53 protein-coding genes (1 of these 53 running past the window's edge) are annotated in these 57,671 nt (G+C 35.8%); 7 read left to right on the forward strand and 46 right to left on the reverse strand.

Annotated features, from left to right (window positions below; genetic code table 11):
* Positions 1-225 precede the first annotated feature (225 nt).
* From Q0K80_RS00910 to Q0K80_RS00930, 5 genes are all read right to left on the reverse strand, one after another.
* Entirely contained in the window at positions 226-1,071 is an 846-nt protein-coding gene (locus tag Q0K80_RS00910) for a MerR family transcriptional regulator (protein ID WP_294601875.1), read from the reverse strand.
* An 88-nt stretch (positions 1,072-1,159) separates the two neighbouring features.
* Positions 1,160-3,184, reverse strand: a complete 2,025-nt coding sequence (locus Q0K80_RS00915) for an FAD-dependent oxidoreductase (protein ID WP_294601876.1) — start codon at positions 3,182-3,184, stop codon at positions 1,160-1,162.
* Positions 3,185-3,851: 667 nt separating this feature from the next.
* Positions 3,852-4,727, reverse strand: coding sequence for a translation elongation factor Ts (gene tsf, locus Q0K80_RS00920; protein WP_294601878.1), 876 nt, complete (start codon positions 4,725-4,727; stop codon positions 3,852-3,854).
* Positions 4,728-4,767: 40 nt separating this feature from the next.
* Positions 4,768-5,571 carry a 30S ribosomal protein S2 gene (rpsB, locus tag Q0K80_RS00925; RefSeq protein WP_110446199.1) on the reverse strand — a complete coding sequence of 268 codons (804 nt, stop codon included), beginning with the start codon at positions 5,569-5,571 and terminating at the stop codon, positions 4,768-4,770.
* Positions 5,572-5,726: 155 nt separating this feature from the next.
* Positions 5,727-6,758: a GIY-YIG nuclease family protein gene (locus Q0K80_RS00930; RefSeq protein ID WP_294601882.1), complete on the reverse strand. Its 1,032-nt coding sequence runs from the start codon at positions 6,756-6,758 to the stop codon at positions 5,727-5,729.
* A gap of 58 nt (positions 6,759-6,816) precedes the next feature.
* Here Q0K80_RS00930 and Q0K80_RS00935 point away from each other — a divergent pair, with 58 nt between their 5' ends.
* Positions 6,817-7,431 (forward strand): 1-acyl-sn-glycerol-3-phosphate acyltransferase, encoded by a 615-nt coding sequence (locus Q0K80_RS00935; protein ID WP_294601884.1) that lies wholly within the window; start codon positions 6,817-6,819, stop codon positions 7,429-7,431.
* An 82-nt stretch (positions 7,432-7,513) separates the two neighbouring features.
* On the forward strand, positions 7,514-8,689 hold the full coding sequence (locus Q0K80_RS00940; protein ID WP_294601886.1) for a cyclopropane-fatty-acyl-phospholipid synthase family protein: 1,176 nt from the start codon (positions 7,514-7,516) through the stop codon (positions 8,687-8,689).
* 75 nt (positions 8,690-8,764) lie between these two features.
* On the opposite strand, the gene Q0K80_RS00945 is transcribed toward Q0K80_RS00940, so the two are convergent.
* The 5 genes from Q0K80_RS00945 to Q0K80_RS00965 form a co-directional block, all read right to left on the reverse strand.
* Positions 8,765-10,165 (reverse strand): FAD-binding oxidoreductase, encoded by a 1,401-nt coding sequence (locus Q0K80_RS00945; protein ID WP_294601888.1) that lies wholly within the window; start codon positions 10,163-10,165, stop codon positions 8,765-8,767.
* A gap of 267 nt (positions 10,166-10,432) precedes the next feature.
* Positions 10,433-12,223 (reverse strand): ABC transporter ATP-binding protein, encoded by a 1,791-nt coding sequence (locus Q0K80_RS00950; RefSeq protein WP_294601890.1) that lies wholly within the window; start codon positions 12,221-12,223, stop codon positions 10,433-10,435.
* Positions 12,216-13,979, reverse strand: a complete 1,764-nt coding sequence (locus Q0K80_RS00955; protein ID WP_294601892.1) for an ABC transporter transmembrane domain-containing protein — start codon at positions 13,977-13,979, stop codon at positions 12,216-12,218. Before Q0K80_RS00955 ends, Q0K80_RS00950 begins: the two co-directional genes overlap by 8 nt.
* A gap of 72 nt (positions 13,980-14,051) precedes the next feature.
* Positions 14,052-14,267 (reverse strand): YneF family protein, encoded by a 216-nt coding sequence (locus Q0K80_RS00960; RefSeq protein WP_294601894.1) that lies wholly within the window; start codon positions 14,265-14,267, stop codon positions 14,052-14,054.
* A gap of 69 nt (positions 14,268-14,336) precedes the next feature.
* The gene (locus tag Q0K80_RS00965) at positions 14,337-14,585 is read right to left on the reverse strand and encodes a DUF896 domain-containing protein (RefSeq protein WP_046325031.1); all 249 of its coding nucleotides are present in this window, start codon (positions 14,583-14,585) and stop codon (positions 14,337-14,339) included.
* Between the two features lie 143 nt (positions 14,586-14,728).
* On the opposite strand from Q0K80_RS00965, the gene lexA reads away from it, so the two are divergent.
* The gene (gene lexA, locus Q0K80_RS00970) at positions 14,729-15,352 is read left to right on the forward strand and encodes a transcriptional repressor LexA (protein ID WP_294601897.1); all 624 of its coding nucleotides are present in this window, start codon (positions 14,729-14,731) and stop codon (positions 15,350-15,352) included.
* A gap of 37 nt (positions 15,353-15,389) precedes the next feature.
* Here the strand turns inward: lexA and Q0K80_RS00975 are convergent, their stop codons facing one another.
* Positions 15,390-15,764 carry a MerR family transcriptional regulator gene (locus Q0K80_RS00975; protein ID WP_294601899.1) on the reverse strand — a complete coding sequence of 125 codons (375 nt, stop codon included), beginning with the start codon at positions 15,762-15,764 and terminating at the stop codon, positions 15,390-15,392.
* 61 nt (positions 15,765-15,825) lie between these two features.
* Between Q0K80_RS00975 and Q0K80_RS00980 the strand changes: the two genes are divergently transcribed.
* The gene (locus tag Q0K80_RS00980; protein ID WP_294601901.1) at positions 15,826-16,128 is read left to right on the forward strand and encodes a hypothetical protein; all 303 of its coding nucleotides are present in this window, start codon (positions 15,826-15,828) and stop codon (positions 16,126-16,128) included.
* Positions 16,129-16,348: 220 nt separating this feature from the next.
* Here Q0K80_RS00980 and Q0K80_RS00985 read toward each other — a convergent pair whose 3' ends face one another.
* The 7 genes from Q0K80_RS00985 to ylxM all read right to left on the reverse strand — a co-directional run bounded on the left by Q0K80_RS00985 (position 16,349) and on the right by ylxM (position 21,104).
* The gene (locus Q0K80_RS00985; RefSeq protein ID WP_294601988.1) at positions 16,349-17,116 is read right to left on the reverse strand and encodes a nucleoside phosphorylase; all 768 of its coding nucleotides are present in this window, start codon (positions 17,114-17,116) and stop codon (positions 16,349-16,351) included.
* A gap of 97 nt (positions 17,117-17,213) precedes the next feature.
* A complete protein-coding gene (gene rplS / locus Q0K80_RS00990; protein ID WP_294601903.1) occupies positions 17,214-17,561 on the reverse strand; it encodes a 50S ribosomal protein L19 in 348 nt (115 codons plus the stop codon).
* A 116-nt stretch (positions 17,562-17,677) separates the two neighbouring features.
* Positions 17,678-18,403 (reverse strand): tRNA (guanosine(37)-N1)-methyltransferase TrmD, encoded by a 726-nt coding sequence (gene trmD, locus Q0K80_RS00995; RefSeq protein WP_294601904.1) that lies wholly within the window; start codon positions 18,401-18,403, stop codon positions 17,678-17,680.
* Positions 18,393-18,908, reverse strand: coding sequence for a ribosome maturation factor RimM (rimM, locus tag Q0K80_RS01000; RefSeq protein WP_294601906.1), 516 nt, complete (start codon positions 18,906-18,908; stop codon positions 18,393-18,395). Before rimM ends, trmD begins: the two co-directional genes overlap by 11 nt.
* Before the next feature lie 64 nt (positions 18,909-18,972).
* Positions 18,973-19,245, reverse strand: a complete 273-nt coding sequence (gene rpsP, locus Q0K80_RS01005) for a 30S ribosomal protein S16 (protein WP_038523039.1) — start codon at positions 19,243-19,245, stop codon at positions 18,973-18,975.
* 85 nt (positions 19,246-19,330) lie between these two features.
* Positions 19,331-20,758 carry a signal recognition particle protein gene (gene ffh, locus Q0K80_RS01010; RefSeq protein ID WP_294601913.1) on the reverse strand — a complete coding sequence of 476 codons (1,428 nt, stop codon included), beginning with the start codon at positions 20,756-20,758 and terminating at the stop codon, positions 19,331-19,333.
* A 4-nt stretch (positions 20,759-20,762) separates the two neighbouring features.
* On the reverse strand, positions 20,763-21,104 hold the full coding sequence (gene ylxM, locus Q0K80_RS01015) for a YlxM family DNA-binding protein (RefSeq protein WP_294601915.1): 342 nt from the start codon (positions 21,102-21,104) through the stop codon (positions 20,763-20,765).
* 361 nt (positions 21,105-21,465) lie between these two features.
* On the opposite strand from ylxM, the gene Q0K80_RS01020 reads away from it, so the two are divergent.
* Complete coding sequence (locus tag Q0K80_RS01020) at positions 21,466-22,899, forward strand: amino acid permease (RefSeq protein ID WP_294601917.1); 1,434 nt, start codon at positions 21,466-21,468, stop codon at positions 22,897-22,899.
* Between the two features lie 73 nt (positions 22,900-22,972).
* Here the strand turns inward: Q0K80_RS01020 and Q0K80_RS01025 are convergent, their stop codons facing one another.
* The 15 genes from Q0K80_RS01025 to Q0K80_RS01095 all read right to left on the reverse strand — a co-directional run bounded on the left by Q0K80_RS01025 (position 22,973) and on the right by Q0K80_RS01095 (position 43,619).
* Entirely contained in the window at positions 22,973-24,397 is a 1,425-nt protein-coding gene (locus Q0K80_RS01025) for a C69 family dipeptidase (RefSeq protein WP_294601918.1), read from the reverse strand.
* Between the two features lie 31 nt (positions 24,398-24,428).
* The gene (gene ftsY / locus Q0K80_RS01030; protein WP_294601920.1) at positions 24,429-25,646 is read right to left on the reverse strand and encodes a signal recognition particle-docking protein FtsY; all 1,218 of its coding nucleotides are present in this window, start codon (positions 25,644-25,646) and stop codon (positions 24,429-24,431) included.
* Positions 25,647-25,648: 2 nt separating this feature from the next.
* On the reverse strand, positions 25,649-29,212 hold the full coding sequence (gene smc, locus Q0K80_RS01035) for a chromosome segregation protein SMC (RefSeq protein WP_294601922.1): 3,564 nt from the start codon (positions 29,210-29,212) through the stop codon (positions 25,649-25,651).
* Positions 29,213-29,223: 11 nt separating this feature from the next.
* Positions 29,224-29,910: a ribonuclease III gene (gene rnc, locus Q0K80_RS01040; RefSeq protein ID WP_294601924.1), complete on the reverse strand. Its 687-nt coding sequence runs from the start codon at positions 29,908-29,910 to the stop codon at positions 29,224-29,226.
* Positions 29,911-30,017: 107 nt separating this feature from the next.
* Positions 30,018-31,790 (reverse strand): oligopeptide ABC transporter substrate-binding protein, encoded by a 1,773-nt coding sequence (locus Q0K80_RS01045; RefSeq protein WP_294601990.1) that lies wholly within the window; start codon positions 31,788-31,790, stop codon positions 30,018-30,020.
* A 343-nt stretch (positions 31,791-32,133) separates the two neighbouring features.
* On the reverse strand, positions 32,134-33,906 hold the full coding sequence (locus Q0K80_RS01050) for an oligopeptide ABC transporter substrate-binding protein (protein ID WP_294601926.1): 1,773 nt from the start codon (positions 33,904-33,906) through the stop codon (positions 32,134-32,136).
* A 343-nt stretch (positions 33,907-34,249) separates the two neighbouring features.
* Positions 34,250-35,170 carry an ABC transporter permease gene (locus Q0K80_RS01055; RefSeq protein ID WP_294601928.1) on the reverse strand — a complete coding sequence of 307 codons (921 nt, stop codon included), beginning with the start codon at positions 35,168-35,170 and terminating at the stop codon, positions 34,250-34,252.
* 14 nt (positions 35,171-35,184) lie between these two features.
* Positions 35,185-36,144 (reverse strand): oligopeptide ABC transporter permease, encoded by a 960-nt coding sequence (gene opp4B, locus Q0K80_RS01060; protein WP_294601930.1) that lies wholly within the window; start codon positions 36,142-36,144, stop codon positions 35,185-35,187.
* A gap of 2 nt (positions 36,145-36,146) precedes the next feature.
* A complete protein-coding gene (locus Q0K80_RS01065) occupies positions 36,147-37,124 on the reverse strand; it encodes an ATP-binding cassette domain-containing protein (protein WP_294601932.1) in 978 nt (325 codons plus the stop codon).
* Between the two features lie 3 nt (positions 37,125-37,127).
* The gene (locus Q0K80_RS01070) at positions 37,128-38,138 is read right to left on the reverse strand and encodes an ABC transporter ATP-binding protein (protein WP_122026187.1); all 1,011 of its coding nucleotides are present in this window, start codon (positions 38,136-38,138) and stop codon (positions 37,128-37,130) included.
* A 120-nt stretch (positions 38,139-38,258) separates the two neighbouring features.
* Entirely contained in the window at positions 38,259-38,501 is a 243-nt protein-coding gene (gene acpP, locus Q0K80_RS01075; RefSeq protein ID WP_110446222.1) for an acyl carrier protein, read from the reverse strand.
* 17 nt (positions 38,502-38,518) lie between these two features.
* Entirely contained in the window at positions 38,519-39,520 is a 1,002-nt protein-coding gene (gene plsX / locus Q0K80_RS01080) for a phosphate acyltransferase PlsX (protein WP_294601938.1), read from the reverse strand.
* A 17-nt stretch (positions 39,521-39,537) separates the two neighbouring features.
* Positions 39,538-41,574, reverse strand: a complete 2,037-nt coding sequence (gene recG, locus Q0K80_RS01085; protein ID WP_294601940.1) for an ATP-dependent DNA helicase RecG — start codon at positions 41,572-41,574, stop codon at positions 39,538-39,540.
* A 2-nt stretch (positions 41,575-41,576) separates the two neighbouring features.
* Entirely contained in the window at positions 41,577-43,235 is a 1,659-nt protein-coding gene (locus Q0K80_RS01090; protein ID WP_294601942.1) for a DAK2 domain-containing protein, read from the reverse strand.
* A gap of 21 nt (positions 43,236-43,256) precedes the next feature.
* Positions 43,257-43,619, reverse strand: coding sequence for an Asp23/Gls24 family envelope stress response protein (locus tag Q0K80_RS01095; RefSeq protein WP_294601944.1), 363 nt, complete (start codon positions 43,617-43,619; stop codon positions 43,257-43,259).
* A gap of 164 nt (positions 43,620-43,783) precedes the next feature.
* Between Q0K80_RS01095 and rpmB the strand changes: the two genes are divergently transcribed.
* Positions 43,784-43,969 carry a 50S ribosomal protein L28 gene (gene rpmB, locus Q0K80_RS01100; RefSeq protein ID WP_046325054.1) on the forward strand — a complete coding sequence of 62 codons (186 nt, stop codon included), beginning with the start codon at positions 43,784-43,786 and terminating at the stop codon, positions 43,967-43,969.
* Between the two features lie 50 nt (positions 43,970-44,019).
* On the opposite strand, the gene Q0K80_RS01105 is transcribed toward rpmB, so the two are convergent.
* The 10 genes from Q0K80_RS01105 to gmk form a co-directional block, all read right to left on the reverse strand.
* Entirely contained in the window at positions 44,020-44,706 is a 687-nt protein-coding gene (locus tag Q0K80_RS01105; protein ID WP_294601948.1) for a thiamine diphosphokinase, read from the reverse strand.
* Positions 44,703-45,353 carry a ribulose-phosphate 3-epimerase gene (rpe, locus tag Q0K80_RS01110; protein WP_294601992.1) on the reverse strand — a complete coding sequence of 217 codons (651 nt, stop codon included), beginning with the start codon at positions 45,351-45,353 and terminating at the stop codon, positions 44,703-44,705. Before rpe ends, Q0K80_RS01105 begins: the two co-directional genes overlap by 4 nt.
* Positions 45,354-45,361: 8 nt before the next feature.
* The gene (rsgA, locus tag Q0K80_RS01115; protein WP_294601950.1) at positions 45,362-46,255 is read right to left on the reverse strand and encodes a ribosome small subunit-dependent GTPase A; all 894 of its coding nucleotides are present in this window, start codon (positions 46,253-46,255) and stop codon (positions 45,362-45,364) included.
* Complete coding sequence (gene pknB, locus Q0K80_RS01120) at positions 46,248-48,227, reverse strand: Stk1 family PASTA domain-containing Ser/Thr kinase (protein ID WP_294601953.1); 1,980 nt, start codon at positions 48,225-48,227, stop codon at positions 46,248-46,250. The genes rsgA and pknB overlap by 8 nt, the downstream gene beginning before the upstream one ends.
* Complete coding sequence (locus Q0K80_RS01125; protein WP_294601955.1) at positions 48,224-48,973, reverse strand: Stp1/IreP family PP2C-type Ser/Thr phosphatase; 750 nt, start codon at positions 48,971-48,973, stop codon at positions 48,224-48,226. Before Q0K80_RS01125 ends, pknB begins: the two co-directional genes overlap by 4 nt.
* Before the next feature lie 4 nt (positions 48,974-48,977).
* On the reverse strand, positions 48,978-50,303 hold the full coding sequence (rsmB, locus tag Q0K80_RS01130; protein WP_294601957.1) for a 16S rRNA (cytosine(967)-C(5))-methyltransferase RsmB: 1,326 nt from the start codon (positions 50,301-50,303) through the stop codon (positions 48,978-48,980).
* The gene (gene fmt, locus Q0K80_RS01135) at positions 50,290-51,234 is read right to left on the reverse strand and encodes a methionyl-tRNA formyltransferase (protein ID WP_294601959.1); all 945 of its coding nucleotides are present in this window, start codon (positions 51,232-51,234) and stop codon (positions 50,290-50,292) included. Before fmt ends, rsmB begins: the two co-directional genes overlap by 14 nt.
* 13 nt (positions 51,235-51,247) lie before the next feature.
* Positions 51,248-53,647: a primosomal protein N' gene (priA, locus tag Q0K80_RS01140; RefSeq protein ID WP_294601961.1), complete on the reverse strand. Its 2,400-nt coding sequence runs from the start codon at positions 53,645-53,647 to the stop codon at positions 51,248-51,250.
* A 61-nt stretch (positions 53,648-53,708) separates the two neighbouring features.
* Positions 53,709-53,927 (reverse strand): DNA-directed RNA polymerase subunit omega, encoded by a 219-nt coding sequence (rpoZ, locus tag Q0K80_RS01145; protein ID WP_110446232.1) that lies wholly within the window; start codon positions 53,925-53,927, stop codon positions 53,709-53,711.
* Position 53,928: 1 nt separating this feature from the next.
* On the reverse strand, positions 53,929-54,543 hold the full coding sequence (gene gmk / locus Q0K80_RS01150) for a guanylate kinase (protein WP_294601965.1): 615 nt from the start codon (positions 54,541-54,543) through the stop codon (positions 53,929-53,931).
* Positions 54,544-54,719: 176 nt separating this feature from the next.
* Here gmk and Q0K80_RS01155 point away from each other — a divergent pair, with 176 nt between their 5' ends.
* On the forward strand, positions 54,720-54,995 hold the full coding sequence (locus tag Q0K80_RS01155; RefSeq protein WP_122026205.1) for a hypothetical protein: 276 nt from the start codon (positions 54,720-54,722) through the stop codon (positions 54,993-54,995).
* A gap of 32 nt (positions 54,996-55,027) precedes the next feature.
* Here Q0K80_RS01155 and Q0K80_RS01160 read toward each other — a convergent pair whose 3' ends face one another.
* The 3 genes in view from Q0K80_RS01160 to Q0K80_RS01170 are tightly spaced (at most 19 nt apart) and all read right to left on the reverse strand, a layout consistent with a single transcriptional unit that may run on beyond the window.
* Positions 55,028-55,915 carry a GNAT family N-acetyltransferase gene (locus Q0K80_RS01160; RefSeq protein WP_294601967.1) on the reverse strand — a complete coding sequence of 296 codons (888 nt, stop codon included), beginning with the start codon at positions 55,913-55,915 and terminating at the stop codon, positions 55,028-55,030.
* Positions 55,916-55,934: 19 nt separating this feature from the next.
* On the reverse strand, positions 55,935-57,623 hold the full coding sequence (gene recN / locus Q0K80_RS01165) for a DNA repair protein RecN (protein WP_294601969.1): 1,689 nt from the start codon (positions 57,621-57,623) through the stop codon (positions 55,935-55,937).
* Positions 57,624-57,632: 9 nt separating this feature from the next.
* Positions 57,633-57,671: the end of a TlyA family RNA methyltransferase gene (locus Q0K80_RS01170; protein ID WP_294601971.1), read on the reverse strand. 774 nt of this gene lie beyond the right edge of the window; 39 of the gene's 813 nt are visible here — the last part of the coding sequence; the start codon falls outside the window, past its right edge — the gene reads right to left on this strand; the stop codon is at positions 57,633-57,635.

Consider the following 57,671-nt stretch of genomic DNA (forward strand, 5'->3'; position numbering starts at 1 on the left):
AATCGATTTCATGATAAATCAGTTGATTTTCATTACAAATTCGGCTCCGTTTGGAGTAGACAAGAAAATAGCTTCAGCTATTAATAAGAAACCGACCAAAAAAGCAATATATTTTGTTGTTTTAGAAAACCGACCAGCAAAACCAAGATAAATTAATATTGCTCCAAAGGCAAGACCTAAAACCATAATCCAAAACTCAATAAATTTCCTCCTATGTTACTATTTTCACCACTTACTTTTTATTGGTATCCAGGCCTCATCATATCTGATATGCTTTTGCGAATTATCTAAAACTAAAAGTAAGGAAGTTATGATATCACCATTTAAAAGATAATTATTTTCTTTTAAATAAGATCTTATAGAATTTAACCACCCCTTATTATCAATATTTTGAGCATTACCCACTACAACTGTATGCAAGCAAGTTTTGGAAGGGATAGTATTAACACGATTACTATTTTTTAAACCAAAAGCTGTGAAATATTTTTCGCTTATAATCATTTCAATTTCTGGTTCAATTTTTGATGTTTTATTCAAAATATCCTTTTTTCTATAACGGATTGAGCCATTGGTTATTGGCATTAACTTATTCCAAGTGCGATATTCATCTGTTTGTTCTTGATTACTTTTATGAGGGCCGTCCATTTCTCGTAAAAACAATGTTTTTAATGTTGGTGATTTTATTATTTCAAAAAAAATGTGATAGTTCAAAACTTTTTGTAAAAGCTTTATGTTGTGAGTCATTACTTCTATAGAAGCGTTGATACGTGTAAATTCTTTTTCAGAATCGTGCAAATTTTTTACTAAAAACTTTAAAGCAATTTGTTCATTTGAAGCGTTTAATACATCCAGTGTGTCATTAAGAGTTAAACCCGACTGACTAAGATACCTAGCCATGAAAATTCGATATGTATCATTTAAATTAAATTGTCTCTGATTATTATTGCCAACTCTTTTAGGGTTGATTAATTTTTTTCTCTCATAATATTCTATGCCCTTAATGGAAATCCCAAAATACTTACCCAGCTGTGAAGAAGTATAGACATAGGGATACGCTTTATGATCTATCATTTTTCTACTTCCTTTGCATGCTTATAGCTATATTAAAGCAGAAAAAAAGACTTTAACATATTTTGTCAAAGTCTTTTAATTTTTTTAACTAGTTTTCATTCAATTTAGAAACGGCATCTTTAGCTGCAGCGCGTCCAAATACTCCACAATTTAATAATGACATACCATCTCCAAAATAATCGATTCCCATTACTCCACTGTCAGCACATGAACCGGCTGCGTATAATCTTGGAACGGGCTTTTCAGTATTATCGAGCACCTGACCTTTTTCATTAATTTTTGCTCCAGTATAGCCATCAGTACAAATCTGTGGCATTCTTAAAATATAAAACGGTGCGGTAATTTTAATCATGTTCTCTCCATTTTTGTGGAATTCCTCATCTTTCCCTTTTTCACAGAAAGCATTGTACCTTGAGACAGTTCTTTTAAGATTATCAGGTTTAATTCCAACATCTTGAGCTAATTTTTCAATACTATCTTCTTTATAACCAAAGTTTTTACCCTGAATTGTCTTTTTAGTTAGGCCTAATTCAGTCATAACTGGGTATTTTTCTGCTGTCTTTTGCCCATAAACGGCATAGCCTTCATCGTAACCATTACGCCAACATCTTTTAGTAAACTCAAATGTAAAATCATCTTCAGAAACTAGTCTTTGACCGCCACCATCAACACATAGGACATCATAGTTTGGTAAAGTAGGAGATTCAGGAATTGCCTCAGGGAATTTATCCCCAAAAGAAACACCGTAAAAGTAATACATAAATTGCAAATAAGGGACATTTACTATTTTGGCATTAACCTGCTTGAAAAAGTTCAAAGCTGATCCATCACCATTGCCAACTATTACCTCTATATTAGTCATTTTAGGATTGAGTTCTTTAATTTTTGCCTTGTTTGCGGTATAAGATCCTGTTCCAATTATTACCGCTGACGCATAGATGGTCAGTTTATCACCATCTACATTAGTTGCTTTAACCCCTTTAACTTTTCCATCTTTTACGATTAGCTCATCTACTTTTATTCCCAATCGCAGATCTATACCTTTGGCTTTAGCTGAATCAACCAGAGTATGAATTAAAGTTGTTCCCATACCTTTGATAGTGTGAGCACGTTTAGTTAATCTTGGCTTTTTAGGAGCTATATTAACCACTTTATCCCATTTTATTCCCTGTTTTTCTAAAAACGAAATATAATCTGCAGACTCATTAGCTAGCTTGCGTAACAATTTGGGCTCAATATTTGGCTCATCACCATAGACAGTCATTAAATCATTATAAAAGTCATCGGCTGAGTCCTTAATCCCCCTTCTCTTTTGTTCATCCGTATCAGCACCCATGACAAATCCTTGAGCACGGGTAGTAGAACTGCTATAAGTTTGTCCCGCTTCAAGAAGGATTACTTTAGCCCCTTCATCTGCTGCTTCAATTGCTGCACTAAATCCTGATAGCCCTGCTCCAATAGCTATAATATCTGTATGTATTTCCTTATGTTTAGCAATGGGCTTTTGAATTTTACGATTTGCAAAAGATTGAGGATTGCCGCCCGCTTTTGAAATTGCCTTTTCAATACCAGAAAGGTATGCATTTGAAGATACTGTCGCACTAGTGATCACATCAACAGCAGTAGACTGATTTTCGATTATTTTATTTTTTAGCAAATCAAATGCCATACCACCAATTACTGGGGTATCAGTATATTCTGGTACAGCAATATTTGTTATTCTATTATCTTTAAATGTGACATTGATCAACGCCCTGCCAGTACCAGGCAGTCCCTGGTTTTCTTTAAAAGACTTTACTTCAACTGTATAATTACCATCTTTTACAGTAGTTTCTGTTCCGACTTCTACACCATTTAACTGATTCTCAATATCCTTTAGAGCTTCGTTAAAGCCCTTAGAAGTTCTTGATGCTCCAGAAATCACATCAACTTGAAATTTTTTACTTTTATTTGCAGCATCTACAAGTTTTGGTAGGGCTTTTTCACCGACATCTTTGGTTTCACCACTTGAAACTAACTCTATTTCACTTAATTTATTGTCAGCAAATTCTCCTTTTAAAACTATTTGACTCTTAAAACCCTGACCTTTACCTACAAATGATTTCTTAGTCATTTTTATTTCTCCTTATCAAATATTTTTACAAATTTATTTTAATTGATGAAGTTACTTCATCGTCAAGATGATAAGTGATAAAAGTCACAATTTTTTATAAACAAAAATATCTTGCTGCTATTGCATCAAGATACAAAACTAATCTTATAAAAGCTTTATTAGATTAAATACATTTCTATCTCCTATGTAATTTTCATGACAAATTCAGCTCCATCCGGTGTAGACAAGAAAACAGCTCCTGCTATTAGTAGGAATCCTGCTCAAAAAGCAATATACTTTATTGTTTTAGAAAACCGACTAGCAAAGCTGAAATATATTAAAATTGCTCCAAAAATTAGAGAAAGAACCATAACCCAAAAACCCATGAATATCTCCTCGTTTTAAATAAATCTAGTAAAAAGCAAAATTTTATCTTTTATTAAATACTGCACTTTATTGTTTGAATTCTAATAGAAATTTAGCAATAAATGTATACCCTCCTTAAAATAAAACAAAATTTAATTTTTTTGTTTAGATAGCTGCTTAATTCTATATATTATATTACTTTTCTTACCGTTTAGTCTTGATAAAGATTTTTGCTACCTTAAAATAAGCATTCAACAGTATACAAAAAAGCTCTCATCCATACAGATAAGAGCTTTTTATTAGATAAGATTATTGAAATTATCTATTTCATTTGTTCTTTTACTTCGGCAGCAAAGTCTTCTTGCTTCTTTTCAATACCTTCGCCAACTTCATAGCGCTTATATCCGTCAACTTCGCAGCCTTCTGATTTAGCATATTCTGCTACAGTCATGTCGCCATCTTTAACATAAGGTTGGTCTACTAAACAAATTTCACTAAGATACTTGTTTACTCTACCTTCAACAATTTTAGGAATAATCTTAGCAGGCTTGCCTTCATTTTCAGTTTCCTTAGTGAAAACTTCTTTTTGACGATCAAAGTCAGCCTTTGGTACAGAATCTTTATTCAAGTATTCTGGATTAATTGCAGCAACATGCATGGCAATATTCTTAGCTGCTTCTTCACTGTTTCCTTTTAAGGTAACAAGCGCAACAATTGCACCACCATTATGCTTGTAAGCACCAAAGACTTCATCATCATTTTTAGTAATTAAATCAAATCTTCTTAAAGTGATTTTTTCACCAATAACTGCTGTTAAATTAGTGATAGCATCACCAATTGTTGAATCACCTAGCGGAGCTTTCAATGCCTCGTCAACATTTGCTGGTTTCGCTGCCAAAATAGCTTTGGTAACATCGTCTACCAACTTAATGAACTTATCATTAGATGAAACAAAGTCAGTTTCTGAGTTGACTTCAACCACAACTGCATTGTTGCCATCAAAAGCATATTCAGCAAGACCTTCGGCTGCGATACGACCACTCTTCTTCGCAGCTTTAGCAACGCCATTTTCTCTTAAAATGTCAATTGCTTTTTCAATATCACCATCAGCTTTAACCAAAGCCTTCTTGGAATCCATCATGCCAGCACCGGTGCGGTCACGTAATTCTTTTACTTGTTTAGCAGTAATACTTGCCATTATTTTCCCTTCCAAATAAAAACTTATTGATAATTAAAAACTAGTCTTCATCTGCGTCAGAAGTTTCTTCAGCTTCTACTGCTTTTTCTGCATCATTTTCAGTATCAGCATGCTTTTCTTCTGCACCCTTAGCCATTTCAGCCTCGGCATCATCGTCATCTTGACCTTGTTTACCTTCAATAACAGCGTCAGCCATGGCACCAGTAATTAAACGAATTGCACGGATAGCGTCATCATTTGCAGGAATGACTACGTCAACTGGATCTGGATCAGTATTAGTGTCAACCATAGCAACAACAGGAATACCAAGAATGTTAGCTTCGTGAACAGCAATCTTTTCTTTCTTAGGATCAACTACGAATAAAACGTCAGGAATTCTAGGCATATCTTCAATACCACCTAAGAATCTTTCCAATTTATCCTTTTCTTTAGTCAAAAGAGAGGCTTCCTTCTTTGGCAACACATCAAATGTGCCATCTTCTGACATCTTCTTCAAATCTTTTAATCTTTGTACTCGGCTTTGGATAGTCTTCCAGTTAGTCAAGGTACCACCTAACCAACGTTGGTTAACGTAGTATTGACCAGCACGAGTAGCTTCCTCAGCAATTGAATCTTGTGCTTGCTTCTTAGTACCAACAAAAAGAATAACTCCGCCATTTTGGGCAACAGCTCTAACAAAGGCATAAGCATCATCCAACATTTTGATGGTTTTTTGCAAATCAATGATGTAAATACCATTTCTTTGGGTGAAGATATAAGGAGCCATCTTAGGATCCCATCTTCTGGTTTGGTGACCAAAATGGACACCAGCTTCAAGCAATTGTTTCATTGAAACTACTGACATATTAAATTCCTCCTACGGTTTTAATCCTCTCAAGCGGTCATTTCAGTATTTCACCATTGTGTGGCACCAAAATACCGATCGCTCTTGATGTTTTTTAATTATATGCTAAAACGCATACGTTAAAATAATACTAGATTATTGCTGAAGATGCAAGGCTAAAAGTTAACTTTATGCTCTTTTAAAAATTTTTCTTTCCATAACCTGTTATGGTGTTTAAACCAATATTCTCTCTTAAGTGCCAAATTTTTATCTTGAAATCCTTCATGATAAATTAATTTTACCGGTCTGCGTGATTTAGTATATTTAGCACCCTTACCGTTGTTATGAGCCTCTAATCTTTTTAATAGATCGTCCGTAAAGCCCCCATAAAAGCTGCCATCACTACACAACAAAACATAAAAAAAGTATTTTTTTAATTTTTTCCTTTTGACCTTATCTTGTTCAGTCTCACGAATGATACACTGAATAGCAGGAAGATAATTGCCTTGTTGATCGTGTACCTCAATTGCATCTTTTAACACTAATCCGTCGCTACCTGTATGCTTAACTGCTTCAATAATTATCAAATTGCAGTCTTCTCCACGGTGGGAAACGTAAGGTTGAATCACTTTAATACTCAAATCATGCTGAAGACAAAAATAAGCAATTTCGTTTAACCGCTCAGGTCTATGAACCATAAACATTTTTCCCTTCATCTTAAGCAGGCCGCTCGCCACTGCAATTATTTCTTCAAGATTAATTAAGATCTCGTGTCTAGCAATGGCTTTTGCTGGATCAGGATTGACTTTATGGTTTGGTGCCACTTTAAAATACGGTGGATTTACGACAATAACATCATAAGAATCTTTTCTTAAAAATTTCGGGGCATCCTTAACATTTTCTTGAAAAACTTGAATCCTGTTTTCCATATGGTTTAATGCAATAGATCGTCTTGCCTGTGATGCCACTTCTTTTTGAATTTCAATTGCATCATATTTAGCACGATTAAAAAAAGCCATGTACATTGTAGCTGCACAATTGCCGGCACATAAATCAGCTACTTTAGAACTGTCTTTGATAGCATTTTTTGCGGCTGCCGCTAATAACAGCGTATCTAAAGAAAAACTAAAAGAGGTTTTATTTTGAATAATTCGTAAATCATCACTATACATATAATCAATGCGTTCATTTTTCAATAATTTTGCCATAAAAATTTGTCCTCTTCCTCAGCTTTGTTATAATATTCTACATCAATTGGAGGAAATTATGTTCTATCATTTTATTCGTCCCGTAGCTCGCTTTATAGTTTGGCTATTAAACGGACATCTACACGTTAATCATAAAGAAAGAATTCCAGAAGGCAACTATATTTTAGCAGCACCGCACAGAACATGGTGGGAACCAATATTGTTTGCACTTGCCGCTAGTCCTAAAGAATTTATGTTTATGGCTAAGATAGAATTATTCAAAAATCCCATATTGCGCTTTATCTTAAAGCACGCTCATGCTTTTCCCGTCGATCGGAAACATCCTGGACCTTCAGCTTTAAAAACACCAATTAAGGGCTTGAAAAACGGAAACTTTTCTTTAATCATATTTCCATCAGGTACCAGACATTCAGCCGAAATGAAGGGTGGTACTATTGCCATTGCCAAGCTGTCAAAAAAGCCTATAGTCCCCGTTGTTTATCAAGGGCCCCTGACATTTACCGGATTGTTAAAACGGCAACCTTTGGAAATTTGTTTTGGTGAACCATTTATGGTTGATCGTAAAACTAAGCTTACTCACGAAAATGAAGCACAAATAGATAATAAATTGAAAAAAGCCTGGGATAAAATTGATTATGAACAGAACCCAAATTTTCATTACCATCCTCAATAAAAAGATATGGCTTTACATAAATATTATTTTATTCCGGTGTTAGAATATTAGTGTAAAAATTTCAGACGGAGGATTTTGAAAATTGTTGGAAAAAACTTTTTATAGAACAATGTTAAGTAAGTCTTTTCCGTTCCCTGTTAAAGTGACCTACTGGGACGGTAAAAGCGAAATATATGGAAACGGTACCCCGAGTATTGAGATTATTTTTAACGAGAAAATCCCAACGAGCGCTATTTCTAAAAATGCTTCTTTAGCTCTTGGAGAAGCATACATGGATAAAAAAATTGAGATTAAAGGAAGTTTGCAAAAATTAATATGCGGAGCTTATGAAAGTGCGGGAAGCTTTTTGCGTTCTAGTAAATTCCGTAAATTTTTGCCGAAAGAAAAGCATACTGAAGAACAAAGCGAAAAAGACGTTCAAAGTCATTATGATATAGGTAATGATTTTTACAAACTATGGCTCGACCCTACTTTAACTTATTCCTGTGCTTATTTTGAAAATGAAAATGATGACCTTGAAACTGCACAGTTGGCAAAAATACATCATATTTTAAATAAATTAAATCCGGAAAAAGGAAAAACTTTACTTGATATTGGTTGTGGTTGGGGGACACTCATGCTGTTAGCTGCAAAAGAATATGGGCTGAAAGTGACAGGTGTAACCCTGAGTGAAGAACAATATAAGTTAGTGCAAAAGAAAATATATGACCAAAACTTACAAGATGTTGCCGAGGTCAGGTTAGAGGACTATCGTGAATTAGGCAATCAACAGTGGGACTATGTAACTTCTGTCGGCATGTTTGAACACGTCGGTAAAGAAAACTTAGGGCAATACTTCGGAGATATTGCGAAATACTTAAAAAAGGACGGAGTCGCTTTAATTCACGGCATAACGCGCCAGCAAGGTGGTGCTAAAAATGCTTGGCTCAATAAGTACATTTTCCCAGGTGGTTATATTCCTGGTTTAGCCGAAAATATTGACCATATTATTGAAAATGATATGCAAATTGCAGACATCGAAATGCTAAGAAGGCATTATCAAAAAACTTTGGAAATTTGGGATCGTAACTTCAACAGCAAACGAGATCAAATTCAAAAGAATATGGGCAAACGTTTTACCCGAATGTGGGATCTGTACTTACAGGCTTGCGCTGCTTCTTTTGAATCTGGAAATATTGATGTTGTGCAATATCTCATTACCAAAGGACCATCTGGTAAAAATTTGCCTATGACTAGGAAATATATGTTAAACAAGTAAAAAATTATTACATACAAAAAAGCTGATAAAACAAAACTTATCAGCTTTTTTTATTGTTAAAAAACAGAAAAAATTTTAAGGCTCAAAAATTTTTCCTGGATTGATAACATAATTAGGGTCAAATAGCTTTTTAACTTTACGTAATAAATCAGTATATTCTTCGCCGTAAAAGTCTTCAAAGTAATTTGCTCTGGCATAACCAATTCCGTGTTCACCTGACATATTACCATCAAGAGATTTAGCAGTCTTATATAGTTCAGAAATAACCTTATCGCTAGTCTTGACATATTCTTTATCTGTCATATTGTCAGAGCAAAGATAGATATGCAGGTTACCATCACCAGCATGGCCAAAGTTTGGAATGCGAATATTTAGTTCCTGTTCAAGTTCTTCAATACGATCCAAAACTACAGGAATGTGATTTATTGGTACACAAACATCAATTTCGTCCATTTTTGGAGTGGACTTTTGAATAGCTAAAAGCAATTCTTCACGACATTTCCATATTTTCTTCGCTTCTTCAGAATCAGCACCCAGGACAACAGCTTTTTCAGCTTTAAACGGCTTTACTACTTCTAAAGTTTCCTTCAGTTCCGCCTTCCACTCATCTTCAGTAAAGGCATCAATACCAATCATGATGAAGCCATCGCCTTGTTTAAGTGGAAATTCATCTTTAGCATATGATTCCCATAATTTAATTACTTTGCGTCCCATAAATTCAACTGTTGTGGGCACAACACCTGATCTTAGAATGGCCGGAACGGATTTAATTGCATCATTTAGAGTTGGAAATGGAATAATTGCATTTATTGACTTGTGAGGTTTTGGATATAAACGAATTGTAACTTCTGTTATAACTCCAAGAGTACCTTCAGCACCGATAAATAAATCTTTCAGCGAATAACCTGACGATGATTTAACTGCTTTTGAGCCAAATTTATATAATTTGCCATTTGTCAAAACAGCTTTGATCTCACGAATATGCTCTCTCGTTACGCCATACTTAATTGCCTTAAGACCACCGGCATTTGTTGAAACATTGCCTCCTATTGTAGCCCAATGCATAGCAGGTGCTGGCATATATACAAATGGTTTATCAGCACAAAACTCATCCAAATCTTTCAGCCTAATTCCTGCTTGAACTGTCATTGTCAAGTTTTCAGGATCGTATTCTAAAATCTTATTCATCTTGACCATATCTAGTGAAATTCCGCCATCAACTGTCAAGTTAGCTCCCATCAAGCCGGTTGAATTACCTCTTGGAACTAAAGGTATTGAGTTGTCACTTGCATATTTAACAACGTTCATGACTTCTTCATTAGTCGTCGGTTGAATTACCAAATCTGGCATTGCCCTTACAGTACGAAATTGGTCATGATCCCAGTGCTTTGTGGGTTTAGTAATAAATCTTTCTGGATCTGAGATAAATTTTCTTAAATTTTCCAAATCAGTTTCATTGATTTTATGATATTCCATTATAATTCCCTTCTTACTAAAAAGCATAGTATCCTATGCTTATAAATTAATTTACTCTATACTGCAAACGCTGTCAATAGTGTATATATTTATAACGTATATAAATATTTTATAAGTTAAAGGGCATTAAAAGTTTCAATCAATCTCCTATAATCCTAGAAAATAAAAGCTTTAAATTTGGTTTCTTTTATTAAAAATAGACACAATAAAACCTCCAAATTTAACTAATTTGGAGGTTTTATCAAAGCTTTTTATCAACTACCGTTTTTACTTTTGATTGTTCTGTAAAGTATACAAGTTATAATAATAACCCTTTTGTGAAAGGAGCTCTTCGTGATTGCCTCTTTCAACGATTTTGCCATCATTTAATACAATAATTTGATCTGCATCCACAATAGTTGAAAGTCTGTGCGCAATAGCCAGAGTAGTACGACCCTTACGAAGCCGTTTTAATCCCTGTTGAATAAGCGTTTCGGTTTCAGTATCAACATTTGCTGTAGCTTCATCTAAAACTAAAATTTTGGGGTCAGTAACTAATGTACGAGCAAATGAAATAAGTTGTCTTTGTCCTTGGCTAAATTCACTTCCTCCTTCACCCACTTTTGCATGGTATTTACCAGGAAGATTTTCAATAAAGCCGTCCGCTTGGACAGTTTCAGCAGCCTTTTTTATTTGTTCATCCGTAATATCTTTATTATAAAGACGGATATTAGAGTTTATATCCCCATAAAACATGAATGGTTCTTGCAACACTAGCCCCAGCTTTTTACGTAATTCTGCTTTAGGGTACTTTTTGATATCTACACCGTCAATTAGGACTTCACCCTGATAGAATTCATAAAATCGCATCATCACATTTATAATTGAACTTTTACCGGAGCCAGTATGACCTACAATGCCGAGAGTTTCTCCTGGATTAACTGTAAAAGAAATATCATGCAAAATTTTGTTTTTGCCATCATAAGAAAAGCTGACATGCTTAAACTCAATTTTTCCTTGATTTATTGTCAATCCATCTTCAGCATTTTGTTTAGGTTCATAGTCAGTATTATCTAAAATACGGAAAATTCTTTTTCCCGCAACAATACCATCCTGGAAGAAAGTCATTTGATCCATCATATTAGCGATTGGATTGAAAAACTGTGAGATGTATTGTGAAAATGCATAAACCACACCAGCTGGTACAAAAGTTTCCCTTAATGGAAACCCAAAATACATTAAAGTTAAAGCTAGAGCAAGAGAATACAATAAACTAGTCAAAGGCGAAAGTAAAAGAGAATTAAGATTAATCATATTGAATCTGGTTTTCATTAAAGCTGTATTTTCATCTTCAAAATGATTAGTCATACGTTTTTCTTGCTTAAACTGCTGGATTAACGAAACCCCCTCGATTGATTCATTCAAATTGGTATTAATACGACTCAGTCGCTCACGATAACTGCGATAAAGTTTGGAACTTCTTTTAGAATATTGCCATATAATTACCAAAAGTAAAGGCAGAAAAGCCAATACTATTAGCCCCGCTGTCACATTTGTAGAAAACATTGCCACCATGGCCGAAATAATTGAGAAAAATGACATTACCACACTGGATAAAACGGTAAGAAAGTTACTCAATGTCATAGTATCATTAGTTACTCTTGAAACTATCGATCCAGCCGGTGTTTGATCAAAGTAGCGCATACCCAGAGTATGTAATTTTTGATATAATTCCGCACGCAAGCCTTCAAGGGATTTCTCAGAACCTAATGCAAAGAAATACTCATAAGTGAATTGCAAAATTCCTTTGACAACTGAACCAAAAGCATAGAGAAAACCAGCAAATAATATTATTTGAGTAGTTACATCAGCTTTTACCAAAAAGTTATCTAAAAAATACTGTAAACCATAAGGCAAGAGAACATTAATAATACTTACTAAAAGCGCTCCAACTCCAGCAATAATCATTTCGTTCTTAAAATGCATTACGAAACGCAAAAGGCGTTTAAAAATACTGAGCTGTTCTTTTACCGGTATTTCTTGAGACCAAACTGATTGAAATGAGTTTTCATCATCCATCTTTTTCACCCACCTTGTCTTCTAATTCCTGTCTTTGCCACATATCAGCGTACCAGCCATTAAGTTTGAGTAACTGATCGTGAGTACCCCTTTCAACAATGCGACCGTCTTTTAATACTAAAATTAAATCGGCATTCATAACAGAGGTAAGTCTGTGCGTCGCAATCAAAGTTGTCTTGCCTTTTCTTTCTTTCTTTAAGGAATGCAAAATGGCCATTTCTGTTCTGGCATCAACAGCAGATAAAGCATCATCCAAAACTAATATCTGACTGTGCTTAAGTAACGCTCTAGCAATTGACATCCTTTGCTTTTGACCACCAGAAAGTGAAACACCATTTTCACCAACCAAGGTATTGTAGCCTCCAGGCATTTCTAAAATATCATTGTGTAAATCACTCTTTTTTGCAGCAGTAATAATTGCATTCTTATCACTGTCTGCATTTGAAAATGCAATGTTCTTTTGAATGCTAGTAGAAAATAAGTAATTATCCTGTGGTACGTAAGAAATTTGCCGCAATAAAACATTTAGTGGAATTTCTCTAATATCATACCCATTTAGAGTTATATGACCATCATACTTATCAAATTCTCTTAGCAAAAGTTGAATTATAGTTGTCTTGCCCGCTCCAACTTTACCAACAAGTCCCAGAGTCTGTCCCATTTTTAGAGTAAAATTAATATTATTCAGCACTTGGACATTTGGTTCATCCGGATATGCGAAAAATCTAACATGATAATCAAGATCTCCTGCTATATCCTTAGCCGAAATCTTTTGATCTGCATATTTATCAGTAATTTCTGATTTTTCTTCAAGTAACTTTTCTATACGGTCGTAACTGGCACTACCACGCTCTAAGATGTTAAAAAGATAGCCAATCGCAAACATTGGCCAAACCATATTGCCAATATATGCAATAAAAGAAACCAGTTGACCAATGGTAAGAGCTTTATTAAAAACTAATAGACCACCATAAATAATGGTAATAGTATAGGTTAAACCAATAAGCAATGTCCCCAAGGGATCAAATAATGAATCCCATTTGAAAACTTGTTTATTAATTTTAATGGTGTCTTCAACCATCTGGTCAAAAGCTGCAGTATCTTCTTTACCCTGACCAAATGTTTTTAAAACTTTGATACCTGAAACCGATTCTTGAGTTTTATTATTCAGCTTTGAAAAAGCTGCCTGGGATTTGTCAAATGCATCGTGGAGTCTGTCACCTAATTTCCAAGCTCCCCAAGCTAGAAATGGTAATGGCAAAAGGGCAACAATCGTTAGGCGCCAATCAACAAATGCAATCATAGCAACCATAGTCGATACACTCATGATAAGAGAATCCACCAAAGTTAAAACGCCTTCACCAGCAACTTCCTGGACAGCTGAAACATCATTTGTTGCATGAGCCATCAGGTCGCCGGTTCTGTGACGTTGATAAAAAGTACGATCCATTGCCATAAAGTGATCAAATAATTTCGATCTCAATTGTAATTCAAGTTCAGCAGCTCCACCCCATATTTGTCTACGCCAAAAATAGCGAAAACCATATAGCAAAAGGGCTGACAAAATAATAGCTAAAATTAACAGACCATATTTTTGCCAGCTAATGTGACCCTTATCCAATTGATCTGCCATTAAGCCTAATATTCTTGGTGGTACTAAATTTACAACAGATGTAAGTGCTAAAAATGTAATACCGATGAGGTAACGCATTTTTTCTTTTTTAAAAAACCAACCTAATTTAAAAAATATTCCCATTATTCACCTTAAAATTTAGTAAAAAAGCGGAGAAATTATTCTCCGCCGCACTAATTCAATCTAGTAAAATTGTTATTTTTGGTGCTTCATCATGTTCATCACTTGGTTGACCTTCTTAGCCGAAGGCTTTTGGCCCATTTGAGACATCATAGCAACAATCGTATCTTCACTGATTGGCGGATTATCTTTAAAATACTTTTTCATATATGACCTAGCACCATAGAAGCCACCTACAAGGCCCAATAATAGTGCAATCACAATCAGAAAAATCGCTAATCCAAAATTCATAAAAATATCACCTCAATTTGTCCAATAGTTATATCTTACCTAATAATTAAGGAAAATTAAAGATCAAAGTTAATCTTTTCTTAAACCTTTTTTTCTTTGAGCCCGTTTTGCTTTCTCAGACGTAATTTCCTTACCATTCTTGTCAATTATGACTAAATTTTCAACATCTTGCTTGAAGCCAGCTCTGAAATTTTTGATAAATTCCTGGTGTAATTCCTTACGCTCTTTCTCTTCAGCTTCAGTTAAGCCTACGGATTTCTTTTTGTGATAAAGCTCATTAATACGATTTATTAATTTTTTTTCGGGATCTTCACTCATATTTGCACCTCTCAATTAAAAAATTCTACCTTATTTTAACAATGAAAAAAAGTATAAAATTCTTAGAACATTTGTTTGTATTATACGAAATGTTTTGCTAAAATTAAACATATAAGAAAACGTTTATAATACTGGAGATAATTATGACAACTAAACAAAATAATAAGCAGTTGCAAATTCTACGCTATATATATGAAACAGTTGAGGACAGAGGCTTTCCTCCTACTGTCCGCGAAATTTGTCATGCTGTAGATTTATCTTCAACTTCAACTGTACACGGCCATTTGTCCAGGTTAGAAAATAAGGGTCTACTGATCAAGGATGCCACCAAACCAAGAGCGCTGGAAATAACTGATGAAGGTAAAAAAGCAATTGGTGTCCAGCCGAAAGAAATTCCCGTAGTTGGTGATGTCACAGCAGGTCAACCGATTTTGGCTGTTGAAGATATAGAAGATTATTTCCCTTTACCTCCAGATCTGGCAAACGATGCCGGAGATCTTTTCATGCTGAGAGTTCATGGTGAAAGTATGATAAACGCTGGTATCTTAAACGGCGATAATGTCATTGTCCGTAAGCAGTCTTCAGCAATCAACGGAGAAATTGTAGTGGCTATGACTGATGAAAATGAAGCCACAGTCAAACGATTTTACAAAGAAAAAGATCACTATCGCCTGCAGCCGGAAAATGATACTATGGCACCTATTATTTTGTCAAGTGTTCACATTTTAGGCAAAGTGGTAGGACTGTATCGTAACACTATTATTTAACAACATGACTTTATAGCATTATTGGGGTTAGTAAAAATCATTTTTTACGAGTTTCAATAGTGCTTTTTTTCTGCAAAATATCTCCTACTTCTTCCAGCACTTTTTTCTGCGTTTTTAATTTATTAATTTTTACAGATATAACAGCGATTTTCTCCTTAATTAATTTTAAGTTTTGTTTATGCTGCTTTTCAGTACTACACGATTCATCGTGTAGTTTTTTTATGTCTTTTATTTCTTGAAGCGAAAAACCTAAGTCTTGGAACTCTTTAATTGCTTCAAAAGTATCAGTTTCGTTTTCAGTAAACCAATAGTTTCTTCCCTTACGACCAGGATTTAATAATTTTAAATAGATATAATGTCTAACTGTATCAGGTGTAGTATTTTCCTTTTGAATAAATTCTTTCAAATACATAATTATTTCCTTGACGTTGGGTCGACCCCAGATGGTTAAAATATAGCAGGAGGCATTAACGATGATATATCTTACTATGTTTTTAACTATTTTATATGGAGTAATCATGATTAGCGCAAATCTTTTGTCTTATCATAGCTTGCCAGTCTGGTTAATTGCCATTAATACTTTTTGTGGTTTATGTTTAATCATAAGTTGTGTTTTTAAAAAGCCAATTTTGACTGCTATCGTTTTGCTAGGGCTTTTACTATTTTCCTTAGCCAATGGCTTTTTTCTTCACGGTGATGTTAAATGGCTTCATTGGCTAACTAGACTCACCTTGACTGTCATTTTAATTGGGTTGAATTTTAAATATTTTGGGTGACCAAAGTATAAATTTGCCGCTAAATGTCAAATGTAACCGTTCAAAACACTTTAATAAAAGCACAGAATCGACTTTCCACAAGTATTGCTTAAACCAAATTCACAATGATTTTTTAATAAATATAGCTGAAAATGCTGTACTTTCAAGATTTATAATCTTTGTTTGTGAAAAATAAGTGCGTTTCACTTAGGTTCCACGGTAATTTTTTTCACAAAGTTTGTTAAATTAACCTAATGATATTTGCTGCCAAATTGATAGCAGTCTCATGAGCATCCCTGCCCCAGCCTCTGTCATCATGTTTTTCTATGTCTTTAAGAGAATCTGCCGTAAATAATATTTGTGCAAAATCTGCCTCTCTAAATTGTGCACACGCAGCCATTGCTGCACATTCCATCTCTACACAAGAGGCTCCCAACTCTTTAGCCTGCTTTACTTTCTTGACAGTTTCCCTAAAGAAGCCATCAGTTGTCCAGGTAGTTACTTCTTCAACCTTAAGACCTTCTTCTTTCAGCAATTTTTTGGTCTTAGTTAAAAACTCTGACTTTAAGTCAATATACGTTCCTGGTTTCATATAATGAAAGGATGTGCCCTCGTCTCTAATAGCTTTTGTAGGCACTAGAAAATAGTTCTCTGGTAAATCAACTAAGCAGCCTGCTGATCCTATTGCTAAAATTTGTTTAACACCATAGCTTATTAACCAATCTAATAGCTCTACAGCAGCTGCAGCACCTATCTTTGCCTGACAAAAAGTAATTTTTTGTCCGTCTAAATCAACCTCATAAATAGGGGTTTCTCCTTCAAAACAGTCAAAGAACCCTAACTTTTTATGAGGATAACGAGCCAAAAAATCACTGATTACAGCAGGAGTTAAGAATGCAAACAGCAGCTTAGGCTGAAAATGAAAGTTATTAATTTCTTGTTCGTGATCTGGTTCTAGAACAGCCTGCGATTCAGGATCAAAATTTAATAAAAATGGTTCTTTCATAATTCTCCTCCTCAATAAAAATATATTGTTAAAGATTTTAACATAAACAAAAAAGAGAATCATCCCCTTTGGGAATGGTTCTCTTTCACTTAAGCGCGAATTAACGACGCTTTTCTGCAATTCTAGCAGACTTGCCGTGACGATCACGTAAGTAGTAAAGTTTAGCACGACGTACACGACCGTGACGCAATACTTCAACTTTAGCAACACGAGGATCGTTTACAGGAAAAGTACGTTCTACACCAACTCCAGTTGCCATTTTACGCACTGTGTAGCTGGCACCAATTCCAGTGCCCTTACGCTTAATTACAACGCCTTCAAACATCTGAATACGTTCATGTGAACCTTCGACAACACGCACGTGAACACGAACAGTGTCCCCTGCACGGAATTCAGGTATATCATCACGTAATTGTCCTTTAGTCAATTCTTGAATTAATGGATCCATTTTATTTTCTCCTTCTGCGGCATTCATTAGCGTTCTTTACGTCAGCGGAATACCCCTAACTATTAGTGCAAAATAAATTTACACCTCAATCATACTAGCAAAAATAACAGGTAAAATCAAGTTTGATCTTTTTCTTGTTTTATTTCTGCCATCATTTTTTCTTCTTCTTCACTTAAAGCATACTGCTCAAGTAAATCAGGTCTGTGTAAATAAGTTGCACGCAATGCTTCTTTATGGCGCCACTGCGCAATTTTTTGGTGATTGCCCGATGTTAAAATTGCAGGAACTTTCATTCCTTGAAAATTCTCCGGTCTAGTGTATTGGGGATATTCCAGTAATCCATGTGCAAAGCTTTCTTCTACTGGTGAAGCATCATTGCCCAAAATTCCTGGAATCAACCTGACTGTAGCGTCAATCATACTCATTGTTGGCAGTTCACCACCTGTCAAAACATAATCACCTATTGAAACAATTTCATCAGCCAAATCATAAACACGTTGATCAAATCCCTCATAATGACCGCAAATAAATGTCAAGTTTTCTTTTTGAGACCAGTCTTGCGCCATTTTTTGGTTAAAAGTTTTACCTTGTGGTGCAGTAATAATTACTTTGCCCTTATTTTTAAGTGAATCAAGGGCTTTTTTGATCGGCATAATTTGCAAAACCATGCCAGCGCCACCACCATAAGGACTGTCATCAACGTGATGGTGAATATCAGTGGTAAAATCACGAAAATTGACTAAATTGAGCTGCCATTTACCATCATTGAGTCCGCGTCCAAGCATCGAAGTCGTGAGCGGTGTAAACATGTCAGGAAAAAGCGTCAATACGTTAATCTTCATTGCGTAATCCTTCCAAAAGTTCTACATAAATCTTTTTATGTGCAATATCTATTTTCTTAACTACTTCATCAATATAGGGAATTAAATATTCATTACCATTTTGTTCGGTAACTTCCCAAACATCGTTTGCACCGGGGGGCTCAATACCAGTTATTTTGCCTAAATCATTTCCGGACTGATTATCTATAACTGCACAACCCAAAATATCGCGGTAATAATATGCTCCATCAGGCAGATCATGCTGATTTTGCTCGCTGACAACTAGTGTTTTTCCTAGCAATTTTTCAGCACTATCAATATCAGTTATTTCATTAAATTGCACTAGCCAAAATTGCTTAAAAGGTCTACCGCTTTTAACAGTTAATTTTTTTTGCGGAGTATCCTTTAAAGCTAGTTCTTGGTTTAAGGCAAAGCGTTCTTTGGGAAAATCAGTAATCAGAGCAACTTTTACCTCTCCTTTTAGTCCATGGGTAGACAATATACGCGCAACATCATAAAATTGCATAGTTTCTCCTACTCAAAGAAAAAAGCTTGAAGCAGTTGACTTCAAACTTTTAACAAACGACTCACTATTTATTGAACTTTGAATCATGCAGCTTCTTCATTAAGCCTGCACCTGAAAGTAGTGAACGTACAGTATCTGAAGGTTGTGCACCCTTCTTTAGCCATTCAAAAATTTTATCTTCGTCTAATTTCAATTCCTTAGGAACAGAAACTGGATTATAGTAGCCAACTTCTTCAATAAAACGACCATCACGTGGCATTCTTGAATCAGCTACAACAATTCTGTAAAATGGTTTTCTCTTGGCACCCATACGGCGCATACGAATTTTTACTGACATAAAATTATTTCCTCCTAAAAGTTACGTTAAATAATATAGCACGTATTTTAAAAGGTGTAAAGTGTTTTTACTTAACAGGTAAAAATTAAGAATGATATCTTTTCACTTTCATGCGCTTTTTCTTGTTCTTCTTGAATTTTTTCCCCATGTGACGCATAGCCATCCGTCCCATTGGTGAATTCATTCCGGGCAAATTATCCATTCCCTTAAAATTACCTTTGGTAATTTTACTCATCATATCCCTAGCTTGTTTAAATTGCTTAATCATTCTGTTGACTTCAACAATTGGCCGACCGGAACCAGCTGCGATTCTCCTTCTGCGACTTGGATTGAGCAATTCGGGATTTTCTCGTTCTTCTTTAGTCATAGATGAGATGATCGCTTTTATGTAGACAATTTGTTTTTTATCAAAATTAACATTTTTAAGCTGTGGATTGTTAGCCATTCCGGGAATCATCTTCATCAATTGATCAAGAGGACCCATTTTTTCAACTTGCTCAATCTGATCGACAAAATCGTTAAAATCGAAGGTATTTTCCTTCATCTTTTCAGCAACTTCTTCAGCCTTTTTAGCATCATAATCCTGCTGGGCTTTTTCAATTAAAGTCAGCATGTCGCCCATGCCTAAGATTCTTGATGCCATACGGTCTGGATAAAAAGGTTCTAAGTCAGTTAATTTTTCACCCTGTCCAGTATAAATGATCGGTTTCCCAGTAACCGCTCTGATTGACAGAGCAGCACCACCACGGGTATCACCGTCAAGTTTGGTTAAAATTACGCCCGTAATATCTAAGCGACTGTCAAAGCCTTTAGCCACATCAGTTGCTGCTTGACCTGTCATTGCATCTACTACAAGCAGGATATTGTCGGGTTGGGCAACGTCCTTGACTCTTTCAAGTTCTGCCATTAACGGCTCATCAATTTCCAAACGACCAGCCGTATCGATAATGACATAGTCATTTTTATTTTTATCAGCTTGATTTAATCCATTCTGAACGATTTGAGCGACGCCTTTTTCGTCTCTTTCACTATAAACAGGGACTTTTAATTGGTCACCAATTTGCTCAAGCTGGTCAATGGCAGCTGGACGATAAATATCACCTGCAATTAATAAAGGTCGCGCTTTTTCTTTTTGCATCAATCTGCTAGCCAACTTGCCAACAGTGGTAGTTTTACCCGTACCTTGCAATCCTACCATCATAATAATAGTAGGAATGTGCTTAGACTTGTTTAAAGTTACAGCACTTTCCCCCATCATCTTGGTTAATTCGTCATTAACGATTTTAATGACCTGCTGGCCGGGATTAAGACTTTCCTGGACCTCTTTTCCCAAAGCTTCTTGTTTAATCTTTTTGATAAAATCTTTAACAACCTTAAAGTTGACGTCAGCCTCAAGTAAGGCCAGTCTGATTTCTCGACTAGCGCTGTTGATATCTTCTTCAGATATTTTTCCTTTACCGGTTAAATTTTTTAAAGCCTTTTGAATTCTCTCACTTAAATTTTCAAATGCCATAGAATTATTCTCCCCTCAGTTGGTTTAATAAATCAGTAGTTATTTGCAAAGCTAGGTCTGACTTGTCTTTCCGGAGTGCAGTCGTAACTTTAAGCAATTTGTCTTCTATCATGTTGTAATCTCTTTGCATGTGCAATTTATCTTCGTATTTTGTAAGCAGGCTGCGGCATCTACGCAAATTGTCGTAAACGGCTTGACGAGAAACTTGATGGTTAATAGCTATTTCTCCTAAAGATAGGTCATTATAATAATAATCTTCAAAATAATCTTGTTGGCTCTTGGTTAAAAGACTACCATAGTATGCATATAGATCGCCTAGCATTTCATTTTTTTCAAGTTCGTCCATTACTCTCACCTTGAACCAGTATAGCAAAAATGTTAGAAGTTGACGATCTTGAAAGCCAAAATTTAAGTAATTGAAAAATATAAATTCTTGATTTCTGAAATGTAAATCTGTATCATTATTTTTAATTTGGTTTTGGGGATATCTATGTCATTTTTGAGTAAACTATCCCTTAAAATTCTAAAAACGGTACATATTATTATATAATTTCGTACCGTTTTTTATTTGGAATCTCTGCCAAAATATGTGAACGAGGTAAGTTAGTAACAACTATTAAATCAGTTCGCACTTATATATCAAGTGATTTTAAAAACGCAGTGTATTTTCAAACAAATTATAAACTAAAGTTAAGGGGTAGTTTAATGTGAATTTATGGCAATTAATGAATCGCAAAGAAGATTCAGGAATTTATCAGGAAAAAGATGGTCACTTAGTTAGAACGCTCAAGGTGCGTGACTTCCTGGCACTTGGTGTCGGCACAATTGTTTCCACTTCGATTTTTACCTTGCCTGGAGAAGTTGCGGCTTTACATACCGGTCCAGCCGTAGCCATATCATGTGTGATAGCATCTATTGTCGCTGGCCTCGTAGCTTTTGCTTATGCAGAAATGGCTGCAGCTATGCCTTTTGCAGGTTCAGTTTACTCTTGGATTAATGTTATTTTCGGCGAATTTTGGGGCTGGTTTTCAGGCTGGGCTTTACTAGCAGAGTATTTGATAGGAATGGCCTTTATTAGTTCTGGTTTGTCAGCTAATTTGCGTGCACTAATGGCTCCACTCGGCTGGAAACTACCTGCTAGTTTAGCTAACCCATTAGGTGTTAATGGCGGTTTATTAGATTTAGTCGCTCTATTGGCTATTTTATTAGCAGCATTTTTAGTTAGCTTTGGCGTTTCTAAAGCTTCTAGAGTTGAAAATATCCTAGTAGTTGTCAAAGTTTTGGCTATTTTACTTTTTGTCGTTGTTGGCTTAACAGTTATCAAAAAAGCTAATTTTATTCCTTTTATACCTCAATATCGTGCCACAAGTCACGGTCCTTTCGGTGGTTGGCAAGGAATCTATGCAGGAGTTTCAATGATTTATATCTCCTTTTTAGGCTTTGATACAATCGCTTCAAACTCAGCTGAAGCTGTTAATCCCCAAAAGACTATGCCGCGTGGAATTATCGGCTCATTATTAATTGCAGTGGTGCTTTTTGTTGCCGTGAGTTTGGTTTTAGTGGGAATGGTTCCTTACCAGCAATATTTAAATTCTGCTGAACCAGTCGGATATGCCTTGAGAAAGACCGGTTTTGCTCATATTGCCACTATTGTACAGTCCGTTGCCATTTTAGGGATGTTTACCGCTTTAATAGGCTTATGTATGGCAAGCTCCCGCTTGGTGTATTCATTTGGCCGTGATGGTATGATTCCCCAAAAGCTTGGCAAGTTGAATAACAATCACCGTCCTGCAAACTCATTATGGACTGTGGCGCTAATTGCAATTGTTATTTCAGCTTTTATTCCTTTTTCATTTTTAACACAATTGGTTTCTGCTGGTACTTTAATAGCTTTCATGTTTGTTTCAATCGGTATTTACCGTTTGAGACCACGTGAAGGAAGAGATATTGCCGATCCAGCTTTTAAAATGCCCTGGTATCCAGTTTTGCCTTTCCTAGCTTTCCTTGGTTCTTTTGCTGTTTTTTGGGGATTAGATCTGCAAGCAAAGAAATACATGCTAATCTGGTCACTAATAGGGATTGTCATTTATTTTGTTTATGGTATTCGTCATTCAGCCATGAACAAAAACTCAAAGAATTAAAATTATTTAACTTATAGCTAACAAAAAAGTCTGGAAAGTTTTTTTCAGACTTTTTTAAATGTCCAAATAGCAGTTACAGGTTTTCATCCATATTAAAAGTTAATTTTGACATGTTGATTGAGTCTATCATCATTTGTGCCCAAAATTTCTCAGAACGTTTTCTGGTATAAGCAACTGTTTCTTGGTTTGCTTTGGTTAAATATGAAGTCAACTCACTGCCGTTTTTAGCTCCTGCTGCTTTAATAACATCGTAAACCCGACGACGATAATATTGGTTCAATTCGTTTAGGTAATCTGTATCTAATTGAACAAATTGCGAATAATGGGTTTCAACCAAGACTGCAAGCGATTTATAGTACCACCATGCATCGTTGAGATTATATTCCATTGAGGTATTATTGTATGAAGGATCAGTGTCATTCATATTAGCAAAAAATGGTACAAACGGTGTGAAAGTTGGACCACCAATACACAACCACATGATTGCAGCTTTATTATGATCAACATCATTTCTAATTTGCAAGATATGAGAATTTTGGGTTCTGTTTAATCCAATCGGTCGAAAACGGTGTTTTTGTTCCTCTGTTCCTTTACCGAAAGGATCATAAGGTGTATTTTGGTAGTGACTGCCGAGTACATATTCAATGTCTTCCCTAGTTATTTTCTTTGCGGCATGACGAATAAAAGGTAAGTCTCCATCAGTCGGTTCTTGTTCAATTTCAGGGTTAAAATATTTTTGAGCGTACCAAACTCTATTAGTGTTATAGAAACGATCTTGTTCACTATAAGTTCCAAAAATGTGGCGGAAATTCCAACCTTGATGATCAACATTTAAATGATGCTGCGAAACAAATTCTTGGATTCCATCACTCCACATAAAGTTTGCAGTATCATCAAAATCAACTTGTTCGATTGAAACCCGATTGGCTGCTATTGCATAAGCATCATCTGGAATACGCTGAGCTACCCAGTGATGGCCCGTAACGATTTCCATATACCATATTTCATCTTTATCACTAAAGAGAACTGAGTTACCAGCTGGCGAACCAAATTTTGCAATCAGTTTTCCTAAATATTCAACTCCGTTTCTAGCAGAATCAATATATGGCAGCACAACAGATTGCATACAATCTTCGTCAAGTCCGTCTTTTACCAGTGGATCGAAAGCCAGTACACGTTCATTACCATATGTAGATTCAGTACAGGACATAGCAATATTTTTTTGATTAATGCCGCTCTCATCATAATAACCGCGATTTTTATAATCAACGTTAGGTACAGCTGGAACCGCCTGAGCATTTTCAGGTAGGTCTAACTTAAAATTGTTTAACCAAGACTTAATTTTTCGTCCAGGTTCATTTTTAGCGGCAGGTCTGACAATGAACTTTTGCGGCGTAATAGGACGAAAAGTATCATCATTACGAGCAATCATAGTTGAACCATCAACCGATGCATTTTTACCTACTAAAATTGTTGTACACGCACTGTATTCTTTCATCAAATATCTTCCTTTTGCACAAATTTTATTCTTAAATTAAATCATGAAATAGTCCAACTGCATAATTTGCAGCATCAAAATCTGCCAAATCACTTGCCTTTTCACCTAAACCAACTAATTTTACTGGCAACTTCATTTCATTTCTAATTGCTAAGACTACCCCACCTTTTGATGAACCATCTAACTTAGTGAGCACCAAACCTGTTAGTTTGGTAGTTTTATCAAAGTCTTTGGCCTGCAATAATGCATTTTGCCCCGTTGAACCATCAAGTACTAAAAGAGTTTCAGTAGGTTCTTCCGGAGCTTGCTTTTTTATTGTTCTCTCAATCTTTTCCAGCTCGTTCATTAAATTCTTTTTATTTTGCAATCTACCGGCCGTATCAACAAGTAAAAAATCATAATTTTCTTGAAGAGCCTTTGTCGTGGCGTCATAAACAACAGAAGCCGGATCCGCCTGTTCCTTGCCAGTCACAACGGGCACACCAACTCTTTTTCCCCATTCACTGAGTTGTTCAACTGCACCAACTCTAAATGTATCAGCTGCAGCTAAAAGAACAGACTTACCTTCGTCCTTAAAACGTTTTGTTAATTTGCCAATTGTAGTAGTTTTACCAGCGCCATTCACCCCAACAAAAAGATAGATATTTGGTTTACCGTCATTATGAACAGTTAGCTTTTCATTTTCTGAATTACCACTTTCATCATAAAGGTCAACTAATTTTTCTACTATCACCCTTTTTAGGTCGTCTCGTGATTTGGCTTTTTGCAATTTAGCTTCATCACGAAGTTCGTCTGTCAGTTCTTCGGCTGTTTCATAGCCAACATCAGACTCAATTAGTAGCTCCTCCAAATCGTCAAAGAAATCTTCGTCAACTGTTCTAAACTGTGCGAAAAAGCGATTTAATCTGGCACCAAAGCCTTGATTAGTTTTCTCCAGGCCTTTTTCATATAACTCAGTTTCATCCTGATCTTCGCTATCTGATTCGGGTTCAGCCTCTTTCTTTAGAGATTGCTCTGGCGTGGAAGTCGTAGAATCTTCATTTTGCTTTTCAGTTTCAGCAGTCTCAGCAGAAGCTTTTTCTACTGACGTTAAACCATTATCACTCTCTGTAGCAATTTTAGCTTGTTCAGTTGGAGCTCCTTGATCCTCTTTTGGACTTTCGCCTTTAGGTTGATCATTATTTTCGTTATTTTTTGTTTCGTCATTTTCACCAAACAATGATTTTTTTATTTTATCAAATAAACCCAATTTTATTTCACCTCATTTTTTAATTCTTTTAAAGAAACGGATAATACTTGTGAAACTCCTGATTCTTGCATTACAACCCCATAAAGCTGATCTGCTCTTTCCATTGTGCCCCTTCTATGTGTGATTACAATAAACTGAGTATGCATGTCATATTCTTCTAAAAAATTGGCAAAGCGAGTGACATTAGAGTCATCCAACGCAGCCTCGACTTCATCCAAAACGCAAAATGGTACTGGCTTAACTTTTAGCATGGCAAAAAGAAGTGTGATTGCGGTCAATGCCCGTTCCCCACCAGAAAGTAAACTGAGTCTTTGCAGTTTCTTTCCTGGTGGTTGAGCTATAATTTCGATACCAGTAGCTAACAAATGCTCCGGGTCAGTTAAGACTAGCTTGGCACTACCACCACCAAAAACAACTGGGAATAATTCACTGAAGCTTTTAGCTACAGCAGTGAAAGTTGATTTAAACCGATTACAAACTTCTTGATCAAGTTCCGACATCGATTCTTCTAAGTTATCTCGACCTTTTAGCAAGTCATTTTGTTGAGCATTAAGAAAATCATACCGTTTCTTAACATTATCATACTCTTCAATTGCTTTTAGATTGACGGGCCCGATATCAGCAATAGACATACGATGCAATTTCACATCTTTTTGCAGTTGGGCACGATTTACTTCGTTATTTTCTTTTTCTGCTTGATGCAAAGCTGCTTCATATGTTAACGAGTAATCTGTATTCAAAGTATCTAAACGCTGGTCTATCTGGCTGTTTAACTGCACTATTTTGACAGAATATTCTTTTTGCTCGGCAGCCGCATCTTTACGCAGATCATAATTACGGCTTGCCACCTGATCAAGCTGGTTAATTTGTGCATCATACTGACCCAGTTTGGAGCTCAGACTATTAAGCTGATTTTGTAATTTTTGCTTTTTAACAGCTCCATCATTTTTTTCTTGCTCAAAGGTCGTCTGCTTTTTATGGTCAAGCAGATCATTCTGCTTAAGTTCATTTAATTTTTGCTCTAAAGTAGCAATTTGCTTTTGCTGCTGCTTTGAATCACGCCTTTTTTCAGATATTTGTTTTGCAATATTTTCCAACTTGTTTGCATAAACAGCAATCTGGGGATCAAGCTCGTTTAATTTAGACTGAATATCATGATTTAGTTCAGTAAAGTTTTTAATTCGCAATTGCAGATCACTAATTTTTTGCTTTTGCTGAGAAATTTCTGTCTGAAATCTCTTCTTTTCTTTTTCCGCTTGCATAATCTTTTGCTTAGTGGAATCAATTTCCTGATTGCGTTCTTCTTTTTGCTGTTCAAATAAACTATTAGCAGTTTTTAACCTGTTTACTTCTTTTTCCTGATTTTGATACGAAAGTACTGTCTCACCTAAATTCTGTTTCAGATTTTGGAGCTTTGCCTGTGCATCTTTTACTTTCTTTAGCAAACCATTATTTTTATTATTAACAACAGCTAAATCTACTTCGCTATTTTCTATTTTCTGCTGTAATTTGCCAATTTCTTTCTTTAGTTCACCAAGTTCTGCTGTAGTTTGAAGCGGAGAATTACTTTTTTGATTACGCACTCCTCCTGTCATTGAACCACCAGGTGAAATAACATCGCCATCAAGCGTAACAATACGATAGCGAGAAACGCGTTGCCTAATTTTTAGCGCATTATTTATGGTATCAACTATTATAGTATTTCCAAGCAAATAGTTAATCGCAGGCGTAATATTTTGACCACGCAAACTTTTAACTATTTCACTTGCAATACCTTGAAAGCCAGGAAAAGAAGAAATCGTATTAATCGTTGAGGAAGGAATCGAATACTCCCGCAAGCCATCAAGGGGTAAAAAAGTAGCTCGTCCAGCACGATTTTCTTTTAACTGGTTAATGGCATCCCGAGCATCCAGTTTTGTTGCAGTTACTAAATTTTGAACTCCATTACCCAGAGCCGTAGCCATGGCAATTTCATATTTTGCAGGAAAAATAATTAATTCACCCACAGCACCTATAACGCCATGGTAATCTGCTAGATTATTTAGCACGTTTTTAACACCATAAAAGTACCCTTCGTGACGTTTACGGATATTTTCCAGTACATCATGGCGTGCCTTTAATTGACTGAATTGTTGGCTTTCTGTAGAAAGAGAATTTTGCAAAGTCAACAAATTATTTTGCGTTAGCCTTTGTTCTTGAGATAGCTCCTTTACCTGTTGTTTCTTATTTTGATAATCTTGTTTAAGCTTTTTACCTTCGACCTGAAGTCTATTAAGTTCAGCACTTTCTTTTTCCAATTCATTAGAAACATTTTCTGTTTGCAGTTGGGTATTATCACTAAGCTTTTTTAATTCAGAATTAAGATAAACAATTTCATTATTATTAGAAGTTTGATCTTGTAATAACTGAATATAATTTGACCGCAGCTGCTCTAAATTTTGGTTCAGTTGTTCCGGGTTTTCTTTTAGCTGTGTCGTTAGCCCTATTCTCTTATTATTTAATTGCTCTTGTTCTTTTTTAAGATGGCCTTCTTCTTCAAGCAGATCAGTCGTTTCCTTTTTAGTACTCACTATCTGCTCTTTTAAGTCGCTTAATTCGGACTGATATTCTTTTTTAGTAGCTTCATTATACTGTTTGCTCTGTTCAGAAACTTGCAAATGCGTATTTATTTCCGAAAGCTTTTTTGTCAACGAAAATAAATCATTTTGAATTTGATCTTTTTGAGCATTTAAAGTTTGAAATTCTTTTCTTTTGTCAGCTACCGCACCTTGAGAGGCTTTAACTTCTTGATCCAATTTTGTCAACAGATTCTGATTTTGGTCAGCTTTTTCTTGCACTGTTTGTTTTTGTTTATCTAAATCTTGAATTTCAAAAGCTAACAAAGTTTTTAGTTCATGATCCAGACCTTTTTTCTGAAATTGATATTCCTTTGCGAGAGAGCTTTGTTCGTGAAGAGGTTCAATTCTCTGCTCCAGTTCTTTGACTAAATCATTGATGCGTACCAAGTTATCAGTTGTTTGTTGTAATTGAACTTTTGCTTCTTCCTTTTGCTTTTTAAAATGTAATACTCCAGCTGCTTCCTCAAACAGTGAGCGCCGCTCTTCAGGACGAGAATTTAATACTTGATCAACCCGTCCTTGTGAAATGATGGCTAAGCTTTCTTGTGAAATGCCAGAATCCAGAAACAAAGCTCGGACATCTCGTTGCCTAACACTTTTTTGATTTATTAAATATTCGTTTTCGCCCGACCGTAAAATTCGCCGAGTTACAATTACCTGGTCATCCTTAAAATTAAGTTCACTTTTTTTATTGTCAAAAATAAGGGAAACTTCAGCGTGATTGGCCGGCTTACGAAATTCACTGCCCGCAAATATCACGTCTTTCATGTTTGAGCCCCGCAAAGATTTGGCACTTGACTCACCCATGACCCATCTTATTGCTTCAGTAATATTGCTTTTACCACTACCATTAGGACCAACTATGCCAGTAATACCAGTATCAAATTCTATTTTTGTTTTTTCGGCAAAAGATTTAAAGCCGTCAATTATTAGTTCAGTTAGTGGCACACACTCATCTCCTAATTAAGCTTATTTAAAGCAGTTTTTGCAGCCTCTTGCTCTGCAGCTTTTTTATTATGGCCTTGCCCTTGAGACAATACTTTGCCATTGACAGCTAACTGTACAGTGAAACTAGACGGCAGCTGTTCTTCTTTCAAGACCTCGTATTCAATCTTTACAGGCCCATTTTTTTGCAGTAATTCTTGTAAATCAGTCTTATAATCACGTGAAGCATCAAATTTCCCAGCATCAATTAACGGGTACACTGTTAAGCTCAAAAAATGTTCGACTGCTTCCATGCCCTGATCAAGAAAAAGCGCTCCGTTAAATGCTTCAAAAACGTCCTCTAGCAGTGTCTTACGAGAACGCGCACCAGCTTTTTCCTCACCATGACCTAGATTAATTTCAGCCGGAAAACCAAATTTTTGGGCAAATTCCGCAAAACCTTCAGTATCAACAATATTAGAACGCATCCTGGTTAATTCACCCTCATTAAGACTCGAAAAATTACGATAAAGGTAATCAGATATTGCTAATTCTAAAACTGCATCCCCCAAAAATTCCAACTTTTCATAATCACGAATGCCATCTCCAGGATGCTCGTTAGCATATGAAGAGTGGGTAAAGGCTTCTTCTAATAACTTCTGATTGTTAAATTTAATTTTATATTTCTTATCCAATCGATTAATAAACTTGGCACTAACCATTCTATCATCTCCTTAATAACCTAAATTATACCAGTTTTTAAGTGTAAAAAAGAAAACTATTGTTTCTAAATAACAACAGTTTTCTATCTTTTATTCTATATTAATTTTTATTTTGTATAAGCAACCTTGTACCAAAGTGGATGTCCGTTATTTTGCTTGGATGGTTTTTGTGAATAGCCAGTAAGTTTGCTGTTAACCGCATCTATTTGATATGCATTGTAAAGCGGAACAACATAAGCCCGATCAAACATGTATTTTTGCCATTCATGGAATTTTTCTACACGATACTTGTGGTTAAATGCCTTTTGAGAATCCATTTCTTTGATTAGCTTCGTATTTTCTGGAGTGACAAAACGTGAGTAGTTGGACATTGTCCCTTCACTAAACATTTGTTCCTGGGACGGTTCAGATGAAAGACCCCATGCAGCCATAAACATATCCACATCAGGTGAATCATGTTGGACTTTATCATAGAAAGAATTAAATTCTGTCAAACGGCCACCAACTAATTTAACATTTAAGCCAATCTTATTCCATTGTTGAATGAAGTTTTGCATAATCGGTTGTTGAATCGAATTACCAGACATGGCCATAAAGTGAATGGTTAATGGCTTGCCATTAGGTTGTACACGCCATTTACCTTTTTTCTTGTAGCCAGCTTTATCTAGGATTTGATTGGCCTTCTTAATGTTATAAGTATAGCCTTTTACACTTTTATCAAAATAGTCACCAAATTGTGCTGGAATTAAAGTTGGAACTTGGAAGCTTAGGCCGTCAGTATAATGTTTATAAACAGCATCAGTATTCATTGCATAAGCTATAGCTTGGCGTAATGCTTTGTTATTCATTTTGGCATTTGGATTCATCACGTTCTTTGACTTTTTACTATCCCATTTACCAACCTTAAAAGCTAAATAACTGTAATATAGAGGAATTTTAGCTACAAATGTGACATCCTTAGTATCCTTAACTTGTTTCCACTGGCTGTTAGTAACCCTGATAATATCAAATTTATGATTTTTAATTGCTTGTGAAGCAGAGTTTGGAGAAACAACTTGGTAAACAATTTTGTCTAGTTTTGGCTGACCACGCCAATAATACTTATTTGGTATCCAAGTAACAGATTGACCACGTACAATTTTATTAAGCTTGTAAGGACCAAAGAACAAAGGATTCTTTCTCAACTTATCTGAAGATTCTAGTTTATCAAACGGAACATCTTTTAAATAGTGATACGGTGCGGCTGCCTCCCAAATATAGCCGTTACCACTATAATACATACCAGGTTTTAATTCTTTGCAGTGCAGCACTACAACTCGTCCATCTGGACCGTCAGGCATTTCTATTCCTGAAATTGTTTTGGCCTTGCCTTCATGATATTCCCTTAAGCCATTGATAATATTGAGTTGATTGGCATATCTCTGAGATTTAGTTGCTTTGTTTGCAATAATCTCATATGCGAATTCTATATCCTTGGCAGTTACCTGTTTGCCATCAGACCACTTAACACCCTTTTTAACTGTGATAGTGGCAGTATTTGCTTTACGATCGAGTTTAAGAGTAGCTGGACCCTTATCGTTTATCTTGTAATCATCATCTGTTTCAAATAATGATTCTTGACCAGGACTTGCGACATCAGCACTTGGTTGATCCATTTGCAATTCTTCGTTAAAGACGCCGGTGAATGGTGTATCAGTTATTTCAGCAACTTTAATTGTTCCACCCTTCTTGGCAGTCTTAACCGGGGTTTCAATTGGGAACTTGCTGGCAGTCTTAGCCCCCTCATTGCTGGCGCTCTTATTACTCTTGCCACAAGCTACCAAAGTTAACGCAGCTGCAGTTATAAGCCCTACTGAACCTAAAATTTTTCTTGTTCTCATCATACATGTCTCCTTTATATGCAAAGTTAATAGTATTTTGGAAACAAGCTAACAGATAAATGTTAACATTAATCATTAAAAAAGCAAGGTAAATTCAGAAATTATACTATCTATAAATAGTAAAGCAATTAAAAAAATACATATTATTTAAATAATAAAAATTCCATCAAATGTTTGGGTTAACCAATATCGGAAAGAATTGAGGATTAAAGCTTAAAAATTTAGTTTTAATAATGTGTCATCAAAAATTATCTTCTAGAAAATTATAGAAAGTGATTTTTAAAAAGTTAAAATAAAAAATACCAAACTATTTTACTAGTTTGATATTTTCACTTAAATTCTATTATTTAACATAACCAACTTGGTACCATAACTGGTGACCATTGTTATTTTGTGATGGTTTCAATGTGTAACCTGTAAGCTTATCATTTACAGCGTCAATACTATATGCGTTTGATGCTGGAACAACATAAGCCTGATCCAACATGTATTTTTGCCATTCATGGAACTTTTGAACACGGTATTTATGATCAAAAGCCTTTTGAGAATCAATTTCATCAAGTAATTTACTGTTTTCTGGAGTGACAAAACGTGAATAGTTGGATGGAGTTGCCTCTTTGTAAAGGTCAGCTGGAGACGGTTCTGACGAAAGACCCCATGCAGCCATAAACATATCAACTGAAGGATCATCATGTTGCACTTTATCATAGAACGAGTTGAATTCAGTCAGACGGCCACCAACCAAAGAAACATTTAAACCAATTTTATGCCATTGTTGTAAATAGTTCTGTGCAATAGGCTCAGCCGTTGCGCTTCCTGACATTGTCATAAAATGAATCTTTAATGGCTTACCATTTGGTTGAGTACGCCATTTACCTTTCTTCTTATAGCCGGCCTTATCCAAAATCTGGTTCGCCTTTTTCAGGTTGTAAGTATAACCCTTGATGCTCTTATCAAAGTAATCACCAAACTGCGCTGGAATCAAAGTAGGCACTTGGAAAGAAAGACCTTTAGTATAATGCTTATTAACGTCTGAGATATTCATCGCATAAGCAATAGCTTGCCGCAATGGTTTATGATTCATCTTGGCATTTGGATCCATAACGTTTTTGCCCTTTTTGGCATCCCATCTACCAACTTTAAATGCTAGATAGCTGTAGTATAAAGGAATACTAGCAACAAAATTAATATTCTTAGTCTTTTTTACTTGATCCCATTGTGAGTTAATAACTTTGATGATATCAAATTTGTGACTCTTAATGGCCTGACTGGCGGAATTAGGATTAATAACCTGGTAAATGACCTTATCTAATTTTGGTTTACCGCGCCAGTAATATTTGTTTGGTGTCCAAGTTACTGATTGGCCACGAACAAGTTTGCTAACTTTAAACGGACCAAAGTATAATGGCTTTTTCCTGATCTGATCAGATTCCTTAAGTTTACTAAAAGGAACATTCTTTAAGTAGTGATATGGCGCAGCTGATTCCCAGAAATAACCGTTACCACTGTTAGTCATACCAGGTTTTAATTCAGGATAGTGAATCACAATTGTTCTACCATTAGGGCCATCTGGCATTTCAATACCTGAAATAGTTTTAGCCTTGCCATCATGGTATGCTTGTAAACCTTTAATGGTGGCCAATTGACTAGTGTATCTTTCTGATTGAGTAGCCTTATTAGCGAATATTTCATAGGAATATTCCATGTCTTTAGCATTAACCTGCTTACCGTCTGACCACTTAACACCCTTCTTGATAGTAATTGTGACAGTTTTATTCTTTTTATCCAACTTCATTGTAGCTGGACCTTTATCATTAATCTTGTAGTTGTCATCAGTATCAAAAAGTGATTCTTCACCAGGAGATGCAACAGAACTATCAATAGCACTCATAGCCAACTCATCAGAAAAAATTCCTGTGAATGGTGTATCTGTTTCCAAGGCAACTTTAACAGTTCCACCCTGTTTAGCTTCCTTCTTGGGTACTGCTTCTGGGAACTTCTTAGCTGTCTTGGCATTAGAATTATCATCAGTCTTGCCTGATTTGCCACAAGCTACCAGCGTTAAAGCAGCTGCTGTTACTACCCCCAATGATTTATATAAATTAGATTTTTTCATCTCTACATAACTCCTTTTTATTATCAGGAAAATTTAATTTTCAAAACAAGTTAATAATTAAATATTACCACATAAAATTAAAAAAGCAATAGTTTGTTCATTTATATTTAATAGATATTTATTTCATGAAGGACCACTTCTGGTATTAAATGTTGCCGTAAATACTTAATAATTACTTTTTTAGTCTTAATGTGGTAAAAATTAAATAGTTTAATGTTGAAAATTTTGCTATAAAAATTTGTGATAGAGATATTAAAGAAAAAACTGCTAATAAATAATATGGTAAATTTACCATACTATCTATTAACAGAGATTTTAGAATATAAATGATAAAAAATTCAGTTTAACTTTCTCTTTGACGTGCATCACCAGCTCTTTGTAAAGCACGACCAACATAATTGATACTCAACGAAATAGCTAGTAACAATATTGTAGCTGGCAGCCATAACCAAGGCCTGTTGACAACGTTAACCGGATCATTTGCAAATCCAATTAGGGTACCTAAGGAAGGAACTGTAGGCGGTAACCCGTAGCCAATAAAGGACAAGCTGGTTTCAATACCGATGTTACCGGCAATTGTTAGTACGACATCGATAATCAGCATAGAGCCAATGTTGGGCAGCACTTCTCTAAACATTATTTTCAAGTCTGATGAACCAGAAGTTTTCGATGCCAGTACATAGTCTCTTCCTCTTTGAGAAAGAACAAATGCTCTAAAGTACCTTGCCGTACCTGTCCAGCCAAAAATCGAAATTATCCAAACTAAAGTAACGGGACTGTAATGCGGTATAACAGTTACCAAGACAATTTCTATAGGCGTTGCAGGCAAAACCTGCACAAAGTCCACTATTCTCATAATTACAGCATCAATATAGCCGCCATAATATCCTGAAACGAGACCGACAATTAAACCAACAGTCTCACAAACAGCAGTAACCCCTAATCCAATAAGGATAGAATTACGACCACCCATAATTAATAGATTAAGAACATCTCGGCCACCATCATCCGTTCCCAGAATATGACCATCAGTGAACCAGCCTGTATAAGCTTCAATTATGTTTGCCTCAGTGACTTTATCAGACTTTAAAAATAGTGATCCGCCAAAAGTTAATAGTAAAATTAAGACTATCACTATGAAGGCAGTTAAAGCTTTCTTGTCCTTTACAACTTCTCGTACAACTACTCTAAAACTTGAAGCAGGAGGAGAAACTTGCACTTTCTTGGCTTTTTCAGTCGAAGTGGTTTTATTTTTTTTCAACATTTGTCTCCCCTTCTTTATTTTATCCTAATTCTTGGATCTACTATACTCATTATAATGTCTGATAATAAATTACCAAGTAGAGTAAGAAAACCAAAGATTAAAATTAATGCAGTTAGCGTAGTATAGTCACGCTGTTGTATTGAGTCTAAGAACAATTTTCCCATACCAGGATAGCTAAAAACAGTTTCAATAATCATTGAACCACTTAACAGACCAGTTATAACTGTACCAAATGAGGAAGCTATTGGTAACAGTGAATTACGTAAAATATGTTTATTAAACACCACGTTTTCCGGAACACCTTTACTATGGGCTGTTCTAACGTAATCTTCAACTTTATTATCAACAATTCCAGTTCTTAAATATTGCACAATTCCAGTAGTTGTGATAACAGCACTCAAGATAGCTGGAAAAATGATATGGTAAAGCTGACTACCCAGTGTACCCCAGAAACCAGAAGCATTAGGAGAAACCGAACCTGAAATAGGGAACCAGCCTAAAAGAAAGCAAAATAACCAGATACCTAAAATGTAAAATACGAAAGCAGGAATAGCAAAAGTAACATAATTAAAAATTTGTACAGCTTGGTCTTGCCATTCATCTTGGTGTTTACCCGCAATCACACCAAGAGGGATTGAAATACTGTAACTGATTATTGTTGTTAACAGCGAAAGCCAAAAAGTATTTAAAGCTCTATCGGCAATTAAAGATGTCACCGGAACGTGTTGTATATAACTGGTACCTAAATCACCTTTAAAAATATTACCTACCCAACGAGCATATTGAACTGGGGCCGGATCATATAGTCCGGCAGCTCTTTTCAGAGCTTCTAATTGCTTAGGGTCAGTATTAGGATTAATTTGTCCCGTAAATGGGTCTCCCGGCATCATTTTTGCCAAGAAAAAGACTAAAATGCTTAAAATGATCAATTGTGGGATCATAATTAAAACACGTCTTAAAACAGTTTTCCACATGATTATGCTCCCTCCTTATCATTTGTTTCTTCTTCGATTATTTCTTTTTCAGGTAAAGCAACTAAATGATTATCTGATACATGTTTAAGTGGGAAAACACGTCCATCTTTGTCGTACCACTTACTTTGATCATTCTGAAATTCTTGTTCAACTTCTTGACGGTGTTTCTTATGTTCATCTCGATGTTCGACATCGACTTGAGGAATAGCGGAAAGCAGCCTTTTCGTATAGATGTGCATTGGATGCTGATAAATATCTTCTCTTGAACCAATTTCAACCAAACGACCACGATGCATAATAGCCAAATTCTCAGACATATGCTTAACGACACCTAAGTCATGAGAAATAAAGAGGTAAGCAATATTGTACTGCTGCTGAATATGCTTCATAAAGTTCAGCACCTGTGCTTGAACTGATAAATCTAAGGCACTGGTTGGCTCATCAGCGACAACCAAACGTGGATTAGTAGCAACCGCTCTGGCTACGCCAATTCTTTGTCTTTGACCACCTGAAAATTCGTGCGGATATTTATATATTGAGTCACTAGGCATTCCAACGATGTCAAGTAATTCTTGCACACGATCACGCTCTTGATCAGTAGTTAAATTCTCAAAATTGCGTATTGGCTCTGCAATAATATCCTCAATTCGTTTTCTTGGGTTTAAACTTGACAGAGAGTCCTGAAAAATCATTTGAACATCTTTATTATAATTGAGTCTGTGGCGACTTTTAGATTTAGTAATATCGACACCCTTATACATAATACTGCCGCTAGTAACAGGTTCAACTCCAACAATTGCCTTGCCAGTAGTCGACTTGCCTGAACCAGATTCACCTATAAGTCCGTAAGTTTCTCCTTCGTTAATAGTAATACTAATATCATCAACGGCACGAACATAATCGGTAATACGATTCCAAAAACCAGATCTGATAGGATAATGAACTTTTAAGTTTTTTACTTCAATAATTTCTTTAGCCATAAACTACTCCCCACTCACTTCATCTTGAAAGTGGAACGTCTTCCAGCAAGTACATCTAACCCAATGCCCTGGTTCAACTTCATGCATTACTGGATTTTCCTCATGGGCACTTGCAGGTATCCACGGTATTCTAGCAGCAAACCTGTCACCTTTTCTAGGCATATTTTGCAATGATGGAACTGTTCCTTGAATAACATGTAAATCTTCTTCTTCATCTTCAGATTGAGGCATTGAATTTAACAAAGATCGTGTATAAGGGTGAAGTGGATGTTCAAAAATTGTTTTGACATCAGCTTTTTCTACTATTTGACCACCATACATAACAGCAACCTCATCAGCTGTTTCAGCAACTACTCCCAAGTCATGAGTTATTAAAATAATACCAGATTGAGACTGCTTTTGAATGTCTTCCAGCAAGTCCAAAATTTGTGCCTGAATAGTAACATCAAGAGCAGTGGTCGGCTCATCAGCAATGATAATTTCGGGTTTACATGCAACAGCCATGGCAATAACAACACGTTGCCTTAATCCACCAGATAATTCAAACGGGTACATAGCGTAAGTTTCCTCAGGTTTCGGCATACCCACCTGATTAAAAAGCTCAATTACACGTGCATGACGTTCTTTCTCATCCATATCCGTATGGTAATACAAAGTTTCTGCTACCTGATCACCAACTCTCATTAGTGGATTTAAACTGGCTAAAGGATCCTGAAAAATCATTCCGATTTTATTCCCACGAATTTTATCGAACAGTGATTCATTTAGGCCTACCAAATTCAATTCATTATAAAGAATATCACCTGTTACTTTAGTGTTTTTATGGTCGTACAAACCGATAATACTAGATGCGATTGTACTCTTACCACAACCAGATTCACCTACAATTGATAAAATTTCATTCCTTTTCAAAGTTAAATTAATATCATCTGCAGCATCATAAAATTTCCCATTTAAACGATATGCTGTATGTAAATGCTGGATATCTAGCAAGAGATCACTTTGTTTTTCCAAAGGTCATTTCCCCTCTCAAATCTTCAATGAAATTTATTAAAGATATTTAATAAATTTATTTAATTTCTAATTATAACCGTGAAACAAATTGTATGCAAACTAATAATTGAATTTTTTTAATTAGTTTTGATGATTTGCAACGTAATTAACAGCATCACCAACAGTTTTAATTTTTTCTGCATCTTCATCAGAAATCTCGGCGCCGAATTCATCTTCTAATTGTAAAATGAATTCCACTAAGTCAATGGAATCAGCGTCCAAATCACTAGTGAAATTAGTTTCATCAGTTATTTTTTCTTTATCAACTTCAAAATTATCTGCTAAAATATCCCTGATTTTATTAAAAATTTCTTCTTTACTCATGTTTCTACTCCTTGTTGTTACTTGCTTTCGTTAGCAAATTCTGCTTTAAAATTATCAATTATTTTTTCCTGTAAAATTTTATCAATTTGCTTAATTGTAAAATATACAGCACGCTGATCTGAACGACCGTGTGTTTTAACTACAGGAGCATTAACTCCGAGTAAAACTGCACCACCATATTTATCTACATCAAATTTTGAAATTAAACTTTTTAGTGCTTTTTTTATCATCAATGCGCCTAATTTAACAAAAGGACCATTATTGAGCAAACTATCTTTTAGCAGATGGATTAAAACACCAGAAGTTCCTTCAATATTTTTTAAAACTGCATTACCTGTGAAACCGTCTGTTGCAATTACATCAGCTTTACCATCCAATAATTCATTGCCCTCAATGTTACCTATAAAATTAAGCTTGCTATTCAGCAATAATTGATAGGCTTGTTGATGAACATCATCACCTTTATCATTTTCAGCCCCGTTATTAAGCAGACCAACCCGGGGGCTTTTTATTCCTCTGACTTTTTCAGCATAATATGATGCCATTTTGGCCCAAGCCAGCAAATATTCCGGTCTGCTTTTGGCATTCGCACCAACATCAATCATATTGAAACCGTCATCAGAATTTTTTACTGGTAGAGTCGGCATAAAACCCGGACGAGTTACTCCTTTAATTCGTCCTATTATAAATATACCACAAGCTAGAATAGCACCCGTATTTCCTAGCGAAAAAAGTGCATCTGCCTTGCCCTGCTTCACAAATTGCGCCGCCACGACAAGTGATGAATCCTTTTTAGACCTGATTGCCTTAACTGGCTCATCTTCATCATTAATTATCTGAGTAGTATTAACAACTTCTGTTTGACTTTTATCTTCACCTAATAATTGCGTTATTTTCGCTTGATCGCCAAAAAGTATAAATTTTGTTTGCGGCAGTTCTTTTTTTGCCTGCAATACTGCTTGAATAATTGCTTCAGGAGCATTTTCTCCGCCCATTGCATCAACAGCAATAGTTCTCATATTATCCTCAACCTTTACTAAGTTCTTTTTTGTTGTAATTGCTTATATTCTAACATTTGTTTTAAAGTTTTATTTTCTGATTTTTGCAAGAGAGGATCAGCTTTTATTAACTTTTTGGCCTCTTTTTGTGCCACTACCATGGTATTGTAATTGTTAACAACGTCTCCTACCTGAAATTCAGGTAAACCAGATTGTGCCTTACCAAAAAGATCACCTTCACCGCGCATTTTTAAATCTTCTTCTGCTAACTTAAATCCGTCTGTTGTTGATGCCACTATTTTCATACGAGCTTTACCTGCCTGTGTGTTAGGATCAGCCAAAAATATGCAATAACTTTGAGTTTTACCTCTCCCTATTCGCCCTCTTAATTGGTGAAGCTGACTAATTCCAAAACGATCAGCATTATAAATAACCATCATATTAGCATTAGCAACATCTACTCCTACTTCAATTACGCTAGTAGTAACCAAGATATTAATATCACCTGCGGCAAAAGCAGCCATAATGTCGTCTTTTTTATTTCCTGGCATTTGCCCATGAAGTAAAGCAACCTTTTCATTAGGAAAGTCATGACTAAGCTTGTCGTAAAGCTGTTCAGCATTTTTCAAATCCAAGGCTTCCGATTCTGAAATCAAAGGAGTGACAGCATATATTTGGAATCCCTGCTCTAATTGCTCATGCATCAGTTGATATACTTGATCCATTTGAGTGCTCGTTTTCCACCAGGAAATTATCTTTTTTCGTCCTGCTGGAAGGTGGTGTATTTCGGAAATAGTCATGTTGCCATACACTGTTAAAGCTAAAGTTCGCGGAATTGGTGTGGCTGTCATTGCTAAAACGTCAGGCAAATTTCCCTTATTGACTAGGGCTTGTCTTTGATTGACACCAAAACGATGCTGCTCATCAATAATAACTAATCCCAATTTTTTAAAAATCACACTAGATTGAATTAAAGCGTGAGTACCTATCACAACATTAATAGTGCCATCAGTTAGTTCATTATAAATTTCTCTGCGCTCCAGTGTTTTAGTAGAACCCGTTAAAAGAGCACAGCGAACTCCCATAGGTTTCAGCAACTCATCAATCTTTTTAAAATGTTGGGTTGCCAATATTTCCGTTGGAACCATCAGGGCAGCTTGAAAGCCAGCTGTCACCGCTGCAAAAAGTGCATAAACAGCGACTATTGTCTTTCCAGAACCCACATCCCCTTGCAACAGTCGCTGCATCTGAACTGAAGAAAACAAATCCGTAAAAATTTCGTTAATTACATGTTTTTGATCTGCAGATAGCTCAAATGGTAGTGACTTAGTAAGCTTGGCAATTTCATCTAAGTTATACTTTTTAGCAATCCCCTTGTTACGCGGATTGTATTCAGTTAACTGAGCTAGTTCAGTTTGAAATATAAAAAACTCTCTAAAAATGGCACTTCTCTTGGCAACCTGAGATTCTGTAGCATTTTGTGGATGATGCATTTCTTGCACTATACTACTTTCGGGTAGCAAACGATATTTTTGCCTTACCTTAGTAGGGACAACATCGTCAACTTCAGCTAAATAATCATCTAAGGCAAGATTGATTAAATCTATTAGTTTTTTTTGTTTAATTTGCCGGTTTACTGAATAAATGGGTGCCATACCACTGTCATTTTCTTTTGCTGCAATGAACTTAAAGGCAGCCAGGCTTTGTCTAGCAGCATTATACTTACCGTAAATTGCTACTTCTTTGCCAATTTCAATTTTTTCTTTTAACCATGGTTGATTAAAAAAATTGACCATGATGACATCATGGTCAATTCTTAACTTAAAACTAAGGCGGCTTTTTTTATATCCAAACCTGGTTACAAAAGCATCTGTTGCAACAATTCCCTTTAGCATTACCTTTTGACCATCCATGATCTGATCAAGAGGAATCGTTTGAAGTTCATCATAACGAAATGGAAAATAATACAACAAATCATAAACGCTATAAATTCCCAAACTTCCAAGAGCAGCAGCAGTCTTTGTTCCCACACCTTTCAAATCGGTTACTGGAGCAAAAAGTTCTTTTGCTATCATAATTACTCAACGGAAATCAGGAAACTATATACTGGCTGACCACCATCATGAAGCTCAAATTCGAGGTCATCATGCTTTTTCTTTAATTCATCAACGAGCCTTTGTGCTTCGTTTTTATTAGAATCCCGCCCATACATTACTGTGATAATTTCTGAATCTTCATCCAGCATTTTTTCTATCATAGAGGAGGCAGCAACAATTAGATCAGAAGCCGCTACTTTAATATCTCCATCAACTATTCCTAAAAAGTCACCTTGATGAATTGCTATATCGTTAATCGTTGTATCACGGTTAGCTTTAGTAACTTCTCCTGAAACGACTGTATCAAGTGCATCAGTCATGTTAGCAACGTTATCGGCAAGCGAATCATCCGGATCAAACGAAAGCATCGCCGTCAAACCCTGTGAAATAGTTTTAGTAGGAACTATACCAACAGGAATATCACTAACTTCTGCTGCTTGCTTAGCTGCCATAATAATATTACCGTTATTTGGCATTACAATTGCTTTTTTGGCACCAGATTTTTTGATTGAATCAATAATATCTTGAGTTGAAGGGTTCATAGTTTGTCCACCAGAAATTATCCGGTTAACCCCTTCACTTTCAAACAGCTTACGAATACCATTACCTGAAGCTACGGCAATAACAGCAAAATCAACGCTTTCCTGATTCTCTTCATTGTTATTGACAATAGTTTCATGTTGAATTCGCATATTATCAATCTTTATTTTTCCTAACTGACCAAACTGACTGCCATATGCAAAAACAGCTCCAGGTTGTTCCGTATGAATATGAACCTTTGCTACTTCTTCATCTGAAACAGCTAAAAGAGAATCACCAAGTTTAGACAAATGCTCTCTAAATTCATCTAAATTAAAGGTTTTCTTTGCCGGAACGTCAGCAGTTAAATTAACCATAATTTCAGTACAGTAACCATTAGCAATATCTTTAGTGGAAAGCTGAGATTGAACGGATTGATGATGCATTGCATTAATCATTTCATCCATTTCGCCTTCGTCCGGCTGGTAACGATCAGCAAATTCTTCGCCTAGAAGTCCTTCAAGAAATCCTTCATAAATAAATAAAAGTCCTTGTCCTCCAGAGTCGACTACTCCAACTTGTTTCAAAACCGGTAGTAAGTCAGGAGTTGATTTTAACGCTCTTTTGGCGCCTTCAACAATCGCTTTCATAACTTCTGCAACATCATCGGTTTCATTGGCTTTATTAGCACCTTCCTGTGCACCAATTCGGGCAACAGTCAAAATTGTTCCTTCAACGGGTTTCATGACACCTTTATATGCAGTGGCAACTCCATTAGAAAAAGCATTGGCTAATTCCTGTGTATTAAGTGTTTTCATGCCCTGAGTGGCTTTATAGACTCCCCTAAATAGCTGAGAAGAAATAACTCCACTGTTGCCACGAGCTCCCATTAACATTCCTTTTGCGAGGCTTTCTGTCAAGTCCCCTACGCTATCACTATTATTTTGGGCAACAGCCTTTGCACCACTTTCAATAGTTAAATTCATATTTGTTCCAGTGTCTCCATCAGGAACCGGGAAAACGTTCAAAGAGTTAATAAACTCTGCATTGCGTCCAAGTCTGTGTGTGGCAACGCGAACCATATCTCTAAATTTTTTACTGTCTATTTCCTTTAAAACCAATATTTTTAACCTCCGCTTGAGTTATTCGTCAAGCACTTTAACACTTTGAACGATGACATTGACAGCTTTAGTTTCAATTCCAAGTTGATTTTTCAAATTGAATTTAACACTATTCTGGACATTGCGGCTTACTTCAGATATTTTTAGACCATAGCCGACAATTATATAGACATCAACCGTAATCCGATTATCTTCAGATCTGACAACGACACCACGTTTATAATTTGCTCGATTTAAAATTCCGTCGAAACCGTCACGGATAGCATTTTTTGAAGCCATGCCAACAACGCCGTAATTGGATGTAGCCGCACTTCCGACAACAGTTGCAATCACTCCGTTTGAAATATCAATCAAACCGTTCTTTGTTTTGATTTTTACAGCCATGTTTACCTCCGTATCATTGTTCTCAATATTATGAATCTATTTTATCATAGTAATCAAGTTTAAATACAAAATTCCCTTCATAAAAAATACTTTTGGAGTTGCAATGATCTTAAACTTATGCTATCTTAACTTAGTATGAAAACACAATAAAGGAGGTTTAGCAAATGGCAAAAGACTATATCACTGGCAAAAAGACCACTTTTGGTAACACACGTTCACACGCGTTGAATTCAAACCGTCGTGCGTGGAAGCCAAACCTTCAAAAAGTTCGTATTCTTGTTGATGGCAAACCAAAGCGTGTATGGGTTTCAACTAAGACTTTAAAATCTGGTAAAGTTACCCGTGCCTAAATAAAAAGTTTTAAAAAAAGCAGAAGAAATCTTCTGCTTTTTTTTGTTGCTTAAATATTTTGAAAGCGATTAATATCTTTTGACTGAACGACTGCTACCACTCCTCTTTTAAATGAAAGTTCAAATGCATCTTTTTCTGGTAAAAATTCATTCGAGCTAAAAGAAACAGGATTTGCGCTGCTAAATTTAGCCAAATTATATTTAGCTCCATTTATATTTAAATTCAAGACCTTGGTTAAGTTTACTACTCCAAAATATTCATAACCTAGCTGCCTTTTAACTAAATGTTTCCCAGCATTATAAAAACTAATTAAATTTTGCTGATCAATAAGGGTTATTTTTTCAGCAAACTGGTTAAATTCGGGCTTAAGAACCATAAATAAATTAGACAAAAAGTGATCTAGGCGTCCACCCGTTGCACCAAAAAGAGTTAAATGAGAAACACGGTAATCTAAAAAGGCGCAGCGAATAACGAGCTCAGCATCAGTCCAATCTTTTTCCGGATTTGAATATCTAATATCAGCAATTTTTTTTTCGATTTCTGCCAATTCATTTTTTTGTAGTGAGTCAAAATCTCCCTCGGCAACATCAACTTTAATGCCCATTTCTTGTAAAAGAAGAGCCCCGCGATCAACACCTATTACTAAATCACCGGTTCTATTAGCTATTAAAAATTGCTGTTTGAGATCATCAGGCCATAACTGTTTAGGCGCGCCTAACAATGCATAGGATTTCATTGCAGTATGCCTTCTAACTCCGTAATTTGCTTCTTAATACTATTCTGACAAAACAAATAAGAGCCAGCAACAAAGATTTTTGCTCCTGCTTCCTTAGCAATTTTAGCAGTTTGTTGGTTAATTCCCCCATCAACTTCAATTGGTACTTTGCCAGCGCTTAAACTAACGGCCTGCTTAATCCTTGAAGAAGACTCAGTAATAAATTTTTGACCACCAAAACCGGGATAGACAGTCATTAATAGAATTTGATCAACTTTTCTAAGAAATTGCTGTAAAACAGAAACTGCTGTATCTGGATTAAGAACTAAACCCGCTTTAACATTGTTTTCTTTTAAATAATCTAGCCAGTAATTAAGTTTATTCTCAGTCATTGCTTCATAATGAAGTAACATTATCTGTGCACCCGCTTTGACAAAAGCAGGTACCAAAATATCAGGGTTATTACTCATTAAGTGAACTTCAATTTCAGTTGTAGGAAAAGTTTTTTTAAAATCAGATACGAGCTGCGGGCCAAATGATAAGTTTGGCACAAAATGTCCATCCATAATATCGATATGAAAGCGGCTGATACCGCAATCAATCGCCGTTTGAATATCTTTTTCCAAATTTAGATTATTAATATTTAAAATTGACGGTGCAATCAATATTTTTCTCCTCACTTTAAATACTCTGGCAGTCTACCATTTTCTATTTCTTTGCGAATTAACAAATAATCATCATAGCGGCTCTTTTTAATTTCTCCCGCTTCAACCAATCTTTTTACTTCACAACTGGGTTCGTTTAAATGCTGACAACCCCGAAACTTACAATTGCTACTGGCTCTTTTAAATTCAATAAAATAATCACATAACTCTTTTACTTTAATTGTCGTAAGGTCAATTGCTGAAAAGCCTGGAGTATCTGCAAGATAACCTTTTCCTAAAGGAAAAAGGTTAACTGTTCTAGTAGTATGCTTGCCTCGATTTAAGGAATTAGAAATGGCGCCTGTTTCTTGCTTGACTTCACTTTGAAGTGAATTAATTAAAGTAGATTTTCCTGCTCCTGATTGTCCTGCAAGAGTCCAGATTTTTTCATTAGCAATTTCATGAATCAGGTTATTGGCGACCTCTTCTTTGCTATAATAAATTTGATATCCTATATCGTTATAGTAAAGCAAGTCTTCGTGAATCTTGTTTAGCTTTGAGCTACTTAGTAAATCGCTCTTTGATAGGTAAATACTTACAGCAACATCTTGCCATGAAAAGAAAGTTAAAAAGCGATCCAATAACTGCAGAGAAAAATCAGGTTGAACTGCTGACATTACAAGCAAAACATGATTAACGTTAGCTAAAGCAGGTCGACCAATCAGGTTTTTGCGTGGTAAAATTTCCACTAAATAATTTGTGCCTTGGTCATCAATTTGAATGTTAACGTGATCACCAACAGTTGGCTTTAATTTATTTTTGCGAAAAACCCCTCTGGCACGAGTTCTTACAATATCATTAGCAGTCTGAACGTCATAAAAGCCTGCAATCAAGCCGATAACAATTCCTTGATCCTTTTTAATCATTTTTGACCTTCTCATTCAAAATTATCTGTCCATCACGTACTACTTTTAGTTGGCCTGGGCCATCCTTTAGTTCGAATGGAATTGAGAAATTCATATCTTTTTTGATATATAAATCTCGGTAGATATTATCAATTGAATGATTATCATCTGCAATATATATTTGAACATGATTACCGCGCTTATTATCAGAATCATCTTCGTCATTATCTTCGTAACTAACCGTGAAGTTTTTAATTGCGGTCAAATTGCGTTCCTTTTTTGCTCCCTCTGAAACATTAACAGAAATTGTACTTCCACGAGGAACTTGTGTACCTGCTGCTGGACTCATGGAAATAATCATTCCCTTTTTTACTTTGCTGGAATAAGCAGAGCTAACTTGCAGAGTTAAGCCGTGTTTATGTGCAAATTCTTGTGCCTGCTTTAAAGAATAATCTTTTAAATCAGGCAATTTAATCATAAGATGCTTCGAACGCGGATTTTTTCCTTTAGATATTACTAACGTAATGGTTGTTTGTTCCGGCTTTACTTCAACATCGGCAGCAACACTCTGAGAAATGACATGATCAGGTGGAACACTGGATGAAAATTGATTCTCACGAATTACTTCAAAACCTAATTTTTCTAGTTTTTGTACAGCAATCCCATATTCATCCCCAGTTACATCAGGTACTTGAACCATACCTGCTCCATCAGAAATATACAGGTCTATATAGCGACCTCGTTTTATTTCTGAGCCAGCAACAGGTGAAGTTTCAATTACTTTGCCGCGATCAATGCTATCAGAATTTCTATGCTTTATTTTACCAACCTTTAAACCAACATTTTCAAGTTTATTTCTTGCTTTCTTCTCACTCAGATTTGTAACATCGGGAATTCGTATATCACTATTTTTGTTATTATTAAGCACAAAAAACATTAAGCCTATTATTAAGACTGCGGCTATGCCTACAAAAAGCCACCACCATTTATGTTTACGCAAAGCTTGCGTAAAGCTGGAACGATTCTTTTGATAGTCATCAGTCTTTTCCTGAGTTCTATTTTCCGAATCAGTCTTTTCCACTACTTGATTAGGTTTGAAATTCGGCAAAATAATGGTTTCATCATCATTGTTGCCATGAGTAGGTTTAAAAACTGGTTCATTAGCCCGCCCTGGTTCCAAACTGGTATCAAGGTCATCTTTCATTTCCTTAGCAGAATTATACCGATCGCGCGGATCTTTAGCTGTTGCTTTTAAGACTACATTCTCTAATGCTTGCGGAATATTAGGATCTTGTTTTCTGATTGACGGAATAGGCTCTTGAGCATGCTTTAAAGCAATTGAAACCGCGGAATCGCCATTAAAAGGCACATTTCCTGTAATCAATTCATATAAAATTATTCCTAAAGAATAAATATCAGATTGTTTGGTAACCAGTCCACCTCTAGTTTGCTCCGGGGACATATAATGGACAGATCCAATAGCAGAATTGGTTTGAGTGACAGAATTTTGATTTAATGCCACAGCAATACCAAAATCGGCAATTTTGATATTGCCATGCTTGTCCATCAAAATATTTTGCGGTTTTAGATCTCGGTGAATAACATTATGCTTATGAGCCAATGACATTGCACTCAGTATTTGGTCCATGATTTTAATGATATTCCCTAAATTCAAGGGTGAATTTGCTCTAATATAATCTTTTAAATCAGGACCATCTACATATTCCATAACCATGTACGGCAAACCATGGTCAGTGCCAACATCCAGCACCATTACTATGTTAGGATGACTTAATTCACTGGTAGCAAGTGCTTCTCTCTGAAAACGGGCCAAGGTCTGAGGTTCTTTTTGTAAATCGAGCCGCAATATTTTAACGGCGACTTTTCGCTGCAGAATAATATCTTCGGCCAGGTAAACATTTGCCATGCCGCCTTCACCTAAAGTATCAATTATACGATAGCGGTCGCCTAACAAATAGCCCTTATTGATCATTGCTTGTCACCACCCTCATTTAGAATTAAACAAGCAGTGATATTGTCCTCACCACCCAAACGATTAGCTTCGTCAATCAGCTTTTGGCAACGACTTTTTAAAGACAAATCTTTTGTCGCAAGTATCTGTTGAATCTGGGGATCACTTAATGAATTAGTCAACCCATCAGTACAAAGCAAAATAATATCATTATCATTTAAAGCAATCTGCTTATATTCCGGATCAATTGTGCTGGAAACTCCAAGTGACTGAGTAATTATATTTTTTTGAGGATGATTTCTAGCTTGCTGCTTAGTAATTTGACCCAGTTTAACCAATTCATTGACCAGAGAATGATCTTCTACAAGTTGGACGAATTGGCCATCTGAATAGCCATAAGCTCTTGAATCTCCTAAATGAGCGATTAAAGCTTCGTTGTTGAAAACAACAGCCAATACTATTGTTGTCCCCATGCCATTTAAATCTGGAAAACGGTCAGCCGTTCTTAAAATTGTTTCATTCTCATTACTTAGTTGAACATTCAGCCATTTACGTGCACTGTTTGAATCGCAAAAGTCGGTAACTCTGAAATTGTGACCCAAATGACTCACAGCCATAGTCGACGCCACATCTCCACCTTGATGTCCACCCATGCCGTCACAAACAATAGCCAATAAAGTGTTTTTTTTATTTTTAAAAACTTGTACAGAATCCTGGTTGCTCTTGCGTATTCGTCCAATACTAGATGCAAATGCTGTTTTAATCAAAATCCTAACCTCGCAATTTAAACTTAGCAATAAAAAAGCCATCGCTACCATAACTATCTGGTAAGATTTTAAGCATCCCCTTTGGGGCTTTTAGCTTACCCGCTGTAAAAGGCTGTAATTCATATTCATCATGCCTTTTTAAAAAAGCTTTAACTACGTCTTCGTCTTCTTCTTGGGAGATAGTGCATGTTGAATACACTAATTCTCCATCTTGAATTAATAAGGAACTTAAATCATCTAAAATATTTAATTGAATTTGTTGCAATTTAGTTAAGTCACTTAAAGTTTTAGTATAACGGATTTCAGGTTTCCGCCTAATAAGACCTAAACCAGAACAAGGTGCATCCACTAAAATTTTATTAAATTGCTTTTTCTTAAATTCTTGATCTGCTTTTCTGGCATCAAGAGGCTTGACAAATATTTTTGATTCCACATGCATTCTGCTGGCATTCTCTTTAACTAAGCGCAGCTTATTTTCATGTATATCAAGTGCGGTAACATGACCCTGCTTCAACTTTTCAGCGATCTGAACAGTTTTACCTCCTGGTGCACTACAGGCATCAAGAACTTCTTCATTACCGTTAAAAGAAAAAGCACTTACCGCCAAACTAGCAGCTTCATCTTGAATTGTCAATCTTCCTTGTTTAAATAAAGCAGTTTTAAAAACTCCCCCATGTGCTAAAATCAGTTCATCTGAAGCAATTTGAGAATCAGCAGGAAGAAATCCTAAATTTGATAACTCTTTTTTTACCGAATTATAATCAGCCAATCCTGAAACTCTAACTGTATTTTTAGACGGTTTATTAATACTAGCTAATATGGCAGCGGTTCTATCTTCACCCCAATGACTAATCAAGTACTGAACTAACCATTTAGGAGTACTTTCCTTAACACTAAGATAAAGCGTCTTGTCTTTTTCATCTGGTAAAATTGAGCCTCTTCTTAACAAAGCACGTAAGATACCGTTGACAATTTTAAATCCAGCAGAATGCCTCTTACCATATTTTTTCGCCAATTTATTAGCCTCATTTAAGACCGCTCTATCGGGAATGCTGTTCATAAACAAGATTTGATAGGAGGACATCAGTAATAATGGCCAGAGGTAATCTTCCTTAAGTTCTGTCTTCAATAAATCATGAAGTTGATATTCCAAATAGATTTTTTCCTGTATAGTGCCATAAACAATTCTAGTTGCTAAATTTTGATCAGCTTGAGTAAGCTTAGCCTCACGCAAACTATTATTAAAACTAATATTTGAATAGGAACCTGAAAACAATACTCGAATTAAAGTAGACAGGGCCACTGACCGGGCACTTTTAGGAGCCGACAATTTTATCACCTATTGCAAAGCTTTTTCCTTGTCCGTTTAAAAAACTTTTTACAGTCATTCTTTTCTTTCCTGCTGGCTGAACCTCAAGCAAATTTAAAACCGTATGATTGGCAAAACTGATAGCAAAACGTTTTTTATTATCAACTACTGTTCCAGCTGGTAGAGAGGTGGGTTTTGGAGCCACTTCGGCCCGCCACACTTTAAATCTTTTATTATCAACCAGCAAATAAGCTCCAGGATCGGGATTAAGGCCGCGAATTAAGTTGTTGGCCTCCGTCGCAGTCATACTTATTTTTATTTGTTCCTGCTCTTTACTAATGTTTGGAGAAAATACTACTTTAGTTTCATCCTGAGCCGTTTTTTTCTGAGGATCTGCAATAATTTGAGGCAAAGTCTGAAGCAACAAGTCACGTCCCAAAAAGGACAATTTCTCAAAAACAGTTCCTGCTGTATCATCTTTTTGAATGTCAATTGCTTTTTGAGCATATATGGCACCCGCATCCATTTGCTTAACCATTTCCATAATTGTTATTCCAGTTTGCTTATCTCCGTTGATCAGAGCGTATTGTATAGGCGCTCCACCACGATACTTCGGCAATAATGAACCGTGAACATTAACTGCAGCAATGCTAGCTGATTGCAAGAATTTAGTAGGTAAAAACTGACCATAAGCAGCAGTAATAATCAAATCTGCGTGCATAGCTATTAATTTAGTTACTTCTTCTGACTTTGCCAAATGAGCAGGTTGAAAAACTGGTAAATTTAATTTTTGAGCTAAAACTTTAACTGGAGACTCAGTAACTTCCTGCTTGCGACCAACTTTCTTGTCAGGTTGAGTAACCACTGCTTTGATTTCATATTTTTCATTTGCAATAGCCTTTAAAATGGGCACGGCAAATTTAGGAGTTCCTAAAAAAATTATTGATGTCATTAAACATTCCCCTTTACATTATGCGTTCAGGCTCATTATCAATATAGACAGATAAGCCATACTTTTTGATTTTTTGGGCCGAATCTTGGATTTGATGTAACAACTGGTTAAGACTGTCTTCTTTTTTATATTTTACCAGTATTTGATAATAATATTTGTTTTTTAGACGTGAAATTGCACTAGGTGTAGGGCCCAAAACTATTGTTGAATGGTGTAATTTGGGTTGTAACCATTTTTTCATCTTAAAAGCCTCTCTGGCAGCATTTTGTTCTTTTTTAGCAGCTATTGAGACCAAAACAGTATAAAAATATGGAGGGTAATTACCAGCATGTCTAACACGCATTTCGTATTGATAAAAACGTTCATAATCCTGAGTCTCAGCTAGTTTAACCGCATAATGATCCGGATTAAATGTTTGAATAATTACCTCGCCCTTTTTTTGAGCTCGACCAGCTCGGCCTGCCACTTGAGTCAGTAATTCAAAAGTGCGCTCAGAGGCATTATAATCTGGCAGCCAAAGACCTGTGTCAGCATTAACAACCCCTACCAGTGTCACATTAGGAAAATCCAGTCCCTTAGCAATCATTTGCGTGCCCAACAATATATCAGCTTCATGATTGCCAAATGCATCTAAATTCTTTTTAAATGCACCCTTTCTTCTTGTGGTATCCACATCCATGCGCAAAACACGAATACCCGGTAATAATTGATTTAGTTCTGTCATCACTTTTTGGGTGCCAGTTCCTAAAAACCGTATTTTTTTACTTTGACAATTTGGACATTTTTTAGGAATTGTAGTCGCATAACCACAATAATGGCACTGCATTTTATTTGTATCTTTATGCATAGTCAATGACAGATCGCAATTAGGACACTTCATAACATAGCCACATTCACGACAAAGCATAAAGTTAGCAAAGCCCCGTCGATTTAACATTAAAATAACCTGCTCATTTTTAGCTATTCTTTGCTTTATTGCTTTAACCAACTCGGTAGAAAGATCAAACTGCCCACCAGTATAGTTTGCCTTTTTTAAATCCACAATGTCAACTTTGGGTAAACTTTGTTTATTAGCACGATGTGGTAACCTCAACAACTGATAAACGCCTTTTTGCGCGCGTGCTCTACTTCCAAGAGACGGGGTTGCACTGCCTAATATCAGGGGACAAGAGTGATACTTACTGCGCCAAATTGCAACATCCCGAGCATGATAGCGCGGATTGTCCTCCTGCTTGTATGATGATTCATGCTCTTCGTCAATCACGATCAAGCCAATATTTTCTAAGGGCGCAAAAACTGCACTTCTGGCTCCCACCACAACACGGACCTCATTACGTCGTATGCGGCGCCACTCATCATACACTTCGCCTTCAGACAAGCCGCTATGTAAAACGGCAACTTGTTGACCAAATCTGCTTTTGACTTGGTCAACCATTTGTGGAGTTAAAGATATTTCTGGAACCATCATTAAAGCATTTCTGCCCTCTTTTAGCGTAGCGCTGATAGCATTTAAATAGACTTCAGTTTTACCGCTGCCAGTCACACCTTCCAACAAGAAGATACGTGACCTTTTTACTTTAATTGCTGGTAGTATATGGTCAAGTGCCCCTTTTTGATCCTTGTTTAGCTTAATTTTTTTAGATTCATTTTTTGAGCGATTATAGTCTGTCAATGGATCACGATATTTTTCAATCTGCTTTTTATTAAGCCAGCCCTTTTTGACAGCATTGGTTAATGAAACTGTATTGAGGTGTGTATTATTTTCAATTTGACTTTGCATTAAGGGAAAATTATTGAAATTCTCGATTAAATACATAATGAGCTGCTTTTGTTTAACAGCATTTTTCCTTAATGACTCGTAGACACTGACATATTCTTTCTTAGTTTTGCATAAAGAATATTCGTTTTCAGTTTTAACCCGGGCTTTATTTTCAACAAGGTATTCAACTTTGGCATTATTTGAACGCAATAATTGACGTATTGTGGCAATTTGCTTGTTGTCGGTTATTTTATTTAAATCCAATGGGTCGCCCTGGAAAAGATCCATTTTTTGCGCTTTTACAGAATTAGGAACCAAAATTTTACGGTAGTTGGCACGCATAATTCTTGGAAGCATCGTTTTTAAAATTGATATGCGATAAGAATAAATATTATCAGCTAAATCCTTTGAAAGTTTTACTAATTCCAAAGTTAGCGGCGGCATTTCATCAACCACTAAAAGTAAATCTTTTAATTTACCTTGATATTGACTTGTTGTATTTAGTCCTACCACGAAGCCTTGTAATTTGCGTGGACCGAATGGTACAAAGACCCTTGAACCTATTTCAACTTTACCAAGTTCCTTTGGCACATGATATTCAAAGACTCGATCCGTTTGTTTAGCCGCAACATCAACGATGACTTGTGCGATCATTTTATCACCTTCAAAAAATGACCTCCATCTCTTTTAGGATGGAGGTCATAAATTTTATTAATTACTGATTAACCTCGCGATGACTGGGATCAACGGTAACTTTACCAGCTTCTATTTCTTCTAAAGCTTTACCAACTGGCTTTTGTGATTTGTAGCTTTTTAAAGCTTCAGGGTCGCCGTCTTCCAATTCATGTGCTCTTTTGGCCGCAAGAACTGATAAAGAATATCTTGAATCAACCTGTGCCAACAATTTATCAATAGATGGATATGTAACTCTCATTTTAGTCCTCCTTAACCATTTTGCGATAAGTATCAATGACACGTTTTACACTAACATGTTCAGCTTCAACAATCGCCTTGATATGATCAACTGCATTGGCAACTGTATCATTGACAACAGCATAATCATAATCCTGCATCACCAGAATTTCTTGACGGGCCTGCCTTATTCGACCCATAATCACATCTTCTGATTCAGTACCACGATTTTCCAACCTGGTATGTAATGTATGCAAATCAGGCGGCGTTAGGAAAATAAACACCCCATCAGGCATTTGTTGTCTAACTTTTTGAGCACCATTAACGTCAATTTCCAGCAGAACATCTTTACCTTCATCAAGCATTTTTGCAACTGGTGCCTTAGGAGTGCCATAAAAATGGTTCACATATTGATTATACTCCAAAAGTTCATTTTGACTGATTGCCTGCTTAAATCGTTCCTCAGTAACAAAAAAATAATCTTTACCATTGATCTCTCCTGGTCGCGGCTGTCTGGTGGTCATGGACACGGAATATTCAAATGGAAAAACCTTATTCTTCACAATTGCACTTTTAACGGTACCCTTACCTACTCCCGAGGGACCCGAAAGGACAAGTAACAAACCTTTTTCTGTCATGCCAAACTCCCTTATGAAAAGCTATTGTATCTAGTTTGCACTAAAAAGATAATATTTTCAAGTCACGGTATTTTTAACCAATAAAAAATTTAAATTTAATACTTGTTTTTTAGAACAGATGTTCTTATAATATAAATTGTCAAACAAATGTTCGGTTAAATACAAGGGATGGTTTGATGAAAAATTCACTAAAAAAACTTTGTCACTATTTTTTTGATTATGACGATGAAAAATTAAGTATTTACAGCCAATATAATTATGAAATTTTAGCTGAGCTTAATAGAGCTCTACTTGGACGCTCATATGTGCTAATCAGTTATCAGGATGGAACAAGTGAAATCGGACAAATTATCAACCGTATTTCTGCAGGTCGCTTTGTTTTACGTTCAGTAAATAAAAAAATTATTAAGATTATTGATCTTGATAATATATTCAGAATTGATCTTGAATAATCAATTTTACTAAAATACTTTATTGCCGGGAATCAATGTGATTCTTGGCTTTTTAAATACATTGTTTCGCTTAATATTTTGAAGCCCGCTTTCTCATAAATGTGAATTGCCGCTTTATTATCAACATCAGCATTTAAAGCAAAAACTTTACTACCTTCTTTTTGCAAAATTGCAATCATCTTTTTAATGAAAAATGTACCAAAACCTTGTCCGCGAAATGGTCTATCAATCAACAATCCGAAGAAATAGTCCTCGCTTTCACCATGATCCACAGCACAATAACCAGCAACTTCATTACCTTTTAATAAAATAAAGCTTGTAGTATCCTTATCTGCCAACGCATTTTTAACATATTTAGTAGATGTTGCAATTGCTTCTCCAAAAGCATTGCTGTGAGCCTTAGCAACTTGATCTACATAGTTTTCGGCTAAAATTTTGACTTCTAAAATTTGGTTTAAGTTATCTGCTTTATTAAGTGGGATCGGCTGCTTCGTCCGCATGTAGTAATCAGAATCTTCTTTAACCACTGTTAAGTTACAATTTGCTAAAAAGTCTGGATTTTTTGCTAAAAAAACTTTTTCTGACACAAATTCCCATTTATGGTAACCAAATTGCAGCATAATTCGTTTTACATGCTTCCACATTTTTGTAGCCACTTTGCGTCTGCGGAATTGCGGATCAACTACCAGGTGAACCTCTACTTCTTCATCAGGACCGTCATCAGCGTATAACATTGTTAAACCGATTAACTTTTGTTCTTCATAAGCTAACACAAATGTTGGCATATCACTAAAATAGTTGTACTTGTTGCTTAAATAAATATTAGAGTAGGTATTATCAGCCAGATGTATTCTTTTAGTTAAAGCATTAGCCTGCTTAGTTTCTTCATTATTTAAACTAAGTCTTTCACTAACTTTCATTTTTTGCCTTTCAATATTGTTATCTCTTTTTTCTTTTAAAGCTCCTCATTAAATCCTTGGCATTTTGCTTAGCTGCTTGCGTCACGTCACTACCAGCCATCATTTCTGCGATCGCAGTTATTGTTTCTTCCTGAGTTAAAGGCCCAATTTGTGTATAGGTGGCTCCATTTTTGACTTTTTTAGCAACTAAATATTTTTGATCACCTACAGCTGCCACTTGCGGTGAATGTGTAATGGCAATAACTTGCTTATTTTCACCAATTGAATGCAATTTTTGACCAATTGCTGCGGAAACGCGGCCGGAGACGCCAGTATCAATTTCATCAAAAATCATTGTTCCCACTGGTTCAACTTTACTAAAAATTGCTTTTAGCGCCAAAATCAAACGGGATTGTTCACCCCCAGATACGATCTTAACTAAAGGCATTAATTCTTCACCCGGGTTTGGTGCAATCAAGAAGACAATATTATCTGTACCTTTCTTAGTAAAAGTTTTGGTAGTTGAAAAAGCAATACTAAAGCGGGCCTTAGCCATGTATAAATCTGCTAATTCCTGCTTGATTTTGCTTTCCAAACTTGCAGCCACTTTTTTTCTCATTTCATGCAGACTTTTTGCCTCAGCCTGAAGCTCTTGTTCCAAATTCTTAAGCTGCTTTTGCAACTTTTCCTCATCAAGTCCGCCAGCTTCATATTGACCCAATTCAGCGCGAATTTTATCGTAAAAAGCAAAAACATCTTCTAATGTAGGACCATATTTTTTCTTGAGTGAATTAAGCAAATCTAACCTGCTTGAAACATACTGAAACCTTTCCTCATCAAAGTCCATTTCATCAAGAACATTTGATAATTCACTGCGAGCATCACTTAAAGCAAAAACCCCATCATCAATCGTCTTTGCAATATCTTTGAATTTTGCACCATACTCTGTAAGTTCATTTGCGGCACTTTGAGCATTACCAATTAAAGTTTCAATACCGTGATCCTCATCATCGTATAATTGCATTAAATAATTAGCTGTATCAACAATTTTTTGATAATTATTTAATTCATTATATTCTTCTTCAAGTTGGTCATCTTCATGAGGGTCTTTCAGGTCAGCCTTAGATAGTTCATCATTTTGAAAGGACAAAATATCTTGTTTTTGCGCCATTTCCTGTGCATTTTTATGCAAATGAATGATTTGAGCTGTTAATTTTTGCCATTTTTTAAAGTTTGATTGATAAAGTGAGAGTTCTTGTTTGAAATCATTTGACGCATAATTATCCACCAAATCGATTTGTCTATCCTGATCCATTAAAACTTGTTGGTCATTTTGACCATGGATATCAACCAAATAATTACCAAGCTCTCGTAAAACGTTAATTGTGGTTAATTGACCGTTTACTCGAACAATATTGCGTCCTTTAATAGCTAATTCCCTGCTGATAATCAATTGGTTGTCTGAATTTGGAATACCATATTTTTCACAAATTGCAGTAATTTTTTTAGTCACATGGTCAACTTCAAATAAACCTGTAACAACAGCCTTTTTCTCACCACTGCGAATCATTTCTTTTTGACCACGACTGCCCATTAATAAAGAAACTGCATCGATAATAATAGATTTTCCAGCACCAGTTTCACCAATGAGGACAGTCATATTTTCTTGAAAGCGAACCTTCAATGCTTTTATAATTGCAAAATTTTTAATATCCAGTTCAACTAACATTTCTTTCTCCTAAAGATTGGCAACAGCCCGCGCAACCACTTCTTCCGG

This window comes from uncultured Lactobacillus sp., assembly GCF_945290125.1.
Taxonomy (GTDB): domain Bacteria; phylum Bacillota; class Bacilli; order Lactobacillales; family Lactobacillaceae; genus Lactobacillus; species Lactobacillus rizhaonensis.

Excerpts from the sequence above, each read along its gene's own strand:
- Q0K80_RS00975 (WP_294601899.1), bottom strand. The coding sequence starts at position 15,764 with ATGTATTTGAAAGAATTTATTCAAAAGGAAAATACTACACCTGATACA.
- Q0K80_RS00955 (WP_294601892.1), bottom strand. The coding sequence starts at position 13,979 with ATGGGAATATTTTTTAAATTAGGTTGGTTTTTTAAAAAAGAAAAAATG.
- fmt (WP_294601959.1), bottom strand. The coding sequence starts at position 51,234 with ATGACATCAATAATTTTTTTAGGAACTCCTAAATTTGCCGTGCCCATT.
- rnc (WP_294601924.1), bottom strand. The coding sequence starts at position 29,910 with ATGGTTAGTGCCAAGTTTATTAATCGATTGGATAAGAAATATAAAATT.
- gmk (WP_294601965.1), bottom strand. The coding sequence starts at position 54,543 with ATGACAGAAAAAGGTTTGTTACTTGTCCTTTCGGGTCCCTCGGGAGTA.
- Q0K80_RS01105 (WP_294601948.1), bottom strand. The coding sequence starts at position 44,706 with ATGAAATCCTATGCATTGTTAGGCGCGCCTAAACAGTTATGGCCTGAT.
- ylxM (WP_294601915.1), bottom strand. The coding sequence starts at position 21,104 with ATGGACGAACTTGAAAAAAATGAAATGCTAGGCGATCTATATGCATAC.
- Q0K80_RS01095 (WP_294601944.1), bottom strand. The coding sequence starts at position 43,619 with ATGGCTGTAAAAATCAAAACAAAGAACGGTTTGATTGATATTTCAAAC.
- Q0K80_RS00930 (WP_294601882.1), bottom strand. The coding sequence starts at position 6,758 with ATGGCAAAATTATTGAAAAATGAACGCATTGATTATATGTATAGTGAT.
- Q0K80_RS01045 (WP_294601990.1), bottom strand. The coding sequence starts at position 31,790 with ATGAGAACAAGAAAAATTTTAGGTTCAGTAGGGCTTATAACTGCAGCT.
- recN (WP_294601969.1), bottom strand. The coding sequence starts at position 57,623 with ATGTTAGTTGAACTGGATATTAAAAATTTTGCAATTATAAAAGCATTG.
- Q0K80_RS00935 (WP_294601884.1), top strand. The coding sequence starts at position 6,817 with ATGTTCTATCATTTTATTCGTCCCGTAGCTCGCTTTATAGTTTGGCTA.
- rpmB (WP_046325054.1), top strand. The coding sequence starts at position 43,784 with ATGGCAAAAGACTATATCACTGGCAAAAAGACCACTTTTGGTAACACA.
- recG (WP_294601940.1), bottom strand. The coding sequence starts at position 41,574 with ATGATAGCAAAAGAACTTTTTGCTCCAGTAACCGATTTGAAAGGTGTG.
- Q0K80_RS00945 (WP_294601888.1), bottom strand. The coding sequence starts at position 10,165 with ATGGAATATCATAAAATCAATGAAACTGATTTGGAAAATTTAAGAAAA.
- acpP (WP_110446222.1), bottom strand. The coding sequence starts at position 38,501 with ATGAGTAAAGAAGAAATTTTTAATAAAATCAGGGATATTTTAGCAGAT.
- Q0K80_RS01155 (WP_122026205.1), top strand. The coding sequence starts at position 54,720 with ATGAAAAATTCACTAAAAAAACTTTGTCACTATTTTTTTGATTATGAC.
- rsgA (WP_294601950.1), bottom strand. The coding sequence starts at position 46,255 with ATGATTAAAAAGGATCAAGGAATTGTTATCGGCTTGATTGCAGGCTTT.
- trmD (WP_294601904.1), bottom strand. The coding sequence starts at position 18,403 with ATGAAGATTAACGTATTGACGCTTTTTCCTGACATGTTTACACCGCTC.
- Q0K80_RS00950 (WP_294601890.1), bottom strand. The coding sequence starts at position 12,223 with ATGGATGATGAAAACTCATTTCAATCAGTTTGGTCTCAAGAAATACCG.
- Q0K80_RS00915 (WP_294601876.1), bottom strand. The coding sequence starts at position 3,184 with ATGACTAAGAAATCATTTGTAGGTAAAGGTCAGGGTTTTAAGAGTCAA.
- plsX (WP_294601938.1), bottom strand. The coding sequence starts at position 39,520 with ATGAGAACTATTGCTGTTGATGCAATGGGCGGAGAAAATGCTCCTGAA.
- Q0K80_RS00910 (WP_294601875.1), bottom strand. The coding sequence starts at position 1,071 with ATGATAGATCATAAAGCGTATCCCTATGTCTATACTTCTTCACAGCTG.
- Q0K80_RS01025 (WP_294601918.1), bottom strand. The coding sequence starts at position 24,397 with ATGAAAGAATACAGTGCGTGTACAACAATTTTAGTAGGTAAAAATGCA.
- rimM (WP_294601906.1), bottom strand. The coding sequence starts at position 18,908 with ATGCAATTTTATGATGTTGCGCGTATATTGTCTACCCATGGACTAAAA.
- lexA (WP_294601897.1), top strand. The coding sequence starts at position 14,729 with ATGACAACTAAACAAAATAATAAGCAGTTGCAAATTCTACGCTATATA.
- tsf (WP_294601878.1), bottom strand. The coding sequence starts at position 4,727 with ATGGCAAGTATTACTGCTAAACAAGTAAAAGAATTACGTGACCGCACC.
- Q0K80_RS01055 (WP_294601928.1), bottom strand. The coding sequence starts at position 35,170 with ATGTTGAAAAAAAATAAAACCACTTCGACTGAAAAAGCCAAGAAAGTG.
- Q0K80_RS01065 (WP_294601932.1), bottom strand. The coding sequence starts at position 37,124 with ATGGCTAAAGAAATTATTGAAGTAAAAAACTTAAAAGTTCATTATCCT.
- Q0K80_RS00960 (WP_294601894.1), bottom strand. The coding sequence starts at position 14,267 with ATGAATTTTGGATTAGCGATTTTTCTGATTGTGATTGCACTATTATTG.
- pknB (WP_294601953.1), bottom strand. The coding sequence starts at position 48,227 with ATGATCAATAAGGGCTATTTGTTAGGCGACCGCTATCGTATAATTGAT.
- Q0K80_RS01050 (WP_294601926.1), bottom strand. The coding sequence starts at position 33,906 with ATGAAAAAATCTAATTTATATAAATCATTGGGGGTAGTAACAGCAGCT.
- Q0K80_RS00965 (WP_046325031.1), bottom strand. The coding sequence starts at position 14,585 with ATGAGTGAAGATCCCGAAAAAAAATTAATAAATCGTATTAATGAGCTT.
- Q0K80_RS00980 (WP_294601901.1), top strand. The coding sequence starts at position 15,826 with ATGATATATCTTACTATGTTTTTAACTATTTTATATGGAGTAATCATG.
- rplS (WP_294601903.1), bottom strand. The coding sequence starts at position 17,561 with ATGGATCCATTAATTCAAGAATTGACTAAAGGACAATTACGTGATGAT.
- Q0K80_RS01160 (WP_294601967.1), bottom strand. The coding sequence starts at position 55,915 with ATGAAAGTTAGTGAAAGACTTAGTTTAAATAATGAAGAAACTAAGCAG.
- ffh (WP_294601913.1), bottom strand. The coding sequence starts at position 20,758 with ATGGCATTTGAAAATTTAAGTGAGAGAATTCAAAAGGCTTTAAAAAAT.
- rpoZ (WP_110446232.1), bottom strand. The coding sequence starts at position 53,927 with ATGAGAGTTACATATCCATCTATTGATAAATTGTTGGCACAGGTTGAT.
- rpsB (WP_110446199.1), bottom strand. The coding sequence starts at position 5,571 with ATGTCAGTAGTTTCAATGAAACAATTGCTTGAAGCTGGTGTCCATTTT.
- priA (WP_294601961.1), bottom strand. The coding sequence starts at position 53,647 with ATGATCGCACAAGTCATCGTTGATGTTGCGGCTAAACAAACGGATCGA.
- opp4B (WP_294601930.1), bottom strand. The coding sequence starts at position 36,144 with ATGTGGAAAACTGTTTTAAGACGTGTTTTAATTATGATCCCACAATTG.
- rpsP (WP_038523039.1), bottom strand. The coding sequence starts at position 19,245 with ATGTCAGTAAAAATTCGTATGCGCCGTATGGGTGCCAAGAGAAAACCA.